Here is a 51733-nt window from a genome sequence, read left to right as displayed (position 1 = left end):
AGCCCTACTCAACTGTGCGGAGGTGGGACGACGAAATCGAATTCTAACGAATTACCGATTTCTGTCCCACTCTCTTTTTTGCTCTCATAAAAGAGTAGTTCTTTTTCTTGAAATTTGATATACTAGTAATAGAACGAGAAAGGGATTGACCATGTTTGAGAAACAAGAAAGAACAGGCTTGATTGTTAAATTGTATTACAATCGAGACGGGAAAAAATTACAATCTGTCGGAGATGTCTTGTACCATTCTAAGAAATGCCGTTATGTCCAATTGTATGTGGACAGTGACAAGGCCGATCAAGTCATGGAAGACTTAAAGAAAGAACGTTATGTCAAAAAGGTCTTGCCTTGCCATCTCAAAGATTTAGATACAGATTTTGTGGGGAGTTTGCAACGATTGGAGACCCCATCTGTGGTCACAGAAGTTTAGAAAACGCAATCATTTGATGGATTGCGCTTTTTTTATTGACAATTGTCAGATAATTCGGTATATTCTTAATGTATTTATTTTAAGATTCATTTAAGGAGATCATTACAAATGAAGAAAAAATTTGCTCTTTCATTTTTAACCATTGCAAGTGTCGCTCTTCTTGCTGCTTGTGGTGAAGTTTCTACTTCAGGTTCAAACACAACTGGTAACGAAATCGGCAAGGAACTAAAAGTCGGTTTTAACTTTGAAAAAACTGGTGAAGTAGCAGCCTACGGTAGCGCTGAACAAAAAGGTGCTCAATTGGCCGTTGATGAAATCAACGCTAAGGGTGGAGCTGACGGTAAGAAGATCGTTGTCACAGATAAAGATAACAAATCTGAAACAGCTGAAGCAGCTACAGTCACTACAAACCTTGTCACTCAATCAAAAGTGAACGCTCTTGTAGGACCTGCAACTTCAGGTGCTACTGCAGCAGCGGTTGCCAACGCTGGTAAAGCAGGTGTTCCATTGGTCACACCATCAGCAACTCAAGATGATTTGACAAAAGGTCAAGATTACCTCTTCCGTGCAACCTTTATCGATAGCTTCCAAGGAAAAATCATCGCTAAATACACAACTGATAACTTGAAAGCGAAGAAAGTCGTTCTCTACTACGATAACTCATCTGACTATGCGAAAGGGATTGCTGAAGCCTTCAAGAAATCTTACAAAGGTGAAATCGTAGCAACAGAAACGTTCCAATCTAAGGATACAGACTTCCAAGCTGCTCTTACAAAAATCAAAGATAAAGACTTCGATGCGATTGTTCTTCCAGGGTACTACACTGAAACTGGTAAGATCGTAAACCAAGCGCGTGGTATGGGAATCAAACAACCAATCATTGGTGGTGATGGATTTAGCGATGAGAAGTTCGTTGAACAAGCAACACCTGCTGCAGCTACTGATATCTACTACGTAGCTGGATTCTCTACTGAAGGTGAAATGACTGATAAAGCCAAGAAATTCGTAGAAGCATACAAAGCGAAATACAATGAAGAACCTTCAATGTTCGCAGCTTTGGCTTATGACTCAGTTTACATGGTTGCAGAAGCATCTAAAGGTGCTAAGAACTCTGTCGAATTGAAAGACAACCTTGCCAAGTTGAAAGACTTGGAAGGTGTGACTGGTACAATGTCAATCGACAAGAACCACAACCCGGTTAAATCAGCTCTTATGATTGGCTTGAAAGATGGTAAAGTCAAATCTGTTGAGTCTGTTAAACCATAATTATCATTTGTTGTTTGTACAAGAGGCTGGGAGAATAAAAATTCCTGGCCTCGCTCTTTATTGTTAGAAAGGATGGTTCAAATGCTCCAGCAATTAGTGAACGGTCTAATCTTGGGAAGTGTCTATGCACTTTTGGCCCTTGGTTATACCATGGTGTATGGAATTATCAAATTGATCAACTTTGCCCATGGGGATATCTACATGGTAGGTGCCTTTATGGGATATTTCTTATTGAACTCATTGAAGGTTAACTTCTTTGTAGCCTTGCTCCTAGCCATGGTTGGGACAGCTATTTTAGGGGTTGTGATTGAATACCTGGCTTATCGTCCGCTTCGTCATTCGACTCGGATTGCTGCCTTGATCACAGCGATCGGTGTCTCCTTCTTGCTTGAATATGGGATGGTCTTCTTTGTAGGAGCCAATACCCGTTCCTTCCCTCAAGTGATTAAAACGGTTCGTTACAACTTCGGTCCTATTTCAATCTCCAATATTCAGTTGATGATCTTGGGAGTGTCTGTTTTCTTGATGGTCGCTCTTCAATTTATTATCCAAAAGACAAAGATGGGGAAAGCCATGCGTGCTGTATCTGTCGATAGTGATGCGGCTCAATTGATGGGGATTAACGTAAACCGTACGATCAGCTTCACCTTTGCTTTGGGTTCAGCCTTGGCAGGTGCTGGTGGGGTCTTGATCGGTTTGTACTACAACTCGATCGAGCCTTTGATGGGGATGACACCAGGGATCAAAGCCTTTGTCGCAGCCGTTCTTGGAGGAATCGGAATCATTCCAGGTGCGGCCCTAGGTGGATTTGTCATCGGTTTGTTGGAAACATTCGCTACAGCGATCGGTCTTTCAGACTTTCGTGATGCCATTGTGTATGCCATCTTGATTGTGATCTTGCTCATCCGTCCAGCAGGAATCCTCGGTAAAAATGTGAAAGAGAAGGTGTAAGCCATGAAACAAAATTTAAAAGTGAATTTAGTCTGGCTTGGTCTTTTGGTCGCAGGTTTTGCCTTGATCCAAGTCTTGGTTGCAGCGGGTGTGCTCAACCTCTTCTATATCCAAATTTTAGAACAAATCGGAATTAATATTATCCTTGCAGTTGGCTTGAACCTCATTGTTGGTTTCTCAGGTCAATTCTCACTCGGACATGCCGGTTTTATGGCGATTGGTGCCTATTCTGCAGCCATTCTCGGTTCTAAATCACCAACCTATGGGGCTTTCTTTGGTGCGATGGTTTTAGGTGCTTTGATTGCTGGTGTCGTTGCCTTGATCGTTGGGGTTCCAACCCTTCGTTTGAAAGGGGACTACCTCGCGATTGCGACACTTGGGGTTTCTGAAATCATTCGGATCTTGATCGTCAATGGTGGTACTCTAACAAATGGTGCTGCTGGGATCCTTGGTTTGCCAGCCTTTACAACTTGGCAATTGGTTTACCTCTTTGTTGTCATTACAACGATCTTTACGATTAACTTCTTACGCAGTCCAATTGGACGCTCTACCCTTTCTGTTCGTGAAGATGAAATCGCAGCAGAATCTGTTGGGATCAATACAACCAAAGTCAAAGTCATCGCCTTTGTATTTGGTGCGATCACAGCGGCGATTGCTGGATCTCTCCAAGCTGGCTTTATCGGCTCTGTTGTTCCTAAAGATTACTCTTTCACCAATACCATTAATGTCTTGATCATTGTCGTGTTTGGTGGTTTGGGATCAATGTCAGGAACAGTTTTGGCAGCCATCGTCTTGGGTATCTTGAACATGGTGCTTCAAGACTTCTCAAGTGTACGTATGATCATTTACTCATTGGCTTTGATTCTCGTGATGATCTTCCGTCCAGGTGGTCTTCTTGGAACATGGGAATTCAGCTTGAAAAAACTACTCTCAAAAAAGGAGGCTAACTAATGGCACTTCTTGAAGTAAAAAATTTAACAAAAAACTTTGGTGGTTTGACAGCCGTTGGGGATGTGACCATGGAACTTAATGAAGGGGAATTGGTTGGTTTGATCGGACCCAACGGTGCCGGTAAAACAACCCTCTTCAACCTCCTAACAGGGGTATATGAACCAAGTGAAGGGACCATTACCTTAGATGGTCAGTTGCTAAATGGTAAAGCACCTTATAAAATCGCTGCAGGTGGTCTGGGACGGACTTTCCAAAATATTCGTCTCTTTAAAGATTTAAGCGTTTTGGACAATGTCTTGATTGCCTTTGCCAATCACCACAAACCACATGTCTTTGCGAGTCTTTTCCGCTTGCCAAGCTATTACAAGAATGAAGAAGCTTTGAAAGCGAAAGCCCTTGAATTGTTAGCGATTTTTGGTTTGGAAAAAGAAGCAGATACCTTGGCCAAAAACTTAGCTTACGGACAACAACGTCACTTGGAGATCGTTCGTGCCCTTGCTACAGAGCCAAAAATCCTCTTCTTGGATGAACCTGCTGCAGGGATGAACCCTCAAGAAACATCAGAATTAACCCAACTGATCCGTCGCATTCAAAAAGAATTTAATATTACGATCATGTTGATCGAGCATGATATGAGTTTGGTTATGGAAGTAACAGAACGGATTTATGTATTGGAATATGGCCGCTTGATTGCCCATGGTACGCCAGATGAAATCAAGAACAACAAACGTGTAATCGAAGCCTATCTAGGAGGTGAAGCCTAATGTCTATGTTAAAAGTTGAAAATCTTTCTGTACACTATGGCATGATCCAGGCTGTCCGTGATGTCAGTTTCGAGGTAAATGAAGGAGAAGTTGTTTCTCTTATCGGTGCTAACGGTGCTGGGAAAACATCTATTCTTCGTACCATTTCAGGTTTGGTGCGTCCAAGTGCTGGGAAAATTGAGTTTTTGGGTCAGGAGATTCAAAAGGTTCCAGCTCAAAAGATTGTAGCAGCAGGACTCTCCCAAGTTCCAGAAGGCCGTCACGTCTTTCCAGGCTTGACCGTTATGGAAAACTTGGAAATGGGAGCTTTCTTGAAGAAAGATCGAGAAGAAAATCAAGCTAACTTGAAGAAAGTCTTCTCCCGTTTCCCACGTTTGGAAGAACGGAAGAACCAAGATGCAGCCACCCTATCTGGTGGGGAGCAACAAATGCTTGCAATGGGTCGTGCCCTCATGTCGACGCCAAAACTTTTGCTCCTGGATGAACCTTCTATGGGATTGGCCCCAATCTTTATCCAAGAAATCTTTGATATCATCCAAGATATCCAAAAACAAGGAACAACTGTTCTCTTGATTGAACAAAATGCCAACAAGGCCCTTGCCATCGCAGACCGCGGTTATGTTTTGGAAACAGGGAAAGTCGTTCTTACCGGAACAGGAAAAGAACTCTTAGCCTCAGAAGAAGTCCGCAAGGCCTACCTTGGTGGATAAGATTTTTAAGTTTGTTTGAAAGGAAAGGTCGAATGGCCTTTCTTTTTTTCACCTCTCTTGTTTGATTTTTCTAAATTTTGAAAACAAGAGAAAACTGCTGAAAGCGTTTGAAATCATTCTTAAAATCAAGTATAATAAAAATAATAAAAGCATAGGAGAACTTGTTATGGCTGTTAAAGATTTTATGACACGTAAAGTGGTTTACATTAGTCCAGATACTACAATTGCCCACGCGGCAGATTTGATGCGCGAACAAGGTTTGCACCGTTTGCCAGTCATTGAAAACGATAAATTGGTTGGTTTGGTGACAGAAGGTACGATTGCAGAAGCAAGTCCATCTAAAGCAACAAGCTTGTCTATTTTCGAGATGAACTATCTGTTGAACAAGACTAAGGTTAAAGATGTCATGCTTCGCGATGTCATTACCGTCTCTAAATTTGCAAGCTTAGAAGATGCTACTTACCTCATGTATAAGAACAAGGTGGGAATTCTTCCAGTCGTGGACAATGACCAAGTATCCGGTGTCATCACAGATCGTGATATTTTCCGTGCCTTCCTTGAAGTATCCGGTTATGGAGAAGAAGGAGTTCGTGTTCGCTTTGTGACAGAAGATAAGGTTGGCGTTCTAGAACAAATCATTCACTTGATTGTAGAAGAAGGGTATAACATCGCAAATACAGTCAATATCCCAACCAAAGACGATCGTGTCGTTATCGAAGTTCAAATTGATGGGGTGACAGATCTAGAAGGAATCCGTAGTAAATTTGAAGCCAACGGTTTGAAAGTCGATGAAATCACTCGAACAACCGCAAAAGCTATTTAATAGAAAAATCAGGCTGGATGACAATCCAGTCTGATTTTTCTATTAACGGTTAATGGGTTGTTTTTCTTTATCTAAAGTGAAGCCTTCGCCCAGAATTTCATGGGCTTCTGAAATGGTGATAAAGGCGAATGGATCGATCTGATTGATGATGTCTTTCATTTGTTTCATCTCATTCCGTGAAACGACACAGTAGACAATATCCAGATCTTTACGGCTGTAATAGCCCATCCCGCGAATAAAGGTAATCCCGCGACCCAGATCGTCAGAAACCTTTTTGGCAATTTCTTCTGGTTTAGAGGTAACGATAAGGAAGCCTTTTCCAGCAAAACCACCTTCCCCAATCAAGTCGATGACAAGGGTGTCAATCAGGATAAAGAAGAGGGTATACATAGCGGTGCGGACATCTTGGAAGACTACGACAACAGTTATCAGAACAATGGCATCGACAATCAACATGAGTTTTCCCATGGTGAGGGAAGTGTATTTGTTAAAGATGCGAGCGAGGATATCTGTTCCTCCAGTGGTTCCTCCAGCATTGAAGATAATCCCTAGCCCCAAACCAAGTACAACCCCTGAGGCGATACAGGCAAGCAGAATATCTCCTTTAAAGGCGTTAAAGATGAAGTGATGGTAGCGGTGGCTGAGGGATATCGCTTCAAAAATCGCCATCCAAGCGGAAACCGAGAAAGTCCCCAGTAAGCTCAGGTAAAGAGATTTCTTGCCCAGCAGTTTCCAAGCCAGAATGAAAAGAGGGATATTGATCAGCAAGTTCATGATGGATACGGGGATTTTGAAGAGGTAATAGGTGATCAAGGTAATCCCTGTTGCTCCTCCTTCATAGAAGTGAAAGGGAATGACCAAAAAATAGATCCCAAACGAAAAAATGCCGGCCCCCAAGATGATAGCCAGAATATCTTTAAATTTAAACATGATAGGTTGTCTCCTAAAACTTTATAAGATCATTGTAACAAAAAAGTAAAAAAATGAAAATGACTTTGAAAAATTTTCTCTCCTAAAATACAAGATTTTTACCCTTATTTTTGGTAAAATAAAAAGAAGAAAAACAGAAAGAGGATACTATGGTAAACGGTACATTAATTTCATTTGAAGGTCCAGAAGGAGCGGGGAAATCATCGGTCCTAGAAGCCGTTTTGCCTCTACTTGAAGAAAAAGGGATTCCTTTTATTACAACCCGTGAACCAGGCGGTGTAGATATTGCCGAAAAGATCCGCCAAGTCATTTTAGATCCAGACCATACTAGTATGGATGCCAAGACCGAGTTGTTGCTCTATATTGCTAGTCGCCGGCAGCATTTGGTGGAACGTGTCTTACCGGCCCTTGCAGCTGGGAAAATCGTCTTGATGGACCGCTTTATTGATAGCTCGGTCGCTTATCAAGGGTATGGTCGCGGTCTGAGTGTGGAAGATATCGAGTGGCTCAATCAATTCGCGACAGATGGTCTTAAACCAGATCTCACCCTTTACTTTGATCTGGATGTCGAAGAAGGGCTCGCTCGAATTGCCAAAAACCAAGAGCGGGAAGTCAATCGTTTGGATTTGGAAGGATTGGAGCTTCACCAAAAAGTCAGACAAGGTTATTTGGCCTTGTATGAAAAGGAACCAGAGCGCATTGTGAAAATCGATGCCAGTCAATCCTTTGAGGCAGTCTTTGCGGATGTTTTGGCTGTTTTAGAAAATCGCTTGGGGATATTGAAATGAAGCTAGAAGAGATCCAACAGCTCCAGCCAGAATTGGTGGAGCGCTTCACCCAGATCTTAGAACACAAACAGCTCAGTCATGCTTATCTCTTTACGGGTTCTTTTGCCAGTTTTGAGATGGCCCTCTTGCTAGCTCAAAGTCAATTTTGCGAAGATTTGCAGGGAGTCTGGCCTTGTGGCAAATGCCGTTCCTGTCGCTTGATTGCTGAAGAAGAATTCTCAGACGTAAAGATCGTGCGTCCAGTCAACCAGATCATTAAGACCGACCGCATTCGCTCGCTCGTTCAAGACTTTTCTCAATCAGGATTTGAAGGAAGCCGGCAGGTCTTTATCGTCCAAGATGCGGATAAGATGCATACCAATGCGGCCAACTCTCTCTTAAAAGTTATGGAAGAACCCCAGAGTGAGATCTATCTCTTCTTGTTGACATCCGATGAAAACTTGATCTTACCGACCATCAAGAGTCGGGCCCAGCAGGTCCATTTTCCTAAAAAGCAAGCCTACCTAACCGAACTGCTAGAAAAAGAAGGCTTGATCAAATCACAGGCAAGTCTAGTAGCTCGTTTTAGTTTTAGTCTCGAAGAAGCAGAGCAGCAAAAAAAGAATGCTACGTTTTTTGAACTGGCAAAAGTTTGTGATCAGTTCATCGAACGTTGTCAATCCAATTTGAATCGTGCTTATTTGGAAGTGACCCGCTTAGTGAGCCTAGCAGATGATAAGGAAAAACAAAGCCAGGCCTTTCGTTTGATGGAGTTGGCTTTAGAAGAGCAGTTGCGCTTGAGTAGATCCCAGCAGTTGCTTGAGAAATTGAGTCTTGCTCGCAGGATGTGGAAGGCCAATGTTTCTTTTCAAAATGCTCTAGAATATATGGTTTTGAGCTTAGAAAGTTAAGGAGTCAGAATGAATAAAAAAGAATTATTTGATGCTTTAGACGGCTTCTCTCAGAATTTGTTGGTCACCTTGGCTGAAGTCGAAGCCATCAAGAAAAATTTGAAACAAGTCATCGAAGAAAATACAGCTCTTCGCTTAGAAAATGATAAATTGAGAGAGCGTTTGGGGGAAGTTGAGAAGACTTCATCCGCAAAGTCACAACACCATGGACGTGAAAATTTGCAACGCATTTACAACGACGGTTTTCATATTTGCACTTATTCTTATGGTCAACGCCGTGAGAACGATGAAGAGTGTATGTTTTGTGACGAGTTGCTATTTAGGGAGTAAGCATGCAGATCCAACGAAGTTTTAAAGGGGAAAAGAAAACAGGGGTGCTTTACCTGGTCCCAACACCGATCGGCAATCGGGAGGATATGAGTTACCGCATGGTCCAGACCTTAAAAGATGTGGACTTGATCGCAGCTGAGGATACTAGAAATACAGGCCTCTTGCTCAAGCATTTTGAGATTGCGACGCCCCAGACTAGCTTTCATGAGCACAATGCCATGGAGAAAATTCCAGATCTGATCGCCCATTTAGAATCCGGAAAGGATGTGGCGCAAGTCTCAGATGCAGGACTTCCTAGTATCTCTGACCCCGGTCATGATTTGGTCAAGGCAGCGATTGAACGAGAGATTCCTGTCGTAGCTGTGCCTGGTCCTAGTGCGGGTATAACGGGTTTGATTGCCAGTGGCCTAGCCCCTCAACCTCATATTTTTTATGGATTTCTGCCTCGCAAAGAGGGGCAACAGAAAGCCTTTTTCCAAGAAAAAGTAGCCTATCCGGAGACTCAGATCTTTTATGAATCGCCCCATCGAGTGAAGGCAACCTTAGAGAATATGTTGGCTGTCTATGGGGATCGTCCTGTCGTCCTGGTTCGTGAATTAACCAAAATCTACGAGGAATATACTCGCGGCAGTATTTCTGAGTTAGTCGCATTTCTTGAAGAAAATCCCCTCAAAGGGGAGTGTCTCTTGATTGTCGAAGGAGCCAAGAAAGAAGAACTAGATCTAGAAGAGGTCGACTTGATCCAAGAGATCGATACCTTGGTCCAAGAGGGCATGAAGAAAAATCAAGCAATTAAACAGGTCGCCAAACAATACGGCCTGCAAAAGAGTGAGCTCTATGCTCGTTACCATCAAGACTAGGAAAGGTTGGAAGCAGGATGGAAATTAGAATGGCTTATCCCAATGAGATTAAGCGAATTATGGAAATCATCCAAGATGCCAAGGAAAGCCTGGCTCAAAGACAGGTCGACCAGTGGCAGGATGGCTATCCAGATGAAGAGATCATTTTTGAGGATATTCTAGAAAGTCGAGGCTATGTGGCGGTTGAAGATCAGGAAGTCGTCGCCTATGCAGCCGTCTACAAGGGCAACGAAGCGGCCTATAATGAGATTTACGATGGCAAGTGGGAGCATGACAACTATATGTATGTCACTTTTCACCGTGTTGCTGTAGCCAAAGAAGCTGCTGGCAAAGGGGTGGCTCAGACCTTCCTTCAAGGTTTAATCGAAGGAGAAAAAGGGCCAGATTTCCGTTGCGATACGCACCCGGATAATCTGGTCATGCAACATTTGCTTGAAAAATTAGGCTACCATTATTGTGGAAAGGTCCCTATTGATGGTGTCCGCCTGGCTTATCAAAAGATCAAGCGAAAAGCAGAAACCAGTTTATTCCAAGTGGTCTCAGAAGAGGACCGCTGGGACCAAAGAGCAGAAGCGGCCTACAATGACTCTCTATCTTAAACAATTCTATAAAAGCCCTATGGGGCTTCTTTCGATCATTGTCAGTGAGGAAGGTCTTGTAGAGCTTGATTTTTATGATCCGAAAGAGGAGGCGCCGGATCCCTATGGGGCGCCGGAGCAGATCCATCCCTACCATGAGAAGGTGAAGGAGTGGTTGGACCACTATTTTGCTGGGGATCCAATCGCTATCAGCTTTCCATTAGCACCGCAAGGGACAGCCTTTCGAGAGCGGGTGTGGCGGTTATTGCGAGAGATCCCATATGGTGAGACCAAGACCTATGGCCAGCTTGCCCAGGATCTTTCTTGTGGTTCAGCCCAAGCCGTAGGACAGGCTGTTGGACGCAATCCCTTGACGATCTTAGTCCCTTGCCACCGTGTGATGGGAAAAGATGGACAACTGACGGGCTATGCGTCTGGACTTGATCGCAAACGCTGGCTTTTAAAACACGAAGGAATTACCTGGAAGGAGAAATAAAATCGATGTATACATTTATTGAATACCCAAAATGTTCGACTTGTCGAAAAGCTAAATCAGAATTGGACGGTCTCCAATGTGAGTTCCAAAGCCAAAACATCGTCACAGAAACACCGACTAGCCAAGAATTGCAAGAATGGATGACAGCTTCTGGGCTACCGATCAAGTCTTTCTTCAATACTAGCGGAATGAAATACCGAGAACTCGGTTTGAAAGATAAGGTGGATCAACTGACAGTGAAAGAAGCGGCGAATCTCCTTGCTTCAGACGGTATGCTGATCAAGCGGCCTCTCCTTGTCAAAGACGGAAAAGTTGTTCAAGTGGGCTACCGAAAACCATACGCAGACTTAGGTTTGTAAAAGAAAAGGGAGTTGGGCTCCCTTTTCATTTTGCAGTGAAGATGATATAATCATACGAGTGAAATCAATGAAAGAGAGTCAAGCATGAGTATTTTAGAAGTGAAAAATTTGAGTCACGGTTTTGGGGACCGGGCGATTTTTGAGGATGTGTCTTTCCGTTTGTTAAAGGGAGAGCACATCGGTCTGGTCGGAGCCAATGGTGAGGGGAAATCGACCTTCATGAGCATCGTGACTGGTAAGATGCAACCTGACGAAGGAAAGGTGGAGTGGTCTAAGTATGTGACGGCAGGTTATCTGGACCAGCATTCGGTCTTAGAAGAAGGACAAACGGTTCGCGATGTTTTACGGACCGCTTTTGATGAGTTGTTCACAGCTGAAGCTCGCATCAATGACCTCTATATGGCCATGGCGGAAGAGGGAGCCGATGTCGATGCTTTGATGGAAGAAGTAGGAGAACTCCAAGAGCGTCTAGAAAGTCGTGATTTTTATACCTTGGATGCCAAGATCGATGAAGTGGCGCGTGCTCTTGGGGTTATGGACTTTGGGATGGATACGGATGTGACCTCCTTGTCAGGTGGGCAGCGGACCAAGGTCCTTTTGGCTAAATTGCTTCTTGAAAAACCAGATATCCTTCTCTTGGATGAGCCAACCAACTACTTGGATGCGGAGCATATCGATTGGCTTAAACGCTACTTGCAGAACTATGAAAATGCCTTTGTCCTCATTTCCCACGATATTCCTTTCTTGAATGATGTGATCAATATCGTCTACCATGTGGAAAATCAGCAGTTAACCCGCTATTCCGGAGACTACTACCAATTCCTTGAAGTCTATGAAATGAAGAAATCGCAATTGGAAGCGGCTTATGAGCGTCAGCAAAAAGAGATTGCTGATTTGAAAGATTTCGTAGCCCGCAATAAGGCGCGTGTGGCTACACGGAATATGGCCATGTCTCGTCAGAAGAAGCTGGACAAGATGGAACTCATTGAGTTGCAAAGTGAGAAACCAAAGCCATCCTTTGAATTTAAAAATGCCCGGACTCCTGGTCGCTTTATCTTCCAGGCCAAGGATCTCCAGATTGGCTATGACCGTCCTTTGACCAAGCCTTTGAACCTAACGTTTGAACGCAATCAAAAGGTAGCCATCATCGGAGCCAACGGGATCGGGAAAACCACTCTCTTGAAGAGCTTGCTTGGAATCATCCCTCCGATCGCTGGAGAAGTCGAGCGTGGAGACTACCTAGAGCTTGGCTATTTTGAGCAAGAGGTCGAAGGTGGCAATCGCCAGACACCGCTTGAAGCAGTTTGGAATGCCTTTCCGGCTCTCAACCAAGCAGAAGTCCGTGCCGCCCTTGCCCGCTGTGGTTTGACCACCAAACATATCGAGAGCCAAATTCAGGTGCTATCCGGTGGGGAGCAAGCCAAGGTACGCTTCTGTCTCTTGATGAACCGTGAAAACAATGTCTTGGTACTGGACGAACCGACCAACCATTTGGATGTGGATGCTAAAGAAGAATTGAAACGGGCTCTGAAAGAGTACAAGGGATCTATCCTCATGGTTTGCCACGAGCCAGACTTCTATGAAGGCTGGATGGACCAAATCTGGGACTTTAATGAATTGACGTAAATACAAAAAGAGAACCGCATGGTTCTCTTTTCAGATTCTTCTTAGAAACTTTCCTTAGGTGAGTACGGAGGTTAGGTGAAATTATCCAGTGGATGATTTCAGCAATCCAGGAAGTTCCATGACTAATTATTGAGCCTAAGGTCTCAATAATTCCGTGTGCCTGAAACAAATCTGTTTCAGGCACTTTTCTCACGGCGGAAAGTTTCAGTAGATGAATGACTTAAATAATTAGAATTCATTTTTTTACCAATGAATCTATTAGCTAATTTTATGTAAAATGTTTATCAATATCTTAAAAAGAGAACCGTTTGGTTCTCTTTTCATTATTTCTTGAAATCATAGTCTTTTAAGATTTCAATTTTTTCAATCTTGATATCTGTTTTTGGTTTGTCCTTATCATCAGTTTCAGCAGAGGCGATTTTATCGACCACATCCATGCCATCGATCACTTGGCCAAAGACAGTGTAGTTACCACCATCGAGGGTTGGATTTCCACCATTTTTATAAGCGTCGATGATTTTAGCTGGGAAGCGGTCAGTTGGGAGCTTGCTAGAAATATCTTCCTTATTTTGGTTAATATAGAATTGACTACCATTGGTATTTGGACCAGAATTGGCCATGGCAAGGGCTCCACGAAGGTTGTAAAGGTATGGAGAATACTCATTCTCAAAACCAGTACCTGAATCTTTGGATTTGTCTTTGCCCTTCCAGATGGATTCGCCACCAGTACCATCTCCCTTAGGATCCCCAGTTTGGATCATAAAGTTGTTAATGACACGGTGGAAAAGTAAGCCATTGTAGTAGCCTTCTTTTGCGTGGGTCAAGAAGTTTTCAACTGCAAGTGGGGCATATTTAGGGAAGAGCTTCACAGTGATGTCGCCTTCAGTTGTCGTGATTTTAACCTCTGCTTCGTCTTCAGCCACTTCATTTGAGAGCTGTGGGAAGACAGCATTTTCATTGGTCATGGCATCGTTAAAATCTTTGCGCAGTTGTTCTAATTTCTTTTGTTCTTCTTCAATTTTCTTTTGATCTTTTTCACTAGAGCTAGAAGTTGCTGTCTGCTCTGTCTTTTCTTTGCTTGAACTTGAAGAGTTAGCGTCAGTCTTATTAGACGAACAAGCTGTCAAAGCCAAGCCGGAAAATAATAGTAGTGCGATTAATTTTTTCATATTCTTCCTTTCCAACATAGTTGTCTTTCTCTATTGTACCTTAATTTTGCGATACTTTCAAATCTGGACGGGATTCTCTATTTTCTGAGGTTGTTTCAAGATTGATAACATTTGATAAATCACTAATTAAGAAGGAAGTTGCATATAGATAGATAATTCGGTATGATGGAAGATAAGTTGATTTGGTGGAAAATGAACGTATTAAAAATTATATGAGTAGCCTCTTTAGAAAAGGCAAAACGTTAGTCATTACTTATCAAAAAGGTGGAGCAAGAAGATGAAAAAATGGATTAAGGGACATAGAAAAATTGTGATGATCAATACACCAATAGTTATTTTATGTTCAGTTTTTATTAATATGGTTATTTCTAAAAATATGAGTAAAATTGAACCGGAAAAGATATCTTTTGCCACCTTATCAAAAATGAAACGTTCTGATATTCAATTATTTGGGGATAAAAATCAATATGTTCTCGCACCTAGTAATGCTTATTTAGCTATTGGGAAAAATATGCGGCTACTAATGAACGAAAGCTTGCAGAAATATCTAACAGAGATAAGATGAAACTTCAAATAAAAGGAGAATATTGGAATTTAATCCTTTATGATTTGGAAAATGATGGTTTGCCAGAGAGGAAACTAGATCTTTTTCAAATTGTTCGTAATTATAACAAAACTAGCATACCAATTAACTTAGTTGGCTTTTATTATTATAATGGCGTTAGTTATTATAGAGTAAGAATCGAAGATTTTTCGGGAGAAGGTCCCACCTTTAAAGATGTTTTTCTTAATATAGAATCGGGAAAAATTGAAGAATTTCCAGAAGGGACCAAATTTTCTCAAGACTCAGATGTGTTTAACGTAACTTATGCTACAAACTTGTCGGAAGTTATTCGTTCAATGGGATACTATCATCCATCAAATGAGATAACACAATCCTCTGCAAGCGATAAAATTCCGGATACAAATATTAACCTTTATACACTTTATCCAGATCTAGAGACGAAAATGGTTAAAGAAGAATGCAAACTTTATATTCGTTCTGATAAGGTAACAGCAGAGGAAGCATTTGAAACTCTTCTTCACTGGTTTGCACCGAAAGGACAAGACATTCTACCAGCTTATGGCTTTAATGATGATTTCTCAGTATCTGATACTCAAATTCATAATAGTCAAGAAGCCAAGGCGTGGTTAGAAGAGCATCCGAAACTTCGTGAGGAGATTATGGGAGAAGGATACACTGATAAAAATGAGGATAAGTAGAGGTTGAAGGAACGGCTATTGAGATTAAATTGTTTGATTTTGGAGAAGCTGATTCCTTAAAAAAATCATGAATAGGAGGCTACAAATTGGATTATAAAACTCTACGAAAAAACTATAGACTCTATATTAGATCTGCTGGCTTGTTGGCAATGCTTCTCATTATTTGTATTGGGTTCGTGGTCAGAGATACTCTTCTTCAGACTGCTGCGCTCTTATTGGTCCTTGCAGGCTTGTTTTTATTCATCCAATTGCTCAAGAAGAGCTATACCAACAAGTGCAACACCTTGCTCCATGTAGACTTAGATTTAGCTTTTTGGCAGCAATACCTTCAGTTGAACAAGAATGTGAAAAATGCCATTTTACAGATAGATATTAAGCTGACATCAGTCGCCTATTCTTTTATGATGGGAGATTTCGATACTGTCATAAAAGAAGCTAGGGAAGCACTCAGTCAGAAGGATTGTCCGCAGAAATATAAGAACTTTTTTGAGAGTTATCTTATTCGTTCGATCGTGCTGACAAATCCTGATTTGACTAGAGAAGAGCTAGAGGCTCAGTTTAATGAATTGACTATCACAGACTCGATACTGGCTGAGAAAACAAGAAAGGTCTGTCTTGCCCTTTATGATTTAACCATTGCGCACCAAAATAATGACTATTTCGAAGATTTAAGCAATGATTTCAAGTACCAGCAGTTAGAAATGATCTACTACCAAGCCTTGAATGCTACTCTTAAAGGTGATCAGCACAGAGCCAATGATCTCTTTCACAAGTTAATCTCAGAAGATGAGTCACTCTATATCGTTCGAAGGGCTAAACAATACTTGAACAAACACAAGGAGTTATTGGAAGGTAAGAATGAAGAAATCGATCTTTAAAGCCAGTTTTGAAGATAGTCTCAATCTCGAAGACGATGGGTTTGTAAAGTTACAGCAAGAGCAACATGATAAGACAGCAAAATTTTTTAAGAATGGGCATGCTTCCCTTTGGTTTCGAATTCGAAGTTTGATTTTATCCCTTATTTTTCCTATCGGTTTTAACTTCTTTGTGCTGATTGTATCAATGGAATTTCATGAAAGTAAGACGTTAACTCTTCCAATAGCCAGGCGTGAGTCCTTAACAGTAAATGTGTTTTTAATCTTACTTTTCATTTGGCTTTCCTTCGTTGTGATTGGAAAGTGGGTGAAACGAGCTTACCTGTTACCATATCGCTATCAGTTTCACGTTTTTACATTTTTGGTTTGGTTCATATTGGAAATAGATCTAGTTGTTTTTGACATTTTATTGGCCAATCTATCCACTGCGGAAATCATTGCCATTTATGGAATCATGATGATAGCGACATACATGCTATTTACAATTGCACTAGCAGGATTAAGAAAACTTATGTATGCTGAGATTTCGGGGGATACTTTACTTAATAAGATCGCCAAAATAATTTCTCTTTATGGGATGGCTATTTTAGGAATAGGGATCATTATCAAGCATATTTTGGGAATCTTTTCATTAGATGTTTCAACTTCCATCAAGGCATTTGGCTTTTTATTGCTGTGGATCTTTTGTAATATAGTAGTGCTTGCTATCAGTGCTTTTATAGGCTTACCATACTTCCTGCAAGCCTACTACAAATGGAAATATCCTGAGGAATACCGAAGCTGGGAAGGTAAGTCAGTAGAAGAATGGTATGGGAAAAAGTACTTGAAAAAACACAAGGAGTTATTGAAAAATGAATAAGAATTTTAACCAGATGTCTTTTGATGAATTGAAATGCTACCGTAGAGAAGGTTTATGGAGATCTTTGGGACTATTGCTGGTCATTTTTTTAGTGATTGTGGGAATGGTCTTGATGGAAGTGAATCATGTTTCTCCGTCCAATCAGAATCGTTTTCGGGTTATTGGGTTGACAACGGTTATTGCGCTCTTTGGCTACCTGATGCCTCTGATGGCAGCTAATCGTGTCATGCGAGACCATCCGGATTGGGTCAAGAAATCAGGGATTCGAGCAAAAATTCCCTTGCCAATGGCCTGGCATGTCAAAAGACTTTGCGTCCTTGGAGCGAGTCTACTGGTGATTGGAGTAGGATTTTCCTCGTCATTCAAACCACAAGTTCCGCAGACAAATCTTAAGGATCAACAAGATAATATCCAAGTCAATAATGTAATCGATGTGCCTGAGATTGAAGTGCCTATGAGTGGTAGTCAGGACTAGTTAGTGAAAGATTGAATCTAAAATGGAGAAATATGAAACTTTTTACTTACTCATTTGAAGAAAGTCAATCCTTCGTAAATGAGACCATTATTAGCCGCTTTAACGATAAGGGAAATTGGAAAAGATTTATTGGTATGCCTTTATTTTCTGCAATAGTCTATCTACTTTATATCCTTCTTCCAGCAGTCTTTAAGGGAATAAGATTAGATGGAGATGGGGATGTTGCCTATCAATGGTTAAATTTACCTCTTTTGTTTGTTCTACTTTTATTTTATTTGGTCTACATTTTCTATTCGTTTAAATATCGAAAGAAAAAAATGATCTTGAAATATCTCACTTATTGTTATATGTACCTTCTATTACTATTTATGGAATTAGGATTTGTATTAATTGGGATTTTTTGCAGAAAACTTCTCGGTTTTTTATCAGCTGGATTAACGATAGTTGTTGTGATATATCTCTTTAGGAAGGTTCCTAAAAAGATAAAGGCTGCGGTTGAAGAAAGAAAACCCTATGCTTCCTTGGCTGCCCTAGCAACAGAAAAAATGACAGATCAATTATTGATCTTGGGAGGAAGTGGAGTTACAGCGGGTTTTGTATTGTTTGATCGTTCAAACAATACAAATGTAAGAGGGAGCATTGATGCTATCTTAACGCCATTCTGCCCCGCTATTATGGCTGTTGCTCTTTATGTCTTCTTTTTAGAAATAGTAGGGGGTTACTACCTATTTTTGTACTACGAACAATACAAAGAAAAATATGATATTTTAACAAAGGTTTAGCTTAAGAAAACTTATAAAAACAGTGCCTACTCGGTGCTGTTTTTTACTTTATACTGCAAAATTGAGGAAATGATTTTACTAGAGAACTGGCTTGGAATTGTGATATAATAAAAGTTATGGCAAACAATAATCAATCAAAAAAAACACGGTCGACGAGACGACTGTCCAAAGCAGAATTAGAAAGAAAAAAAGCAATTCATCGCATGATTGTGACCATTCTGATTAGTCTGGTTTTAGTCTTTGCGGCTTTGAAATTGGGAGCAGTAGGGGTCTTGGCCTACAACTTAATCCGACTCTTTGTTGGGAGTTTGGCTTACTTGGCTATTTTAGCGACCTTTTTCTACCTCTATGCCTTTAAATGGCTGGATAAACACGAAGGGGTGATTTCAGGATTCCTAAGCTTCTTTGCTGGGCTTCTCTTGATGTTTCAGGCCTTCTTTGTATCCTCCCTTCATTTAGACAATAATGGGATCAAGGTCACCTTTTCAAGAATCATGGCAGACTTGATTCATCTGCGAGTGGAGAGCTTTGCCGGTGGTGGTATGATCGGTGCCCTTCTTTATGCTCCGATTTCCTTCCTCTTTTCAAATATTGGCTCTTATTTTATTGGCCTTCTCTTTATTGGATTGGGGATCCTCTTGATGAGTCCTTACTCCATCTATGATTTGTTTGAAAAGGGGTCACAAGCCTTCCACGCTTCTATGGAAAAACGCAAAGAACGTCGCGAGCAGAAATTCCTTGAAAAGGAAGCGAGAGCTGCTGAGGAAGCTGCGGCAGCTGAAAGAGAGCAAGAAGAAGCAAGTGCAGTTCTTCCAACTCCCCTTTCAATGGAAGGGCATCCTGTAGACCCTGAAACGGGAGAGGTGTTAGCGGAGGAGCCGTTCACAGAGTCCTTCCCAGAAGCCGAAATTGTCGCACCAACAACACCAGAGATCTACCTGCCAGATGAAGAATGGCCTGAAGATCCTGAAGCATACGAAGAGTTTCCGGAAGCCGAAGAATTCGAGGACGATGGGGAAGAAGTTCAAGTGGATTTCACACCTAAGGAACTCCTCCAGTACAAGCTTCCAACCATTGATCTCTTCGCACCTGACAAGCCGAAAAATCAATCCAAAGAGAAAAACATCGTTCGCCAGAACATCCGCATTTTGGAAGAGACCTTTGCAAGCTTCAATATCAAGGCGACAGTGGAGCGGGCAGAGATCGGTCCTTCTGTCACCAAGTATGAAGTTAAGCCAGCTGTCGGTGTGCGGGTCAACCGCATCTCCAACCTAGCAGATGATTTGGCCTTGGCTCTAGCAGCCAAGGATGTGCGGATTGAAGCACCGATTCCAGGGAAGTCTCTGGTCGGGATTGAAGTGCCTAACTCAGAGATTGCGACCGTTTCCTTCCGTGAATTGTGGGAGCAGTCCAAAACAGATCCAGCTAAACTCCTTGAGATTCCTCTTGGGAAGGCTGTAGATGGCTCGGCACGAACCTTTGATTTGGCTCGGATGCCCCACCTCTTGGTAGCGGGTTCTACCGGATCTGGTAAGTCGGTAGCGGTCAATGGGATTATTTCGAGTATCTTGATGAAGGCCCGTCCGGACGAAGTCAAGTTTATGATGGTCGATCCAAAGATGGTGGAGCTTTCTGTCTACAATGATATTCCTCACCTCTTGATTCCAGTGGTGACCAACCCACGCAAGGCCAGTCGGGCCCTGCAGAAGGTCGTTGATGAGATGGAAAATCGCTATGAGCTCTTCTCGAAAGTGGGTGCTCGTAATATTGCTGGCTTTAATGCCAAGGTGGTGGAGTACAATGCCCAGTCTGAGATGAAGCAAGTGCCCCTTCCATTGATTGTGGTCATTGTCGATGAGTTGGCAGACTTGATGATGGTCGCAAGTAAAGAAGTGGAAGATGCCATTATCCGCCTTGGACAAAAGGCTCGTGCAGCAGGGATCCACATGATCCTTGCAACCCAACGGCCATCGGTTGACGTTATCTCAGGTTTGATCAAGGCCAATGTGCCTTCCCGTGTTGCTTTTGCGGTATCATCTGGGACCGACTCACGGACCATCTTGGATGAAAATGGAGCTGAGAAACTGCTCGGTCGTGGGGACATGCTCTTTAAACCGATCGATGAAAATCATCCAATCCGTCTACAAGGATCCTTTATCTCAGATGACGATGTCGAGCGGATTGTCAACTTTGTCAAAGAGCAGGCAGAAGCAGATTATGATGATGCCTTTGATCCAGGAGAAGTATCGGAGTCAGACTTTGATGGAGGTATGGGTGGCTCAGACGAGGGTGATCCTCTCTTTGAAGAGGCCAAAGCGCTCGTCATCGAGACCCAAAAAGCCAGTGCTTCGATGATCCAGCGTCGCTTATCGGTTGGTTTTAACCGAGCGACTCGCCTCATGGAAGAGTTGGAAGCAGCGGGTGTGATTGGACCAGCTGAAGGGACCAAGCCTCGAAAAGTATTGCAACAATCATAAGGATAGGGAAAAAGGGCATATGCCCCACTCCCTTTTCTTTTTATAGAAAATAGAAAGTAGGACCAGATGAAGTTAGACACGATTCATCATATTGCCATCATTGGACGGGATCGCGACGCTATGTTGCATTTTTATGTGGACCAGTTGGGCTTTGCGATTGTCAGTGAGTATGACCGTCCCGAACGCGGAGATATCTTGATCAATCTCCGCCAAGGGGAATTGACTTTAGAACTCTTTATCAAACCGACGGCCCCAGAACGTCCAAAGCTCCCCTTGCCCGAGCATGCGGGACTACGTCATCTGGCCTTTAAAGTGGACGATGTCGAGGCGTATCTAGCTAGATTGGATCAGCTAGGTATTGCAAATACAGGCCTTCGCTATGATGACTTTGATGGTAAGAAGATGGCATTTTTCTTCGATCCAGAAGGATTGCCCTTGGAAATACATGAGTGAGGAAAGCAATGGTTAGATTAGAAGGACTCAGTCAGGAAGAAGTAGCGAAAAAGATCCAAGAGGGCAAGCAAAATAAGGTCACGATTAAGACAGAAAAAAGTATTGGGCAGATCATTCGAGACAATGTCTTTACTTACTTTAATCTGATTTTCCTGGTCTTAGCGGTCTTGCTGGTAGCGGTGAAGTCTTGGAACAATCTCTTGTTTGTCCCGGTCGTCGTGGTCAACTCCTTGGTAGGAATTGTGCAGGAAGTCCGCTCTAGACGGATCTTGCGTCAGATGCAATTTCTGCATATGAGTGAGGCGATCGTTCTTCGAGAAGGAAAAGAAGTCGCTCTACCTATCGATCAGCTGGTGGAGGGCGATCTGGTTCGCTTTCAAGCTGGAGATCAGATCTATGCGGATGGGGTCTTGCTGGAGGGCGAGCTAAAAGTCGATGAGTCGCAATTGACAGGTGAAGCCGATGAGGTCAAAAAAGGAGCACAAGACGAACTCATGTCAGGTAGTTTTGTGATCGCTGGTCAAGGGCTGGCACGATTGGAAAAAGTTGGGAATGACTCCTACATCAACCAATTGAGCCTGGAAGCCAAGCAGGTCAAGTCTCATGAGGAGTCTGATATGGTCCATGCGGTCAACCGAATCGTGGGGATCATCGGCCTTCTCATCATTCCGCTAGGTTCGCTCCTTTTTCTTCGCAGCTATATCAGCCTAGGCGATAGTCTCAAGCTCAGTGTGACTTCAACAGTCGGGGCCTTGATCGGGATGATTCCGGAAGGCTTGTATCTCTTGATGACCTTGGCGCTGGCTCTGGGTGCTGTCAGATTAGCCAAGGAAAAGGTCCTGCTCAATAGTATGAAGGGGATTGAGACCTTATCTCGCGTGGATGTTCTTTGTGTCGATAAGACAGGGACCATTACAGAGCCGGGTATGGAAGTGACAGAGATTCGTCCAGTTAAAGACGCTCAAGACTTGGAAGCACTAGCTCAGTATGTCAAGGCTAGTATGGATCAAAACGATACCATGGATGCCATCCGAAAATTTCACAAGACTCCAGTCAGCCAGCCTTGGAAGGCTAAAGACATTCAGCCCTTTACGTCTAAGAAAAAGTATGGGGCGATTATCTTTGAATCTGGGATCTATGTATTAGGGGCACCAGAATTTGTCTTACGAGAGGGCTTCTCTGAGCTTGAACAAGAGATAGCTCCTGCTACTCAGGCAGGCAATCGGGTCTTGGCCTTTGGGAAATATAAGGGAGAACACCTGGGAGAGACTTTAGAGGCTCCTGTAGACTTGGTGGCCTGGATCATTCTCTCCAATCCTTTGAGAAAAAATGCCAAAAAAACCTTCGCCTACTTTAAACAACAAGGAGTGACCATTAAGGTCATTTCAGGGGACAACCCAGCTACGGTTTCAGCTATTGCACAAAAAGCAGGCATTGAAGGAGCAGAGAATCTAATCGATGCCAGAAGCTTACTGACGGAAGAAGACTTGCACCAGGCGGCGAGCCAATATACGGTATTTGGTCGGGTGACACCAGAGCAAAAGAAAAGCCTTGTAGAAGGCTTGCAGGCAAAGGGGCATAAGGTAGCGATGACCGGAGATGGCGTCAACGATATTCTGGCCCTCAAAACAGCGGATTGTAGTATTGCGATGGAATCTGGAAATGATGCGACCAAGAAGATGGCGCAAGTGGTCTTACTGGATTCTGACTTTGGGAAGATGCCGTCCATCGTGGCAGAAGGTCGTCGGGTGGTCAATAATATTCAACGATCAGCCAGTCTCTTTTTGATCAAGAATATCTTTTCTATTTTGTTGGCTATTTCAGTGACGCTCTTAGCCTTTACCTATCCCATCATGCCGTCGCAGATGTCTTTGATCAGTGGTTTTACGATTGGGATTCCAGGTTTCTTTCTAGCGCTTGAGCCCAATAGCGAGCGCATCAAAGGACGCTTTATCGAAACGGTCTTTAAAAATGCGCTACCTGCTGCCTTGACGGATTTTATACTGATCTTTAGTTTGGTATTGCTCTCTTCAACATTTGGCATGAGGTCGGAAGAACTCTCAAGTGCAGCCATCTGCTTGATGGCCTTCGTCGGTTTTACCATCATCTACCAAGAATCCCAGCCTCTCAATCACTACAAGAGACTGGTTCTTCTAGGAAATATCCTAGCTTTTCTGGTTTCAAGCAGTATCCTAGGGAAATTCTTTAACATGAGCCCCTTGAGGCTTCAAACGCTGGTTATCTGCGCTATCATGGCAGTTCTTGCTCTCTTCTTGATTCAAGTATTCAAGAAACTAGTGGGCTGGTTCTTTCATCGAAAGAAATAAAAAAAAGACAACTCTTAAAGATAGAGTTGTCTCAGATTGAAGAAAAAGATAATTTTGAAACTTTCCTTAGGTGAGTACGGACGTCAGCGAACTTCCACGAAGTTCCATGACTTAGTTTTGAACCTAAAGTTTCAAAACTCCCGAGTGCTAGAAACAATCGTGTTTCTAGCACTTTTCTCACGTCGAAAAGTTTCAGTAAATATTTGGAGAATTTAAAATTAAAATGACTTCAGTCTATGCAGTATCATCAGGGTTATTTATAAAAAAACAACTCCAAAGATAGAGTTGTCTTTTGGTATTAGATAAACAAACTAGCGGTTAGGATCAAATAGAGCAAGAAGGTGATCAGAAACCCAGCGCGCCAGAAGTATTTGATAAATTTAGGATAATAAAAACACTTTTTCTTTTTTAAGAAATAAATCGTTAGCCCCAAGGCCAAAAGCGAAAGGCTCAAGGCTAATAGTGGTAAGAGGCTGTGGTAAAAGGCGCTGTCTGAGATCAGGTAGTACTCCAAGGCAAATAAAGGAAAGGCAATATCGGTAGATCGCCATCCTCTTTTTTGGAGTTTAAAGAGGTGAACAATGATGCCGCTCAGAATCAGCGTTAAAAAAATAAATAATACAGAAGCAACTTTGATTAACATAGCTTCATTCTATCATAAAACGAAAAAAAAGTTTACTATATTTTAATTTTTTCTTGCAAAAAAAGAGAAATCGTGTATAATAGAAAGGTATGCACAAAGCATACTTGTGGGAGGTAAAAATCTGTAATTACCGCCAAAACCACAAAGGAGGATTTAAGAAATGGCTAAAAAAGTCGAAAAACTTGTAAAATTGCAAATCCCTGCTGGTAAAGCTACTCCAGCTCCACCGGTTGGTCCAGCGCTTGGTCAAGCAGGTATCAACATCATGGGATTCACTAAAGAGTTTAACGCTCGTACAGCTGATCAAGCTGGTATGATCATCCCAGTTGTTATCACTGTTTATGAAGACAAATCATTCGATTTCGTTACAAAAACACCACCAGCTGCTGTTCTTTTGAAAAAAGCTGCAGGTGTTGAAAAAGGTTCAGGTACACCGAACAAAACGAAAGTTGCAACTGTAACTCGTGCACAAGTACAACAAATCGCTGAAACTAAGATGCCAGATTTGAACGCTGCAAACATTGAGTCTGCAATGCGTATGATCGAAGGTACTGCTCGTTCTATGGGATTCACTGTTACTGACTAATTGTAACAATCCTATTTGCCCGCAATACACTTGATCAAATGACGAGTGACGTGGGAGATGAAAATCGATATGACCACATTACAAGGAGAAAGATAAAATGGCTAAAAAAAGCAAACAACTTCGTGCTGCTCTTGAAAAAATCGACAGCACAAAAGTCTACAGCGTAGAAGAAGCTGTAGCTCTTGCAAAAGAAACTAACTTTGCAAAATTTGACGCAACTGTAGAAGTTGCTTACAACTTGAACATCGACGTGAAAAAAGCTGACCAACAAATCCGTGGTGCAATGGTATTGCCAAACGGAACTGGTAAAACAGCTCGCGTACTTGTATTTGCACGTGGTGCAAAAGCTGAAGAAGCAAAAGCTGCTGGTGCAGACTTCGTAGGTGAAGATGACCTTGTTGCGAAAATCAACGATGGTTGGTTGGACTTCGATGTAGTTATCGCTACACCTGACATGATGGCTCTTGTTGGACGTCTTGGACGTGTCCTTGGGCCACGTAACTTGATGCCAAACCCTAAAACTGGTACAGTAACAATGGATGTTGCGAAAGCAGTTGAAGAGTCTAAAGGTGGTAAAATCACTTACCGTGCTGATAAAGCAGGTATCGTTCAAGCGATCATCGGTAAAGTTTCATTCGATGATACTAAATTGGTTGAAAACTTTAAAGCTTTCAACGACACAATCCAAAAAGCAAAACCAGCTACAGCTAAAGGTACTTACGTAACTAGCTTGACTTTGACTACAACTCAAGGTCCTGGTATCAAAGTGGACGTTAACTCACTTTAATTGAAATGAAAAGCTGCCTTCGGGTAGCTTTTTTTGTACGCCATTTTTATTTGCTACAGTTGGTAAAACTAATCGGATGGAAAAAAGAAAATTTTAATGGATATGACTATATAAAAAACGTAATTTATGGTAAAATAATACAGATCAAAAAAGGAGAGAGAAAATGGTAGAACCTAAGTATAAACGTATCTTAATCAAGCTATCTGGTGAAGCCCTTGCTGGCGAACGTGGTGTCGGAATCGATATCAAAACTGTCCAAAATATGGCTCAAGAAATCAAGGAAGTTCACGAACTTGGAATTGAAATTGCCTTGGTGATTGGAGGGGGAAACCTTTGGCGTGGAGAACCTGCTGCAGAAGCAGGGATGGATCGTGTCCAAGCAGACTACACAGGGATGCTTGGGACTGTCATGAACGCCCTTGTGATGGCTGATTCGCTTCAACAAGTTGGCGTGGATACCCGTGTTCAAACTGCGATTGCTATGCAACAAGTTGCAGAACCATATATCCGTGGTCGTGCCCTTCGTCACCTTGAAAAAGATCGGATCGTGATCTTTGGTGCAGGGATCGGTTCTCCTTACTTCTCAACAGATACGACCGCAGCCCTTCGTGCAGCTGAGATTGAAGCAGATGCCATTCTCATGGCTAAAAATGGGGTCGATGGTGTTTACAATGCCGATCCGAAAAAAGATGCTTCAGCTGTGAAATTTGAGGAATTGACTCACCGCGATGTGATCAATAAAGGTCTTCGCATCATGGACTCAACAGCCTCTACTCTCTCCATGGACAACGACATTGATTTGGTTGTCTTTAATATGAATGAACCAGGCAATATCAAACGCGTTGTCTTTGGTGAAAATATCGGTACAACCGTATCAAATAACGTAGAAAAATAATAGAAAATAGAGGAAGATTATGGCAAACCCAATCGTAGAAAAAGCAAAAGAAAGAATGACTCAGTCTCACCAAAGTTTGGGACGTGAATTTGGTAGCATCCGCGCTGGACGTGCAAATGCAAGTCTTTTGGATCGTATTTTTGTAGAATACTACGGAGTAGAAACACCATTGAACCAATTGGCATCTATCACAATTCCAGAAGCGCGTGTCTTGTTGATCACACCATTTGATAAATCATCTTTGAAAGACATCGAGCACAGCATCAATGCTTCTGACCTTGGAATCACTCCAGCCAACGATGGATCTGTTATCCGCTTGGTCATCCCAGCTTTGACAGAAGAAACTCGTCGTGACTTAGCAAAAGAAGTGAAAAAAGTTGGTGAAAATGCTAAAGTAGCGATCCGTAACATCCGTCGTGATGCTATGGATGAAGCGAAGAAACAAGAAAAAGCAAAAGAAATCACAGAAGATGAATTGAAAGGTCTTGAAAAAGAGATCCAAAAAGTTACGGATGATGCTGTTAAGCATGTAGATGAAATGACAGCTCACAAAGAAAAAGAATTGATGGAAGTTTAATCCATCCCAACCATTACAGGAAAGAAAGACTCAGTTGGCACTGCTGGCTGGGTTTTATTTCCATTATTCTTGTGAAGAGGCAAGAGGAAAGAAGGAAACATGAATACGAATCTAGCAAGTTACATCATGGGAATGGTCATTGATGAAAATGATCACTTCTATTTTGTTCAAAAAGATGGCCAGACCTACGCGCTTGATAAAGCAGAAGGCCCACACCAAGTCGGAGAAAGTGTCAAGGGCTTTGCCTATACAGATATGAAGCAAAAACTACGACTCACGACACTTGAAGTCACTGCAACTCAAGAAAGCTTTGGCTGGGGAACGGTCACGGAAGTGCGCAAGGATTTGGGAGTCTTCGTGGATACAGGGCTTCCAGATAAGCAGATTGTTGTCTCACTAGATATCCTACCGGAGATCAAAGATCTATGGCCTAAAAAGGGCGATCGTCTCTATATTCGTTTAGAAGTCGATAAGAAAGATCGGATTTGGGGGATCTTAGCCTACCAGGAAGATTTCCAGCGTTTGGCTCGTCCTGCTTACAACAATATGCAAAACCAAAACTGGCCAGCCATTGTCTACCGCTTGAAATTGTCTGGAACCTTTGTTTACCTTCCAGAGAACAATATGCTGGGCTTTATCCACCCAAGTGAGCGCTATGCAGAACCTCGTTTGGGAGAGGTCGTAAATGCTCGCGTCATCGGTTTTCGTGAGGTGGACCGGACCTTGAACCTATCTTTGAAGCCACGCTCCTTTGAGATGTTGGAAAACGATGCCCAAATGATTTTGACCTATTTGGAAACCAATGGTGGCTTTATGACCTTGAATGATAAGTCCTCTCCAGAAGAAATCAAAGCAACTTTTGGGATTTCAAAAGGCCAGTTCAAAAAGGCTTTGGGTGGTTTGATGAAGGCCAAAAAAATCAAGCAAGACCAGTTTGGAACAGAGTTGATTTAAGAGGAGGCTTATGCGAAAATCGTTTTATACTTGGCTGATGACGGAGCGCAATCCTAAAAGCAATGCTCCTAAGGCCATTTTGGCGGATCTTGCATTTCATGAGTCCGCTTTTCCCAAGCATACAGATGACTTCGACGAGGTCAGTCGCTATCTAGAAGAGCATGCGAGCTTTTCCTTTAATCTTGGCGATTTTGATGCGATTTGGGAAGAATACCAAGCCCACTAGAAAAGGACAGGTCGAGGATGGTTTTTTCTCGGCCTCTTTGTTATAATAATAGAAAAACACAGGTAGAGAGGTTCTTTATTTGCAAGAACATTCAGTTGAAATTACATTAACGCATCCAGACGATCTCTTTCATTTGTTTGGATCTAACGAACGCCATCTTCGTTTGATGGAGCAAGAATTTGGGGTGACTATTCATGCCCGGACAGAAATAGTCCAAATCATTGGGGAAGAAGAAACCTGCGAGCGAGTTCGTCAAGTCATCCAGGCCCTTTTGGTCCTCGTCAACCGTGGCATGACCATTGGAACGCCGGATGTGGTGACCGCCATTACCATGGTGAGAAATGGGGAATTGGATAAGTTCATCGCTCTCTATGAAGAAGAGATTATCAAGGATAGTTACGGCAAGCCCATTCGGGTTAAAACGCTTGGTCAAAAGATCTATGTCGATAGTGTCAAGAACCATGATGTTACTTTTGGGATTGGACCAGCGGGGACTGGGAAAACCTTCCTAGCAGTGACTTTGGCTGTGACTGCCCTCAAGCGTGGTCAAGTCAAGCGGATCATTTTGACTCGTCCTGCTGTTGAAGCTGGAGAGAGCCTTGGTTTCCTACCAGGGGATCTCAAAGAAAAAGTGGACCCTTATCTACGACCGGTCTATGATGCTCTATACCAGATTTTAGGGAAAGACCAAACAATTCGGATGATGGAGCGGGAGATTATCGAGATTGCGCCTTTGGCTTATATGCGGGGGCGGACCTTGGACGATGCCTTTGTCATCCTCGATGAAGCGCAAAATACCACCATCATGCAGATGAAGATGTTTTTGACCCGTCTTGGTTTTAACTCTAAGATGATTGTCAATGGAGATACTAGCCAGATTGACCTTCCTCGAAATGTCAAATCCGGCTTGATTGATGCCCAGGAGAAATTGAAAAATATTTCTCAGATCGACTTTGTGCATTTCTCTGCCAAGGATGTTGTTCGCCATCCTGTAGTAGCAGAAATTATCCGGGCCTACGAGCCCATCCCAAATTCAGTGCTCAAAGAAGAATCGGATGTGGAAGAAGAAGAATAAAAGAAAAGGCAAAGATCATCAGATCTTTGCCTTTTTTATGTTAGAAATTAAACCAATTCATCGATTGGTGTGAAGTCGCGCTCTAAACCAGTAGCAACAGGTTGGCTTGTGATATGGCCTTGGTAAGTAGTGACACCTTGGCGCAAGCCTTCATCGAGGGCAATTGCCTTGTGGAAGCCATTGTCAGCCAGGGATTCAACATAAGGAAGGGTCACATTGGTAAGGGCGATAGTAGAGGTACGTGCGACAGCCCCTGGGATATTGGCAACGGCATAGTGGAGCACGCCATGTTTTTCGTAAACTGGTTCCGTATGCGTTGTGACACGGTCTGCTGTTTCGATAACACCACCTTGGTCAACGGCCACATCGACGATGACTGAACCGGGACGCATTTGTTTGACCATATCGTCTGTCACTAATTTAGGAGCTTTAGCCCCAGGAATCAAGACAGCTCCGATGACAACATCGGCATCACGGACGCTGGCTTCAATGTTAAATGGATTGGACATAAGGGTTTGGATTTGGTGACCAAAGACATCTTCCAGAACAGCCAAACGTTTAGCACTGATATCTAAGATGGTCACTTGGGCACCGAGTCCAAGGGCGATACGAGCTGCGTGGGTTCCAACGACCCCGCCTCCGATGATGGTAACTTTTCCTTTGGGAACACCTGGCACCCCACCTAGGAGGACTCCTGATCCACCTTCTTGTTTGGTCAGGAAGTGAGCACCGATTTGCACGGCCATCCGTCCAGCCACCTCACTCATTGGCACCAAGAGTGGCAATTGTCCATCTAAGTCTCGAACGGTTTCGTAGGCTACACCAGTTGTCTTGGCTGCAACCATGGCATCTGCTAATTCAGGAGCAGCAGCCATGTGCAAGTATGTGAAGAGCAAGAGGTCTTCGCGAAGGAAGCCATATTCTTCAGCGAGGGGTTCTTTGACTTTGACCACCATCTCAGCGGCCCAAGCTTCTGCAGCAGTCGCAACGATGGTTGCCCCTTGCTTCGTGTAATCTTCATCCGCAAAGCCAGAACCAAGTCCGGCATTTGTTTCCACCAAAACGTGATGACCTTTCTTCACCAAGCTTTGTACGCCTGCAGGTGTCAAACCGACCCGATTTTCGTTGTTTTTAATTTCTTTAGGAATTCCAATGAGCATTCTTGCCTCCTTGCTCAGATTTAGGTGTAAAAAGGCCATTGGTGTGAGATGGCTCTCTTGACTCAATGACCTTTTCACTCCTTATCTGATTGTTTTGATTGATTTAATTGTATAGAAAAGTGGGTTAAAAAGCAAGAAAAATTTGAGCTTGCCTTCCTTTATGTTATTTGCTAAACTAATCCCTAAAGAAGGAGAGTCAAATGGAAAATTTATATGTGAAGTTAGCGGCTTATCGAGAAATAGAGACTGAGCGCTTGCACTTGCGTCCGGTCACTCTTGAAGACGCACCGGCTATGTTTGAGTATGCTTCTGATGAGACAGTTACGCGCTATACCTTTGCAACCAATCAAAGTCTAGAAGAGACGCGTAATAATATTGCCCTCTTATACCTAGCGAGCCCACTTGGAAGATGGGGGATCGAGCTCAAAGAGAATGGAAAATTTATCGGGACGATTGATTTACTGGATTTGGATCTTTGTCTGAAGAAGGGGAGTATCGGCTATGTTCTGAATAAAGACTATTGGAACCAAGGTCTTGCGACAGAGGCTACCAAGGCAGTCATTGCCTTGGCTTTTGAACAGTTAGGGATGAACAAGCTCATTGCCGTTCATGATAAGGACAACCCAGCTTCTGGACGGGTGATGGCAAAATCAGGAATGAAATATTCTCACGAGGAGCCCTACGCGATGCTAGACTTGCATGAAAAAGGGAGAATGGTGACGAGAGTTCATTATATCCTCACTAAGGAAGAATATTTGGCAGAAAAATGAGTCAGGATATTGACAAAAGACCTATCTCCATGATATAGTAGATAGGTACTGCTGGTTTAGCTCAGTCGGTAGAGCGCATCCATGGTAAGGATGAGGTCGCCGGTTCAATCCCGGCAACTAGCATAGCAGAAGAGAGAAGCTTAGAGAAGATCTAGGCTTCTTTTTTTGCGACTCCATCTTAAAAATTTTGCTTTTTTCAACAATTTTCAAAAAAACGTTGACAAGCAAGGAAATACGTGGTAAAGTTAGAACAACAAAGAGAAAGGAGAAAACCATCATGAACAAAGTAGATGTTTTGATGACACAATTGAATACACAGCTTCTCCAATCTCAGTTGAGTTCGATGTAAACTATAAATGGAACCCAAGATGGAGGAGTCTGTCTTGGGTTTTTTGTATGCATTTTTACCTGCCTTAACTGAATTGGTGATAGGTATCAGAAGGCCCAAGTGTGGACTGAGACTGCTCTCAGCTCCTTGCTTGGGTTTTTCTGTGCCATTTTGAAAAGGAGAATATATGATCAGAGCTATTTGGGAGTATATCAGGGAGCGCAAGTGGCGATATGTGAAGATCGCTATGGTCCTGATTCTTTATGATTACACCTTATTGATCCCGACGCAAGTCATCCAGCGCTTAGTGGATCATTTGAGTCAGCGGACGCTGACGCAATCGAACTTTGTATGGGATATGGTCCTCTTGGTAGGATCAGCCATCCTCAATTATCTAACGGCTTTTTATTGGCAGTTGCGACTCTTTCAGTCGTCAGTCCATTTCAAGGCAACCCTTCAGGGACAAGCGTTTCGTAAGCTAGTAGCCATGCGGCGTCCCTTTTTTGAGAAATTCCGTTCAGGGGACCTCTTGACGCGCTTCACGACAGATGTGGATGGGATGGCCGATATGGCTGGTTACGGGATGATGGTGCTCCTGTTTGGCGGTGGCTTGTTTGCCTTTATTATTCCGACCATGTTTTTCATTTCTTGGCAATTAACCTTGATTTCCTTTATTCCTATGATCTTCCTCGTCGTCTCTACCTATTTTTTAAGTAAAAAGCAGGAGGAGTATGTTGAGCAAAACCGGGAAGCAGTCGCTCAGTTGAATGATGAAGTCTTGGAGTCCATCGAAGGAATCCGGGTCATGCGGGCCTATAGTAGACGGGACCAGCAAGTCAAACAGTTTCAGAAGAAAACAGCCAGTCTATCCAAAACAGGGGACAAAATTGCCTCTATCCAGTATTCTTTTGGACCTTTAGCCCTGTTGTTTATTGGATTCTCGACAGTCTTGCTCCTGCTATTTGGAGGCCAGTCCCTGGCAAGCGGGCAGTTGAGCCTTGGTAAGTTATTGGCTTTACAGCTGTATTTGGTCTTTTTAATTGAGCCTATGTGGATGATGGCGGACCTGATCTTGGTCTACCAGACAGGGCAAATGTCCTATAAAAAATTAAAAGAAGTGATTGATGAAACGGATGATCTGGAGCCAGATGGTTCTCACTACTTAGAGCAGATTGATTTGGTGCAGTTTAAGGACTATTCTTTCAGCTATCCTGGTGCTGAGCGAAAGAGCCTATCAGGCATTGATTGGACTATCCAGCGAGGACAGACGGTTGGAATTGTTGGTCGTACCGGAGCAGGAAAGACAAGCTTGGTTCGACAATTCTTGCGGCAGTACCCAGTTGGTGAGGGAGAGTTTTTGATCAACCAGCAACCGATCGTGGACTATCAGCGACACTCCATCGAAGAAAAAATTGGCTATGTTTCCCAAGAACATATTTTATTTTCCAAGTCTATCCGTGAGAATATAGCGCTTGGTAAAAAAGGAGCCAGCCAAGAAGACTTGGTGGAAGCAGTAGCCCAAGCTGCATTTGCGGATGATCTCGAGCGGATGTCTCATGGAATGGATACCCTGATCGGTGAGAAAGGGGTCTCTGTATCAGGAGGTCAAAAACAACGGATCTCCCTGGCGCGTGCCTTCTTAAGAGATGCTGAGCTCTTGCTGTTAGATGATTCCCTTTCGGCAGTAGATGCGAAGACCGAACAGGCCATTATTGACACCATTCAAACAGAGCGAAAAGGCAAGACGACCCTCATTGTTTCCCATCGCTTGTCTGCTGTCCATCAGGCGGATTGGATCATCGTCTTGGATCAAGGACAGATTGTAGAAGAAGGTAGAGCTAGTGATTTACTGGCTCAAGAGGGTTGGTACTACGAACAATATCAACGGCAACAAAAACAGGAAGGAGAATAAGATGAAAGTATTGAAACGATTATTATCTCGGATCACACTTTATCCGACGGTTTTTCTTTCCGGCTTTATTTGCCTCTTACTAGCCACCATTTTTTCTGAATTGTCTCCTTTTCTTCTCCAAAAGATGATCGATGGGCCTTTGACTGCACTGACCCACGGTGGAGGACAAGGGGACTTGCTTCAGATGGGAGGATTCTATCTCTTAGTCTTAAGCCTAGGACAGCTGATTAGCTACCTAGGAAATCGGATCTTATTGCATGGAAGTAATCAAGTAACCGCTAGTCTGAGAGACCAAGCCTTTCAAGTCATGCAAGGTCTGCCTATTTCTTATTTTGATGACAAGCCGGCTGGAAAGATCGCAACAAGAATTGTCAATGATACGGAGACCTTGCGGACCCAGTTTTATAACTCTTGTATGATACTAGTCATCTATTTGGTGCGATTTCTCTTTATCCTAGGGATTCTCTTTTACCTGAGTCCTATGATGGGGCTACTCTTGTGTCTGGTTTTTCCAATTTTCTATGGAATCCAGTATCTCTACAAGGTCATGACGGACCAGCCTATGAAGGATTTCTTTGATGCGAGAAGCGAGGTCAATACCCAAGTCAATGAACTCTTGCATGGTGCCAGTATGATTCAGCTCTATCATCAAGAGCCTGGTGTGGTAGAGGAGTTTGAAGCCACTACCCAGAAGATGCTAGGAGCCAATGATCGGATCCTCTTAGCTGATTCCATCGCTTCTTGGACCTTGACAGAATTGCTCAAGTTTTTAGTGATTGCAGGTATATTGACCATCGCTGGAATTTCTTTCCTACAGGGCAATATCGGTGTGACAGCTGGTTTCTTATTTATCAATATCAACTATGTCATCAATCTGTTTGATCTCATGGCCAATCTCAGTCGTCAATTTCCGAATATTCGGCGATCACTAGAGACGGGGAGTCGCGTCCTTGCCTTCTTGGATCAACCCTTAGAGGCCGATGGTGTATCGGAACTGAAGATAGAAAAGGCTCAAGTCGTGTTTGATGATGTTCAATTTGCTTATGAAGAAGGCAAGCCAGTTTTACAGGATATTGCCTTTCAGGCGAGTCCCGGGGAAACCATCGCTCTTGTGGGCCACACTGGATCGGGTAAGTCTTCTATTATGAATCTGCTCTATCGTTTCTATGATCCTCAAGAAGGAGCGATTTTGATCGATGGTCAAGATATTCGCCAAGTCTCTCGTGAGAGCCTGCGAAGCCACATGGGCATTGTTCTGCAAGATCCTTATCTATTTACAGGAACCATTGCCAGTAATGTGGCCATGAGTCAGGATCATATTGACCGGGATGCGGTCAAAGATGCGCTGAAAAAAGTCGGGGCTTGGCCCTTTGTAGAGCGCCTTGAAAAGGGAATCGACCATCCAGTCGTAGAAAAAGGATCTGCCTTTTCAAGTGGCGAGCGCCAGTTGATTTCCTTTGCGCGGACGCTCTATATGAATCCGAAAATTCTGATTTTGGATGAGGCAACCTCTCACATCGATACGGAAACAGAAGAAATCATCCAACAAGCTATGGCGGTCCTGCAAAAGGGCCGGACCACCTTTATCATTGCCCATCGCTTGTCCACTATCCAAGATGCGGATCAGATCTTAGTCTTATCTGAAGGACGTATTGTAGAGCGTGGTAGACACGAGGAACTGGTTGCACAAGGCGGGATCTATGCCCAGATGAATGCCATCCAGCAAACAGTAGTGTAAGATGATCATGCAAAGAAAAAGTTTGAAAACCAGCCTGTATCTAGTATATAGGCTGGTTTTTGTGATATAATAAAGTGATAATAGTGAGGTGATCCAGATGTATATTGAAATGGTAGATGAGACGGGCCAAGTCTCTGACGAAATCTTAAAACAAACGCAAGAAATTTTAGAATTTGCTGCTCAAAAAATTGGGAAAGAAGACAAGGAAATGGCTGTGACTTTTGTGACCAATGAACGCAGTCATGAACTAAATCTTGAATACCGTGATACGGATCGTCCGACAGATGTCATCAGTTTAGAATACAAGCCAGAGATGGAGATTTCTTTTGACGAGGAAGACCTTGAAGAAAATCCAGAATTGGCAGAGATGATGGCGGAATTCGATACCTATATTGGTGAGCTCTTTATTTCAATTGACAAGGCGCGGGAGCAAGCGGAAGAATATGGCCATAGCTTTGAGCGCGAAATGGGATTTTTGGCAGTACATGGTTTTCTTCACATCAATGGCTATGATCACTATACGCCAGAAGAAGAAAAGGAAATGTTTGGCTTACAGGAAGAGATTTTGACAGCCTATGGACTCACAAGACAATAAGCGAAAATGGAAAAATCGAGACTTCACTTCAAGCCTGGAGTTTGCGATAACAGGAATTTTCACATCGATCAAAGAAGAGCGCAATATGCGCAAGCACGCCTTATCAGCCCTTGTAGCAATGCTTGCTGGTTTGGTGTTTAGGATTTCTGCGACGGAATGGCTCTTTTTATTGCTCAGCATCACTTTGGTGATTGCTTTTGAAATTATGAATTCAGCCATTGAAAATGTGGTGGATCTAGCTAGTAACTACCATTTCTCTATGTTGGCAAAGAATGCCAAAGACATGGCGGCTGGAGCGGTCCTCGTTGTATCGGGTTTTGCCTTAGTGACAGGATTGATTATTTTTGTGCCCAAATTCTGGGCCTTGGTATTTGGATAAGAGGGAGCATGCCCTCGTGAAAGGATAATATGACATTTAAATCAGGCTTTGTAGCCATTTTAGGACGTCCCAATGTCGGGAAGTCAACATTTTTGAACCACGTCATGGGGCAAAAGATTGCTATCATGAGTGACAAGGCGCAGACAACGCGCAATAAGATTATGGGGATTTATACGACCGATAAGGAACAGATCGTCTTTATCGATACCCCAGGGATTCACAAACCCAAGACAGCGCTTGGAGACTTCATGGTGGAGTCGGCCTATAGCACCCTTCGAGAAGTGGATACCGTTCTCTTTATGGTGCCAGCAGATGAGCCACGTGGGAAGGGCGATGACATGATCATCGAGCGCCTCAAGGCTGCTAAGGTGCCGGTTATTCTGGTGGTCAACAAGATCGACAAGGTGCACCCTGACCAACTCTTGGCGCAAATCGATGACTTCCGTAGTCAGATGGATTTCAAGGAAATCGTGCCGATTTCAGCCCTTCAAGGAAACAATGTTTCGCGTTTGATTGATATTTTAAGTGAAAACTTAGAAGAAGGTTTCCAATATTTCCCTGCCGATCAAATCACTGACCACCCAGAGCGTTTCTTGGTCTCTGAAATGATCCGTGAAAAGGTCTTGCATTTGACGCGGGAAGAAATTCCCCATTCTGTTGCCGTAGTGGTGGATTCTATGAAGCGGGATGAAGAAACCGATAAGGTTCATATCCGTGCAACCATCATGGTCGAGCGTGATAGCCAAAAAGGCATTGTCATCGGAAAAGGCGGGGCCATGCTTAAGAAGATTGGAACCCTTGCGCGTAAGGATATCGAGCTCATGCTAGGGGACAAGGTCTTCTTAGAAACATGGGTTAAGGTCAAGAAAAATTGGCGGGATAAGAAATTGGATCTTGCCGATTTCGGATACAACGAAAAAGAATATTAAGAAGAGGTGGGCAGAAGGCCTGCTTCTTGTTTTTGAAAGGAGTTCTATGCCTGAATTACCAGAAGTAGAGACGGTTCGACGCGGTCTTGAGAAATTAATTCTTGGAAAAACCATTCAGTCAGTGGAAGTAAAGTATCCTAAGATGATTCAGACGGATCTAGATGCTTTTTGTCAAGATCTTCCAGGTCAAGAAATTCGGGCCATGGGGCGCCGTGGGAAATACCTTTTATTTTATCTGACGGATCTGGTCCTCATCTCGCATTTGCGGATGGAAGGCAAGTATTTCTTTTATCCAGACGAGGTTCCTCTTCGCAAGCACGCCCATGTCTTCTTTCATTTTACAGATGGCAGCACCCTGGTTTATGAAGATGTCCGTAAGTTTGGGACCATGGAAGTCCTCATACCTGAGCTTGTCGACAGCTATTTTTTGGCGAAAAAAATTGGTCCAGAGCCGACAGAAGCGGATTTTAAAGCACCAGCCTTCCAAGCAGCTCTTAAAAAATCAAAGAAACCCATTAAATCAGCTCTTTTAGACCAAAAATTAGTGGCTGGTCTGGGCAATATCTATGTGGATGAGGTTCTTTATCGAGCCAAGGTTCATCCAGCCCGTTTGGGTCAAAACTTGACTGCTAGAGAAGCCAAAGCAATCCGCAAAGAAACGATTGCCGTGCTTGCTCAGGCTGTTGAAAAGGGTGGTTCCACCATTCGCTCCTACAGCAATGCTTTTGGGGAAGATGGCACCATGCAGGAAGAACACCAGGTCTATGGGAAAACAGGCCAGCCGTGTTTGCGTTGCGGGACACCGATTGAGAAAATCCAGCTGGGGGGACGCGGAACCCATTTTTGCCCCCACTGTCAAAAGGAGAACTAGATGGCAAGAATCATCGGATTAACAGGAGGGATTGCTTCAGGAAAGTCCACTGTCACCTCCTATTTGAAAGAAAAAGGGTATTCTGTCATTGATGCTGATCAAGTGGTTCATGGTTTGCAGGCACCAGGAGGAGCCCTCTACCGTGTCTTAGTGGATCATTTTGGGAGAGAGATCCTTACCAAAGAAGGAGAGCTGGATCGCGTCGCTTTGGGTCAGCGGATCTTTTCAGACCCTAGTGAAAGAGACTGGTCCAATCGCGTCCAAGGCAGGCTTATTCGTGAGGCTCTAGCAGAGGTAAGAGATAGACAAGCTGCACAATCCGATCTCTTTTTTATGGATATTCCACTCTTAATTGAACAAGGCTATGAAGGGTGGTTTGAATCTGTCTGGTTGGTAGCTGTATCAAAAGAAACCCAGCTCAAACGCCTGATGGAACGCAACCACTTATCAGAACTGCAGGCCCAAGAACGCATCGCGTCTCAAATGCCGCTAGATGAAAAAAGAGCCCATGCAGATCTGGTCTTAGACAATAATGGCGATCTAACGGCCCTCTATGCCCAATTAGATGCAGCCCTACAACAATTAGAAAGAAGATGATTTTATCACAAGAGAAATCAATTGGCGTAAAAATCTATATATTGCCTGGATCGGGTGCTTTTTCATCGGAGCCAGCCTTTCTTTAGTCGTTCCTTTTATGGCCCTCTTTGTGGAAGAGTTGGGTGTCACGGGCAAGGCTGTTCCCTTTTATGCTGGGATAGCCGTCGCAAGTTCTTCTGTAACCTCTGCGATCATGTCTCCCATCTGGGGGAGCCTAGCCGACCGCTATGGTCGAAAACCCATGATGCTTAGAGCTTCCATTGCCATGACGCTGACCATGGGAGGCATTGCCTTTGTCCCATCCGTCTTTTGGCTTTTGGTCCTGCGCTTGCTCAATGGGGTCTTTTCAGGCTTTGTCCCTAATAGTACAGCCCTGATTGCCAGTCAAGTTCCCAAGGACCAATCCGGCTATGCTCTAGGGACTTTGTCGACTGGTGTCGTAGCTGGAACCTTGATGGGCCCTTTGATTGGGGGACTCATTGCTGAAAATCTAGGCATGCGCAATGTCTTTCTCTTGGTCGGCTTCTTCTTATTTTTAGTTTCCCTCTTAACCTTCTGGGGCATTGAGGAAGACTATGAGTCCCTTCCAAAAGAAGAACAAAAATCTAGCTGGGAGTTGCTCATGTCCATTCAGCAAAAAGATATCCTCTTGGGCCTCTTTTTGACCAGCATGACCATTCAAATGATCGCTCAATCTATTTCTCCGATCCTGCCTCTTTATGTGCGAGCTTTGGGACAAAGAGATAATCTGATCTTTGTATCGGGGATGATTGTTTCGGCTATGGGAGTCTCCAGTATGCTCTTTTCAGGTTGGATGGGAAAACTCGGAGACCGAATCGGGAATCACCGGCTCTTATTAATTGCCCTTCTTTATAGTGGCTGTCTCTATATCCTTTGTGCCCAAGCGCAATCACCCCTGCAATTAGGGATTTTACGCTTCCTCTTTGGAATCGGGACAGGAGCCCTACTACCTGGAGTTTCTGCATTATTGAATCGTTTAACCCCTCCTGAAGGGATTTCTCGGATCTTTAGCTACAACCAGCTCTTTTATTACTTAGGTGGTGTATTAGGGCCAATGATGGGATCGAGTATTTTCATGCATTTTGGCTATCATTGGGTATTTTACGGTACAGCCCTTTTGGCCTTTACCGATTTGATGTTCCTCTTGTTCTTATTTAGAAAGTATTTGAAAGTGAGAGACGTACGTGCGAATTAAAGTTCAATTGACCTGCACCAGCTGTGGGAGTCAGAATTATTTGACCAGTAAAAATACCAAAACCCATCCTGAAAAGATCGAGGTCTTGAAGTATTGTCCCAAGGAAAGAAAAGTAACCTTACATATTGAATCAAAATGATTTTCATGGTATAATAGTGAAGATTTTAAGGAGTTTTGAATATGAGCGGAGCATTAACAACTATTTTACTAGTATTATCAGTATTGATTATTATCGCAATTTTTATGCAACCAACAAAAAACCAATCGAGCAACGTCTTTGACGCAAGCTCAAATGACTTGTTTGAACGTTCAAAAGCGCGCGGGTTTGAAGCCGTGATGCAGCGTTTAACAGCTATTATGATCTTCTTTTGGTTATTGATCGCGATGATCTTAATGGTACTTTCTAGTAGATAAGATAGGCTCAGACAATGTCTTTGCCTATTTTTATTTTGTAAAACAAAGACACAAGTAGATAGAAAAAAGGAGGCTGGATAACCAGCAAATAAATCAATGAAAACAAGTATTAAAGAATATTTACAGGAGCATGACAAAGCCCAGATCAATGATCTGGCAGCAGCTCTAGGAAAGGAAGGGTCTAAGGATTTCCGTGACTTGGTCAAAACCATCTCGCTGATGGAACGCCGTCATGAGTTGAAATTCGAAGATGATGGCTCTCTTCGTTTGGCTCAAAAGAAGGCCCCAGCTATTACCCTCAAGGGGATCTTTCATGCGCATAAGAATGGATTTGGCTTTGTCAGTTTAGAAGGCGAAGAAGAGGATCTCTTTGTTGGCCGAAATGATGTCAACCACGCTATCGATGGGGACACCGTTGAGATCGTCATTACTAAGGTGGCAGACCGAAACAAGGGAACGGCAGCAGAAGCTAAGATTATTGATGTCTTGGAGCATAGCATCAAAACGGTAGTTGGACAAATCGTTCTGGATGAGGAAAAACCTAAATATGCCGGCTACATTCGTTCGAAAAATCAAAAGATCAGCCAGCTGATCTATGTGAAGAAGCCAGCCATCCAATTGGAAGGGACCGAAATCCTCAAGGTCGAAATTGATCAATACCCGAGCCGCAAGCACAATTATTTTGTGGCGACGGTGCGGGATGTGGTCGGTCATGTAACAGATCCAGGAATCGATGTCTTGGAAGTGCTAGAATCCATGGACATTGTCTCAGAATTTCCAGAAGAAGTGCTGAAAGAGGCTGAGCAGGTTCCAGATGCACCGTCTGCAAAGGATTTAGAGGGACGGTTAGATCTGCGAGATGAGATCACCTTTACCATTGATGGGGCAGATGCCAAAGACTTGGACGATGCTGTCCATATCAAGCTACTCAAGAACGGCAACTTTGAGCTGGGTGTTCACATCGCAGATGTTTCTTATTACGTTCAGGAAGGTTCAGCACTCGACAAGGAAGCTCTAAATCGGGCGACTTCTGTCTATGTGACCGACCGAGTAGTGCCCATGTTGCCAGAGCGTCTCTCCAATGGGATCTGTTCTTTAAATCCAAATGTGGATCGCCTGACCCAGTCTGCCATCATGGAGATTGATCCTCATGGCAAGGTCGTCAAGCATACCATTACCCAAACAGTGATCAATACAACCTTCCGAATGACTTATAGCGACGTCAATGATATCTTAGCGGGCGACGAAGAAAAGGCTCAAACCTTTAAGAAAATTGTCCCAAGTATTCATCAAATGGCCACCTTGCATGGTATTTTAGAGAGCATGCGGATTCGTCGCGGAGCTCTCAATTTTGATACCAATGAGGCTAAAATCCTGGTCAATAAAGAAGGAAAACCAGTTGATATCGTTTTGCGTCAAAGAGGAATTGCCGAGCGGATGATCGAGTCCTTTATGCTGATTGCTAATGAAACAGTGGCGGAACACTTTACGCGACTAAAACTGCCGTTTATCTACCGGATCCATGAAGATCCAAAAGCAGAAAAAGTACAGAAGTTTATCGATTATGCTTCTAGCTTCGGGATCCAGATCTATGGAACGGCTAGTGAGATGAGCCAAGAAGCCCTGCAAGAAATTATGCGCAAGGTCGAAGGGGAACCCTATGCAGACGTTCTCTCAATGATGTTGTTGCGCTCGATGCAACAGGCCCGCTACTCAGAGCACAACCATGGCCACTATGGGCTTGCTGCTGAGTATTATACTCACTTTACCAGTCCCATCCGTCGTTATCCGGACTTGATGGTTCATCGAATGGTGCGCGAATATGGAAAATCCCAAGAAGTGGCAGAGCATTTCGAACAAGTTCTTCCAGACATTGCCAGCCAATCCTCTAGTCGGGAACGCCGGGCTATTGATGCGGAGCGCGAAGTAGAAGCCATGAAGAAGGCAGAATACATGGAAGACTATGTTGGGGAAGAGTACGATGCCGTGGTTTCCAGTGTGGTAAAATTTGGCCTCTTTGTGGAGTTGCCAAATACGGTTGAAGGCTTGATCCATATTACCAATCTTCCTGAATTCTACCATTTTAACGAACGGGATCTAACCCTTCGCGGAGAAAAATCGGGAGTGACCTTCCGTGTCGGTCAGCAAATCCGGATCAAGGTAGAAAGAGCCGACAAGATGACAGGAGAGATTGATTTCTCTTATATTCCAAGTGAATGGGATGTCGTTGAAAAAGGCCTCAAGTCTAAAGGACGTGACCGAGATGGCAACCGCCGGGATCGCAGACGCAAGGACAAAAAAGTTTCTAAGGGATCAACCACTAGAAAAGATGACAAGCGGAAAGATTCTTCCTCTAAAACCAAAAAGAAAAAAGGGAAGAAACCATTTTACAAGGAAGTAGCAAAGAAAGGAGTCAAACATGGCAAAGGGCGAAGGAAAGGTAGTCGCACAAAATAAAAAGGCGAGACATGACTACACCATCGTGGATACAATAGAAGCAGGGATGGTGCTGACGGGTACAGAGATCAAAAGTGTCCGTGCAGCACGCATTAACTTGAAAGATGGTTTTGCACAGGTTAAAAATGGAGAAGTTTGGCTCAGCAACGTCCATATTGCCCCTTACGAGGAAGGCAATATCTGGAACCAAGATCCAGATCGTCGCCGCAAGCTCCTGCTTCACAAAAAGCAAATCCAAAAGCTGGACCAAGAAACAAAAGGGACAGGAATGACCCTGGTGCCTTTAAAGGTCTATCTCAAGGATGGCTATGCCAAATTGCTTTTGGGACTCGCTAAAGGGAAACATGATTATGACAAGCGTGAATCCATCAAACGTCGGGAACAAAACCGAGACATTGCACGGGTCATGAAACAATACAATACACGTTAAAGAAAAAGGCAGTTTTGAAACTTGTTTCAGATCTGTCTTTTTTCTTAGAGATGGGCTCTCCTTTTTCCAACTTGTAAAAAGGGTCTTTTTTCTGTATGATAAGGGTACTGAAAGAAAAAGGAGAAGCAGCATGACACAAAAATTGATCGCTTACAAACGCATGCCTATCTGGACCAAGGATACCATGCCAGAAGCTCTTCAAAGAAAGCACAATACCAAGGTGGGAACCTGGGGGAAGATTACAGTTTTAAAAGGTCAGTTACGATTTATTGAATTGACCGAAGAGGGGGAAGAAATCGCGAGCCACCTCTTTGAAGCCGGAGCAGAGAACCCCATGGCCGAGCCCCAGGCCTGGCATCGTGTCGAAGCGGCGACTGACGATGTGGAGTGGTACCTAGAATTTTACTGTGAGCCAAAAGACTATTTCCCCAAAAAATACAACACCAATCCTGTCCATTCAGAAGTGCTAGAAGCAGTGGGAATTGTCCCCGCTGGAAAGGCACTGGATCTAGGATGCGGGCAAGGACGCAACGCCCTCTTTTTGGCCCAACATGGCTTTGACGTGACAGCTGTAGATCAAAATGAACTGGCTCTTGAGATCTTACAAAGTATTGTCGCTGAGGAAGATTTAGATATGCCAGTGGGACTCTATGATATCAATGCTGCAGCTCTTACTCAAAACTATGATTTCATCGTATCGACTGTGGTCCTCATGTTTTTAGACGCTGATCGGATTCCAGCGATTATCCGCAATATGCAAGAGCATACCAATCCAGGTGGCTACAATCTCATTGTCTGTGCCATGGATACGGAAGATTATCCTTGCCATATGCCCTTCTCGTTCACCTTTAAAGAAGGAGAATTGGCGGAGTATTACAAGGATTGGGAGTTGGTCAAGTACAATGAAAATCCAGGCCATCTCCATCGTCGAGATGAAAATGGCCATCGGATTCAACTTCGATTTGCAACCATGTTGGCAAAGAAAAAATAAAGAAAAAGCAGGATCCTAGCATCCTGCTTTTTGCTTGTCTACAAACAAGTTGAACAAGGTGATCTATATGTTGTTCATTTGCCAAAAAGAAAAACCTTCTCCATAAAGGTAGGAAAAGGTTGGGGAATTTAGTTCCAGTTAGCAAAGTCGCAGACGCTGAGAATGATCGTCCCGATTTCGATTGGCTCTTCCTTGGCACCGGATTCTAACCAGGTCACAATCACAGATTCAATCGTAGCGATGAAAATTTCTAGCCCATACTTGTATGGAACTTGAAAGTCTGAAATGATGTGTTCTTTCGCATGGGGAGTATCGTCTAGTGCATGAAGGGTAAAACTTCTTACCAATTTACGGAAGTCCGAGCAACAGGATTGTGACAATGCGTAAATAAAATCATAATTCTCTTTAATAGCGGTTAACACATTGAGAAAGTTTACCTTGACAGGGCTTCCTTCAACGAAGAGGCTATCCAATTCTTGCATCATGTCCATTTTCATTTGCTCAAACATGTCGTATTTATCGACATAGTGCAAGTAGAAGGTCCCGCGGTTAATCCCAGCGGTTTCAGTTAATTGTCGAATAGTGATGCTTTCAAAAGGTTGTTGCAAGAGGAGTTTTGAGAGCGCATTTCGTAAGTCTGACTTGGTTGTTGTTTGTCTTTGGCGTACCATATGTTCCTTTCTGTAGTTGTATAAATTTATTCTTATTTATTTGACGTTAAAATAATTTATATGTTAAATAATTTCACGACACTAACAAAGAGCATTATACTCCAAAAGAATAAATTAGACAACAATTCTCATTTTTGTACAGATAACGAAAAGTGTACAAAAATTTTATAAGTTTATGAATGACGGGCACTGGCAAGATTTTGTGAAAACCTCACAACAATTAGTGATTTAAAATAATTCCCTCCTAAAAAAATGGTCAGGAAATTTTTAGGAAATGGAGGAACAAGATGGAAAAGAGAGTGTAATAAATAAAAAGAGGCTGGGACAAAAGTCCTAGTCTCTCAATTATTTTTGGATTGTCGAGCAAGACGCAGTGGTTGAGTGGGCTCTACTACGCTGATTTCATCAGCTTTTACAGCCCTACTCAACTGTGCGGAGGTGGGACGACGAAATCGAATTCTAACGAATTACCGATTTCTGTCCCACTCTCTCTTTATTTGATAAAAGTTGTCACGATCAAATTGAAATTTAAGATAGTTAAGACAATCGCAACGAGATAGCCTAAGAAAGTATTCCATTTCGCATTGACATGCTCTCCCATGATTTCCTTGTTGGAGGTGAAATAAACCAGAGGGAAGATGGAGAATGGAAGAGCCGCTGATAGGAAGACTTGAGAATAAACCAGAAGGTCATCAAGGACATGTTCCTGATCTCCAAATAAGATCGCAACGATGATGACAGGAAGAAGGGCAATGATCCGAGTCATGAGACGAACGACCCATTGTGGCAGGCGGAATCTCAAGAAACCTTCCATAACGATTTGACCAGTTAGGGTCCCAGTAATGGTTGAATTTTGACCACTGGCTAACAAAGCGATGGCAAAGAGGGTGGACAAGAAGGGACTAGCGATAGCACCGGCAATGTGGTTATCCTTGAGGGCATTGTACATGCTAGAAAAAGCACCGATCTTATCCCCGTGACCGAAGAAGAGGGCCGCTCCAAGAATCAAGAGGAGGGAGTTGACGACGAAGGCCAAACTCAATTCAATATTTGAATCCCAGGTCATAAAGCGCACTGCCCGTTTGATATCTGCTGGATCTTTGTAATCGACCTTACGCGTTTGCGAAATGGAAGAGTGGAGATAGAGGTTGTGGGGCATCACCGTTGCTCCGATGATTCCAAGCGCCAGGGTTAAGGCTTCATTTCCTTTTGGTAGCCCAATTCCTAGCACCTCTTTTTGAGGGAGGAAGCCAGCGAAGATTCCCCCGATATCTGGCTTCGAAAGAAAGACGAGATAACCAAAAATCGCAAGGATCGTGAGGATCAAGGTTGATACGATGGCCTCGATCTTTCGAAATCCTAGATGCATGAGCCCCAATAAGAGGAAGACATCAAAGATGGTGATCAGAATGGAAAAAAGCAAGGGCCAGCCAAAAAGAAGGTGGAGGGCAATCCCTGATCCGATGACTTCTGCTAAATCTGTCGCCATCAGGGCAAGCTCGATCACAATCCAAAGGGTATAGCGAAGCCATTTTGGCAAGTGATGGGCGGTTGTTTGGGCCAGGTCCTTACGATGGACAATTCCTAGTTTACCAGCCATTTGTTGCAACTGCATGGCGATTAAAGAGGAGAGAAGAACCACTGATAAGAGGAGGTAGCGGTATTGTGCCCCTCCGACCACACTAGTAATCCAGTTTCCCGGGTCCATATAGCCGACAGCTACCAGACTTCCTGGTCCTGAAAAGAGCAGGAGGGTCTTCCAAAAAGGGATGCCTTTTGGCACGTCAATAGACTGGTTGATTTCTTGAAGAGATTTCCTTTCAAACTGTTGTAAACTCATGATGAGCCTTCTTTCTAAGAATAAATCAAATTTCTCTCTAATTATAGCATAAAATTTATAATAGTTCATGATAATGAGGAAGAATCACTATTGGTGATGCCTCGATTTCTTTGTAATCTATACGAAAAGGACTATAATATAGATAGGAAATAGGAGGGAGGAGAGAAAAAATGGCCTACATCGAAATGCAGCACTGTTACAAGCGATACACTAGTGGAGAAACGGAGATTCTCGCTAATCAGGATGTTTCTTTTGAGATTGAAAAAGGCGAATTGGTCATTATTTTAGGGGCGTCAGGAGCTGGAAAATCAACAGTTCTCAATATCTTAGGAGGGATGGACACGAATGACGAAGGACAGGTCCTGATTGATGGGGTGGATATTTCTAAGCTCAATTCCCATCAACGAACGGATTATCGACGAGATGACGTTGGCTTTGTCTTTCAATTTTATAATTTAGTAGCCAATCTGACAGCCAAGGAAAATGTCGAATTGGCTTCAGAAATCGTCTCTGATGCCTTGGATCCGGAAGCCGTTTTAAGAGAAGTAGGACTTGGCAATCGTCTTGATAATTTTCCTGCACAATTGTCAGGTGGAGAGCAACAACGGGTGGCGATTGCTCGGGCAGTGGCGAAAAACCCTAAAATTCTCCTTTGCGATGAGCCTACAGGAGCCTTAGACTACCAGACAGGTAAGCAAGTATTGGGGATTTTACAGGATATGTCTCGAAAAAAGGGAGCGACGGTCATCATCGTAACCCATAATGGGGCTCTAGCTCCGATTGCAGACCGTGTGATTCGCATGCATGATGCCAAGGTCAAGTCAGTAGAAATCAATGAGCTTCCTCAAGATATTGCTACACTAGAGTATTAGAAGAGGTGGTAGCATGAAACGAAAAGTCTATTGGAAGGATTTGTTTGCTTCCTTTACACATTCAAAAGGACGTTTTCTCTCCATCTTAACCTTGATGTTATTGGGAAGCTTGGCCTTGGTTGGCTTAAAGGTGACCACTCCAAATATGCATCGAACGGCTAACCAGTTTATTCAGCAACAAAAGATGCTAGATCTTGCTGTCATGGGGGACTTGGGATTAGACCAGGCAGACCAAGAGGAGCTTTTAGGAGTCAAAGGGGCGCGTGTCGAATTTGGTTCACTGCTGGATTTGACAGTGAAAGGAACAGGAAAGGCAATTCGACTTTTTTCTGCTCCAAAAAGTCTTTCTTCTTTTCGTGTGACCAAGGGGCGCCTGCCCAAAAAAGAAGGGGAACTGGCCCTAGCAAGTTTTTGGGAGGATCGCTATCAGATAGGGGATACCCTCACACTTGAAGAAAAGGCTGGAACTCGCTCTAGTTTAAAGCGAAAGCAATTCACCATTGTTGGCTTTGTTCAATCCTCTGAGATGTGGTCTCAAAAGAATTTAGGCACTGCCATGAGTGGCAGTGGAAATCTAGATGCCTATGCACTAGTTTCAAAAGAGGTCTTTACGACTAAACTTCCCGCGATGGCTCGGATCCAGTTTGATGATCTGAAGTCTTTAGATTCTTTTTCGCAAGTCTACCAAAAAGGGCTCAAAGCTCATCAAGAAGAGTTAGAAAAACTTCTGAAAGACAATGGAAAGGCCCGCTATCAAAGACTCAAGCAGGAGGCGGATGGGCAGATTCAAAAAGGCCAGAAAGAACTCAGTCGTGCCGAGGAAACACTCCAGTCAGCTAAAAATCAGATCGATCAGGCTCAAAAACAATTAGACTTGCAGGAGGCCCAGTTCAAGAAATTAGCTCCATTTCTGCCAGCTAAAGAGCACCTAGCCAGTCAAGAAAAGCTCCATCAAGCCCAAGAACAAATTGATCAGAAAAAGAAGGACTGGACTGCAGGTGAAACGGAGCTCGCAAAAAAAGAGGAGGAGCTGAAAAAAGCGCAAAGGGAGCGAGATCAGCTGGAAATTCCAACTTATCATGTCTATGACCGCAAGACCATGCCAGGTGGACAAGGTTACTTGATGTATAGCAATGCCAGTAGTAGTATCTCTGCTGTCGGAAATATTTTTCCAGTCGTTCTTTATCTGGTAGCTGCCATGGTGACCTTCACCACGATGACCCGCTTTGTCGATGAAGAGCGAACCAATGCAGGTATTTTTAAGGCGCTGGGCTATCGTACCAGGGACATCATTCTCAAATTTGTTCTCTATGGATTCTTTGCAGGGACGATCGGTACCCTTCTAGGAACCTTGCTGGGCCATTATTTCCTATCGGGGATCATTTCCAACATTATCACGCAAGGGATGGTGATTGGAGAGAGCAGAGAGTATTTTTATGGAGATATGACTCTGATTGCGCTCGGACTGTCTTTCGTTGCGAGTGTGCTTCCGGCTTACTGGGTTTCTCGCAAGGAATTAAAAGAAGAAGCCAATCTTTTATTACTGCCCAAACCACCGGTATCTGGTTCGAAGATTTTCCTGGAGCGTCTCCATTTTATTTGGAAGCGTCTGAGTTTCACACACAAGGTCACTGCTCGTAATCTCTTTCGTTACAAACAACGGATGCTGATGACCATATTTGGAGTGGCAGGTTCTGTTGCTCTTCTCTTTGCAGGGCTAGGGATTCAATCTTCTGTAGGAGGGGTTCCCAAACGCCAATTTCAAGAGATCCTATCTTATGAGTTGATTGTAGTCAAAAAAACCAATGCATCAAGCCAAGAAAGCAAGGAACTAACCAATCGTCTGGAAAAATCAGATATCAAGGATTATCGATTGATTTATAGTAAGGTCATCGAAGCTTCTTTAAAGGGGGGACGCGACAAGCAGACCATTACGATGATGGTTACAAATCGTGCAGATTTTTCTCCCTTTGTCAGCCTGCGTTCTCTTAAGCAAGGAGAGCCCTTGTCTCTCAAGAAAGGGGTTATCATCAGTAGTAAGCTAGCACAACTTGCCAGGGTTACAGTTGGCGATCGACTAATCTTAGATGGTCACACTTTTAAGGTGGGGGGAATCACTGAAAATTATGTCGGCCATTTTATCTATATGGATCAGGCAAGTTACCAAAAAATCTACGGAGAGCGGACTTCAGCAAATAGCTATTTGGTGCAGTTGAAAAATCCTTCTACACGACAAGTGCAGGCTGTCAGTCGGGATATGATGGCACTTGTAGCTGTGAAGGCGGTTAGTCAGAATGCTTCGATGATTTCCCTCTTTAACTCAGTTGCCAAATCTTTGGACACCACTATGATGATTCTAGTAGTCGTATCGATCTTGCTAGCCATCGTGATCTTGTATAATTTAACCAATATCAATGTGGCAGAACGGATACGTGAATTATCGACCATCAAGGTCTTGGGATTCCATAATAAGGAAGTGACACTCTATATTTACCGCGAAACCATCTTATTGTCTATCATAGGGATCCTCATGGGGTTAGTGGGTGGCTATTATCTTCATCAATTTCTTATTGCCATGATTGCACCAGATGCCATTCTCTTTTACCCCAAAGTAGGACTTGGTGTTTTCCTCTTCCCTGTTGGAGGACTGATCCTTCTCTTGGTCCTGTTAGGAATTTATGTTGACCATTATCTCCGAAAAGTAGATATGCTCGAAGCCCTCAAATCAGTAGACTAAGATACAAAGCCGTTAAGCAACTCTTTGGAAAAAGATAAATCCAACGACGAAGCGTCCGCTTCTAGCCTGAGTTTTCATTTCTGGTAGCATGGAATGTTCATAAAACTTTCACCTTTGGGTGGAAGTTTTTCTTCTCTTTGTTATAATGGAGAGAAGGAGAAGATCATGACTAAAATTGCTTTACTTTCAGATATTCATGGAAATACGACAGCATTGGAAGCTGTCCTAGAGGATAGTCGAAAAGCCAAGGTGGATGAATATTGGCTCTTAGGAGATAGTTTGATGCCTGGAACAGGGAGACGGGCCCTCTTGGAGCTGTTAGAGGAGTTACCGATTACGGTAAAAGTCCTTGGAAACTGGGAAGATAGCCTTTGGCGGGCCATGAGGGGAATGTTGGATGAGACCAGACCCAGTCATCGCTACCTCATGCGCCAGTGTCAATATATTCTTGAAGAAATCACGCCCCAGGAAATTGAAGACATGCAGAAAATGCCCATGCAGGTCCATAGAGAAATCGCAGGTTTAAAGATCGGCATTACCCACCACTTACCTGATAAGAATTGGGGTCGCGAATTGATCCACATTGGTGAGCAGAAGGATTTTGATCGCTTGGTGACAAATCCGTCTTGTGATATTGCAGTCTACGGACACATTCACCAGCAGTTTTTCCGCTACGGGACAGGAGGAGAACTGATTATCAATCCTGGATCGATCGGTCAACCTTTCTTTTTGGAAAAGAATCTTCGCAAGGACCTTCGGGCCATGTATGCCATTCTCGAATTTGATCAAATGGGGCTAAAAGATGTCGATTTTAGACGGGTGGACTATGATGTCCAAAAAGAACTGCAACTGGCAAAAGACCTCCATCTTCCTTATTACCAAGTGTATTATGAAAGTTTGGTCAATGGCATTCATCATACCCACAATCATGAGCTCCTTCATGAAATTGAGCAGAGAGAAGGTCATGATCTAGAAATCGATGCTTGGCTAGCGGATTTCTTCCAATAGTGTAACTATTGACATTACAACTAAAAAGAGTATAATAGGAATAACGAAAGTCGTCCCTTGACGGTTGTTCAATAGACTCTACCTTCAAAAACGGGTAGAAAGGAGTGAAGTTATGCAAATTTCGAGTCGCTTTACCATTGGGACTCATGTCTTGATCATGATTGCTCTACAAGGAGAGAAAACAAAAGTAACCAGTGATTTTTTGGCAGGAAGTGTCGGCGTGAACCCTGTTATTATTCGAAAGACCTTGTCTCAGTTGAAGAAAGCTGGATTGATTCATGTAGCGCGTGGGACAGGCGGAGCTGAGCTCGCAAAAGCAGCCGATGAGATCAGCCTGCTGGATATCTATCAAGCAGTAGAATGCTTAGGTTCGACAGGTCAATTATTTGGTTTTCATGACAATCCGAATCCAGCCTGCCCAATTGGCCACAATATCCATAATGTTTTAGATGGAAAGCTTGAGGACATTCAGACTGCTATGGAAAAAGAAATGTCCCAAACCACTTTAAAAGACGTCGTAGAAGATACGCAGAAAAGAATGAAACTCGAATCGGTTTCATAAGAAAAAAGAGAGTGGGACAGAAATCGGTAATTCGTTAGAATTCGATTTCGTCGTCCCACCTCCGCACAGTTGAGTAGGGCT

The 51733-nt window shown here is 43.3% G+C and carries 55 protein-coding genes and 1 tRNA gene; 50 read left to right on the top strand and 6 right to left on the bottom strand.

What is annotated here, in order from left to right; genetic code table 11:
- Positions 1–151 precede the first annotated feature (151 nt).
- The 7 genes from I2F76_RS10165 (at position 152) to I2F76_RS10135 (ending at position 5895) form a co-directional block, all read left to right on the top strand.
- Positions 152–430, top strand: coding sequence for a DUF2129 domain-containing protein (locus I2F76_RS10165; protein ID WP_023918810.1), 279 nt, complete (start codon positions 152–154; stop codon positions 428–430).
- Between the two features lie 108 nt (positions 431–538).
- Positions 539–1696, top strand: a complete 1158-nt coding sequence (locus I2F76_RS10160; RefSeq protein ID WP_195487791.1) for an ABC transporter substrate-binding protein — start codon at positions 539–541, stop codon at positions 1694–1696.
- Between the two features lie 81 nt (positions 1697–1777).
- The gene (locus I2F76_RS10155) at positions 1778–2647 is read left to right on the top strand and encodes a branched-chain amino acid ABC transporter permease (protein ID WP_045759743.1); all 870 of its coding nucleotides are present in this window, start codon (positions 1778–1780) and stop codon (positions 2645–2647) included.
- A 3-nt stretch (positions 2648–2650) separates the two neighbouring features.
- The gene (locus tag I2F76_RS10150) at positions 2651–3598 is read left to right on the top strand and encodes a branched-chain amino acid ABC transporter permease (RefSeq protein WP_070466373.1); all 948 of its coding nucleotides are present in this window, start codon (positions 2651–2653) and stop codon (positions 3596–3598) included.
- Positions 3598–4362, top strand: a complete 765-nt coding sequence (locus I2F76_RS10145; protein ID WP_195487790.1) for an ABC transporter ATP-binding protein — start codon at positions 3598–3600, stop codon at positions 4360–4362. Before I2F76_RS10150 ends, I2F76_RS10145 begins: the two co-directional genes overlap by 1 nt.
- Complete coding sequence (locus I2F76_RS10140; RefSeq protein ID WP_003005434.1) at positions 4362–5072, top strand: ABC transporter ATP-binding protein; 711 nt, start codon at positions 4362–4364, stop codon at positions 5070–5072. Before I2F76_RS10145 ends, I2F76_RS10140 begins: the two co-directional genes overlap by 1 nt.
- A gap of 166 nt (positions 5073–5238) precedes the next feature.
- Positions 5239–5895 (top strand): CBS domain-containing protein, encoded by a 657-nt coding sequence (locus tag I2F76_RS10135; protein ID WP_003005183.1) that lies wholly within the window; start codon positions 5239–5241, stop codon positions 5893–5895.
- 42 nt (positions 5896–5937) lie between these two features.
- On the opposite strand, the gene I2F76_RS10130 is transcribed toward I2F76_RS10135, so the two are convergent.
- Positions 5938–6825 (bottom strand): YitT family protein, encoded by an 888-nt coding sequence (locus I2F76_RS10130; protein WP_195487789.1) that lies wholly within the window; start codon positions 6823–6825, stop codon positions 5938–5940.
- Positions 6826–6974: 149 nt separating this feature from the next.
- On the opposite strand from I2F76_RS10130, the gene tmk reads away from it, so the two are divergent.
- The 8 genes from tmk to I2F76_RS10090 all read left to right on the top strand — a co-directional run bounded on the left by tmk (position 6975) and on the right by I2F76_RS10090 (position 12752).
- On the top strand, positions 6975–7613 hold the full coding sequence (gene tmk / locus I2F76_RS10125) for a dTMP kinase (protein WP_049472085.1): 639 nt from the start codon (positions 6975–6977) through the stop codon (positions 7611–7613).
- A complete protein-coding gene (locus I2F76_RS10120) occupies positions 7610–8503 on the top strand; it encodes a DNA polymerase III subunit delta' (protein ID WP_049472084.1) in 894 nt (297 codons plus the stop codon). Before tmk ends, I2F76_RS10120 begins: the two co-directional genes overlap by 4 nt.
- Before the next feature lie 9 nt (positions 8504–8512).
- Positions 8513–8833 carry a DNA replication initiation control protein YabA gene (gene yabA, locus I2F76_RS10115; protein ID WP_003005416.1) on the top strand — a complete coding sequence of 107 codons (321 nt, stop codon included), beginning with the start codon at positions 8513–8515 and terminating at the stop codon, positions 8831–8833.
- Positions 8834–8835: 2 nt separating this feature from the next.
- Complete coding sequence (gene rsmI / locus I2F76_RS10110; RefSeq protein WP_195487788.1) at positions 8836–9693, top strand: 16S rRNA (cytidine(1402)-2'-O)-methyltransferase; 858 nt, start codon at positions 8836–8838, stop codon at positions 9691–9693.
- A gap of 17 nt (positions 9694–9710) precedes the next feature.
- Positions 9711–10292, top strand: a complete 582-nt coding sequence (locus I2F76_RS10105; RefSeq protein WP_003008260.1) for a GNAT family N-acetyltransferase — start codon at positions 9711–9713, stop codon at positions 10290–10292.
- The gene (locus I2F76_RS10100) at positions 10276–10767 is read left to right on the top strand and encodes a methylated-DNA--[protein]-cysteine S-methyltransferase (RefSeq protein WP_195487787.1); all 492 of its coding nucleotides are present in this window, start codon (positions 10276–10278) and stop codon (positions 10765–10767) included. Before I2F76_RS10105 ends, I2F76_RS10100 begins: the two co-directional genes overlap by 17 nt.
- 5 nt (positions 10768–10772) lie before the next feature.
- Positions 10773–11126, top strand: a complete 354-nt coding sequence (locus I2F76_RS10095; RefSeq protein ID WP_195487786.1) for an arsenate reductase family protein — start codon at positions 10773–10775, stop codon at positions 11124–11126.
- Positions 11127–11210: 84 nt separating this feature from the next.
- Entirely contained in the window at positions 11211–12752 is a 1542-nt protein-coding gene (locus tag I2F76_RS10090; protein WP_003005197.1) for an ABC-F family ATP-binding cassette domain-containing protein, read from the top strand.
- A gap of 323 nt (positions 12753–13075) precedes the next feature.
- Here the strand turns inward: I2F76_RS10090 and I2F76_RS10085 are convergent, their stop codons facing one another.
- Positions 13076–13921 carry a peptidylprolyl isomerase gene (locus tag I2F76_RS10085; protein ID WP_195487785.1) on the bottom strand — a complete coding sequence of 282 codons (846 nt, stop codon included), beginning with the start codon at positions 13919–13921 and terminating at the stop codon, positions 13076–13078.
- A 277-nt stretch (positions 13922–14198) separates the two neighbouring features.
- On the opposite strand from I2F76_RS10085, the gene I2F76_RS10630 reads away from it, so the two are divergent.
- The 9 genes from I2F76_RS10630 to I2F76_RS10045 all read left to right on the top strand — a co-directional run bounded on the left by I2F76_RS10630 (position 14199) and on the right by I2F76_RS10045 (position 23432).
- Positions 14199–14486 (top strand): hypothetical protein, encoded by a 288-nt coding sequence (locus I2F76_RS10630; RefSeq protein ID WP_229289746.1) that lies wholly within the window; start codon positions 14199–14201, stop codon positions 14484–14486.
- Positions 14483–15184: a hypothetical protein gene (locus I2F76_RS10080; protein WP_229289745.1), complete on the top strand. Its 702-nt coding sequence runs from the start codon at positions 14483–14485 to the stop codon at positions 15182–15184. Before I2F76_RS10630 ends, I2F76_RS10080 begins: the two co-directional genes overlap by 4 nt.
- A gap of 86 nt (positions 15185–15270) precedes the next feature.
- Entirely contained in the window at positions 15271–16062 is a 792-nt protein-coding gene (locus I2F76_RS10075) for a hypothetical protein (protein ID WP_049482862.1), read from the top strand.
- The gene (locus I2F76_RS10070) at positions 16043–16918 is read left to right on the top strand and encodes a hypothetical protein (RefSeq protein ID WP_195487784.1); all 876 of its coding nucleotides are present in this window, start codon (positions 16043–16045) and stop codon (positions 16916–16918) included. Before I2F76_RS10075 ends, I2F76_RS10070 begins: the two co-directional genes overlap by 20 nt.
- Positions 16911–17393, top strand: a complete 483-nt coding sequence (locus tag I2F76_RS10065; RefSeq protein ID WP_195487783.1) for a hypothetical protein — start codon at positions 16911–16913, stop codon at positions 17391–17393. Before I2F76_RS10070 ends, I2F76_RS10065 begins: the two co-directional genes overlap by 8 nt.
- 32 nt (positions 17394–17425) lie before the next feature.
- Entirely contained in the window at positions 17426–18175 is a 750-nt protein-coding gene (locus I2F76_RS10060) for a hypothetical protein (RefSeq protein ID WP_195487782.1), read from the top strand.
- A gap of 116 nt (positions 18176–18291) precedes the next feature.
- A complete protein-coding gene (locus tag I2F76_RS10055) occupies positions 18292–20652 on the top strand; it encodes a DNA translocase FtsK (protein WP_195487781.1) in 2361 nt (786 codons plus the stop codon).
- A 66-nt stretch (positions 20653–20718) separates the two neighbouring features.
- Positions 20719–21105 (top strand): VOC family protein, encoded by a 387-nt coding sequence (locus I2F76_RS10050; protein WP_195487780.1) that lies wholly within the window; start codon positions 20719–20721, stop codon positions 21103–21105.
- An 8-nt stretch (positions 21106–21113) separates the two neighbouring features.
- On the top strand, positions 21114–23432 hold the full coding sequence (locus tag I2F76_RS10045; protein WP_195487779.1) for an HAD-IC family P-type ATPase: 2319 nt from the start codon (positions 21114–21116) through the stop codon (positions 23430–23432).
- 298 nt (positions 23433–23730) lie between these two features.
- Here I2F76_RS10045 and I2F76_RS10040 read toward each other — a convergent pair whose 3' ends face one another.
- Entirely contained in the window at positions 23731–24075 is a 345-nt protein-coding gene (locus tag I2F76_RS10040; protein ID WP_195487778.1) for a DUF3397 family protein, read from the bottom strand.
- Positions 24076–24235: 160 nt separating this feature from the next.
- On the opposite strand from I2F76_RS10040, the gene rplK reads away from it, so the two are divergent.
- The 7 genes from rplK (at position 24236) to I2F76_RS10005 (ending at position 29175) form a co-directional block, all read left to right on the top strand.
- Complete coding sequence (rplK, locus tag I2F76_RS10035; RefSeq protein ID WP_003005369.1) at positions 24236–24661, top strand: 50S ribosomal protein L11; 426 nt, start codon at positions 24236–24238, stop codon at positions 24659–24661.
- Between the two features lie 97 nt (positions 24662–24758).
- Positions 24759–25448 (top strand): 50S ribosomal protein L1, encoded by a 690-nt coding sequence (gene rplA / locus I2F76_RS10030; RefSeq protein WP_003005355.1) that lies wholly within the window; start codon positions 24759–24761, stop codon positions 25446–25448.
- Positions 25449–25611: 163 nt separating this feature from the next.
- On the top strand, positions 25612–26343 hold the full coding sequence (gene pyrH / locus I2F76_RS10025) for a UMP kinase (protein ID WP_003005706.1): 732 nt from the start codon (positions 25612–25614) through the stop codon (positions 26341–26343).
- A gap of 19 nt (positions 26344–26362) precedes the next feature.
- Positions 26363–26920: a ribosome recycling factor gene (frr, locus tag I2F76_RS10020; RefSeq protein WP_003005165.1), complete on the top strand. Its 558-nt coding sequence runs from the start codon at positions 26363–26365 to the stop codon at positions 26918–26920.
- Between the two features lie 99 nt (positions 26921–27019).
- Complete coding sequence (cvfB, locus tag I2F76_RS10015; RefSeq protein WP_014713682.1) at positions 27020–27874, top strand: RNA-binding virulence regulatory protein CvfB; 855 nt, start codon at positions 27020–27022, stop codon at positions 27872–27874.
- 10 nt (positions 27875–27884) lie between these two features.
- Positions 27885–28100, top strand: coding sequence for a YozE family protein (locus tag I2F76_RS10010; protein WP_003005127.1), 216 nt, complete (start codon positions 27885–27887; stop codon positions 28098–28100).
- A gap of 79 nt (positions 28101–28179) precedes the next feature.
- A complete protein-coding gene (locus tag I2F76_RS10005) occupies positions 28180–29175 on the top strand; it encodes a PhoH family protein (RefSeq protein WP_070588779.1) in 996 nt (331 codons plus the stop codon).
- A gap of 47 nt (positions 29176–29222) precedes the next feature.
- Here I2F76_RS10005 and ald read toward each other — a convergent pair whose 3' ends face one another.
- Positions 29223–30335 carry an alanine dehydrogenase gene (ald, locus tag I2F76_RS10000; RefSeq protein ID WP_037608011.1) on the bottom strand — a complete coding sequence of 371 codons (1113 nt, stop codon included), beginning with the start codon at positions 30333–30335 and terminating at the stop codon, positions 29223–29225.
- Positions 30336–30535: 200 nt separating this feature from the next.
- Here ald and I2F76_RS09995 point away from each other — a divergent pair, with 200 nt between their 5' ends.
- The 15 genes from I2F76_RS09995 (at position 30536) to tehB (ending at position 43962) form a co-directional block, all read left to right on the top strand.
- Entirely contained in the window at positions 30536–31105 is a 570-nt protein-coding gene (locus I2F76_RS09995; RefSeq protein ID WP_195487777.1) for a GNAT family N-acetyltransferase, read from the top strand.
- A gap of 50 nt (positions 31106–31155) precedes the next feature.
- Positions 31156–31228: transfer RNA gene (locus I2F76_RS09990), tRNA-Thr, on the top strand.
- 392 nt (positions 31229–31620) lie between these two features.
- Positions 31621–33345 (top strand): tetracycline efflux ABC transporter Tet(46) subunit A, encoded by a 1725-nt coding sequence (tetA(46), locus tag I2F76_RS09985; protein ID WP_195487776.1) that lies wholly within the window; start codon positions 31621–31623, stop codon positions 33343–33345.
- Position 33346: 1 nt separating this feature from the next.
- The gene (tetB(46), locus tag I2F76_RS09980; protein ID WP_195487775.1) at positions 33347–35083 is read left to right on the top strand and encodes a tetracycline efflux ABC transporter Tet(46) subunit B; all 1737 of its coding nucleotides are present in this window, start codon (positions 33347–33349) and stop codon (positions 35081–35083) included.
- 97 nt (positions 35084–35180) lie between these two features.
- Positions 35181–35678, top strand: coding sequence for an rRNA maturation RNase YbeY (gene ybeY / locus I2F76_RS09975; RefSeq protein ID WP_006595862.1), 498 nt, complete (start codon positions 35181–35183; stop codon positions 35676–35678).
- Positions 35659–36057, top strand: coding sequence for a diacylglycerol kinase family protein (locus tag I2F76_RS09970; RefSeq protein WP_049514264.1), 399 nt, complete (start codon positions 35659–35661; stop codon positions 36055–36057). Before ybeY ends, I2F76_RS09970 begins: the two co-directional genes overlap by 20 nt.
- Positions 36058–36086: 29 nt before the next feature.
- Positions 36087–36986, top strand: a complete 900-nt coding sequence (gene era / locus I2F76_RS09965; protein WP_003004993.1) for a GTPase Era — start codon at positions 36087–36089, stop codon at positions 36984–36986.
- Between the two features lie 46 nt (positions 36987–37032).
- Positions 37033–37857 (top strand): DNA-formamidopyrimidine glycosylase, encoded by an 825-nt coding sequence (gene mutM / locus I2F76_RS09960; RefSeq protein ID WP_195487774.1) that lies wholly within the window; start codon positions 37033–37035, stop codon positions 37855–37857.
- On the top strand, positions 37858–38454 hold the full coding sequence (coaE, locus tag I2F76_RS09955; RefSeq protein WP_195487773.1) for a dephospho-CoA kinase: 597 nt from the start codon (positions 37858–37860) through the stop codon (positions 38452–38454). It begins immediately after the preceding gene.
- A gap of 16 nt (positions 38455–38470) precedes the next feature.
- Complete coding sequence (locus I2F76_RS09950) at positions 38471–39670, top strand: multidrug efflux MFS transporter (protein WP_324250403.1); 1200 nt, start codon at positions 38471–38473, stop codon at positions 39668–39670.
- The gene (gene rpmG, locus I2F76_RS09945; protein WP_003005699.1) at positions 39660–39809 is read left to right on the top strand and encodes a 50S ribosomal protein L33; all 150 of its coding nucleotides are present in this window, start codon (positions 39660–39662) and stop codon (positions 39807–39809) included. Before I2F76_RS09950 ends, rpmG begins: the two co-directional genes overlap by 11 nt.
- Before the next feature lie 41 nt (positions 39810–39850).
- The gene (secG, locus tag I2F76_RS09940; protein WP_003008189.1) at positions 39851–40084 is read left to right on the top strand and encodes a preprotein translocase subunit SecG; all 234 of its coding nucleotides are present in this window, start codon (positions 39851–39853) and stop codon (positions 40082–40084) included.
- Between the two features lie 96 nt (positions 40085–40180).
- Positions 40181–42541, top strand: a complete 2361-nt coding sequence (rnr, locus tag I2F76_RS09935; RefSeq protein ID WP_195487772.1) for a ribonuclease R — start codon at positions 40181–40183, stop codon at positions 42539–42541.
- Positions 42504–42971 (top strand): SsrA-binding protein SmpB, encoded by a 468-nt coding sequence (gene smpB, locus I2F76_RS09930; protein WP_009731435.1) that lies wholly within the window; start codon positions 42504–42506, stop codon positions 42969–42971. The genes rnr and smpB overlap by 38 nt, the downstream gene beginning before the upstream one ends.
- A 130-nt stretch (positions 42972–43101) precedes the next feature.
- On the top strand, positions 43102–43962 hold the full coding sequence (gene tehB, locus I2F76_RS09925; protein WP_195487771.1) for an SAM-dependent methyltransferase TehB: 861 nt from the start codon (positions 43102–43104) through the stop codon (positions 43960–43962).
- A gap of 128 nt (positions 43963–44090) precedes the next feature.
- Here the strand turns inward: tehB and I2F76_RS09920 are convergent, their stop codons facing one another.
- Both I2F76_RS09920 and I2F76_RS09915 read right to left on the bottom strand, forming a co-directional pair.
- The gene (locus tag I2F76_RS09920; RefSeq protein ID WP_070845988.1) at positions 44091–44633 is read right to left on the bottom strand and encodes a TetR/AcrR family transcriptional regulator; all 543 of its coding nucleotides are present in this window, start codon (positions 44631–44633) and stop codon (positions 44091–44093) included.
- A 493-nt stretch (positions 44634–45126) separates the two neighbouring features.
- Entirely contained in the window at positions 45127–46473 is a 1347-nt protein-coding gene (locus I2F76_RS09915; protein ID WP_003013089.1) for an Nramp family divalent metal transporter, read from the bottom strand.
- A 170-nt stretch (positions 46474–46643) separates the two neighbouring features.
- Between I2F76_RS09915 and I2F76_RS09910 the strand changes: the two genes are divergently transcribed.
- The 4 genes from I2F76_RS09910 (at position 46644) to I2F76_RS09895 (ending at position 51652) form a co-directional block, all read left to right on the top strand.
- Positions 46644–47345, top strand: a complete 702-nt coding sequence (locus tag I2F76_RS09910; protein ID WP_049490853.1) for an ABC transporter ATP-binding protein — start codon at positions 46644–46646, stop codon at positions 47343–47345.
- A gap of 13 nt (positions 47346–47358) precedes the next feature.
- A complete protein-coding gene (locus tag I2F76_RS09905) occupies positions 47359–50082 on the top strand; it encodes an ABC transporter permease (protein ID WP_195487770.1) in 2724 nt (907 codons plus the stop codon).
- 165 nt (positions 50083–50247) lie between these two features.
- The gene (locus I2F76_RS09900; RefSeq protein ID WP_155170006.1) at positions 50248–51090 is read left to right on the top strand and encodes a metallophosphoesterase family protein; all 843 of its coding nucleotides are present in this window, start codon (positions 50248–50250) and stop codon (positions 51088–51090) included.
- A gap of 112 nt (positions 51091–51202) precedes the next feature.
- Positions 51203–51652: an Rrf2 family transcriptional regulator gene (locus I2F76_RS09895; protein WP_031576605.1), complete on the top strand. Its 450-nt coding sequence runs from the start codon at positions 51203–51205 to the stop codon at positions 51650–51652.
- Positions 51653–51733 lie beyond the last annotated feature (81 nt).

It is taken from the genome of Streptococcus parasanguinis (assembly GCF_015557775.1).
Taxonomy (GTDB): Bacteria; Bacillota; Bacilli; order Lactobacillales; family Streptococcaceae; genus Streptococcus; species Streptococcus parasanguinis_AA.
Note: the sequence above shows the minus strand (reverse complement) of the source record. Positions and strands in the feature narration are given on the sequence as shown.

Bases quoted from the DNA above. Each gene is read 5' to 3' on its own strand.
- smpB (WP_009731435.1), top strand. From the start codon at position 42,504: ATGGCAAAGGGCGAAGGAAAGGTAGTCGCACAAAATAAAAAGGCGAGA.
- I2F76_RS10145 (WP_195487790.1), top strand. From the start codon at position 3,598: ATGGCACTTCTTGAAGTAAAAAATTTAACAAAAAACTTTGGTGGTTTG.
- I2F76_RS10100 (WP_195487787.1), top strand. From the start codon at position 10,276: ATGACTCTCTATCTTAAACAATTCTATAAAAGCCCTATGGGGCTTCTT.
- yabA (WP_003005416.1), top strand. From the start codon at position 8,513: ATGAATAAAAAAGAATTATTTGATGCTTTAGACGGCTTCTCTCAGAAT.
- pyrH (WP_003005706.1), top strand. From the start codon at position 25,612: ATGGTAGAACCTAAGTATAAACGTATCTTAATCAAGCTATCTGGTGAA.
- I2F76_RS09915 (WP_003013089.1), bottom strand. From the start codon at position 46,473: ATGAGTTTACAACAGTTTGAAAGGAAATCTCTTCAAGAAATCAACCAG.
- I2F76_RS10060 (WP_195487782.1), top strand. From the start codon at position 17,426: ATGAAACTTTTTACTTACTCATTTGAAGAAAGTCAATCCTTCGTAAAT.
- I2F76_RS10165 (WP_023918810.1), top strand. From the start codon at position 152: ATGTTTGAGAAACAAGAAAGAACAGGCTTGATTGTTAAATTGTATTAC.
- rplA (WP_003005355.1), top strand. From the start codon at position 24,759: ATGGCTAAAAAAAGCAAACAACTTCGTGCTGCTCTTGAAAAAATCGAC.
- cvfB (WP_014713682.1), top strand. From the start codon at position 27,020: ATGAATACGAATCTAGCAAGTTACATCATGGGAATGGTCATTGATGAA.
- I2F76_RS10010 (WP_003005127.1), top strand. From the start codon at position 27,885: ATGCGAAAATCGTTTTATACTTGGCTGATGACGGAGCGCAATCCTAAA.
- I2F76_RS09905 (WP_195487770.1), top strand. From the start codon at position 47,359: ATGAAACGAAAAGTCTATTGGAAGGATTTGTTTGCTTCCTTTACACAT.
- I2F76_RS10630 (WP_229289746.1), top strand. From the start codon at position 14,199: ATGAAAAAATGGATTAAGGGACATAGAAAAATTGTGATGATCAATACA.
- rnr (WP_195487772.1), top strand. From the start codon at position 40,181: ATGAAAACAAGTATTAAAGAATATTTACAGGAGCATGACAAAGCCCAG.
- I2F76_RS10140 (WP_003005434.1), top strand. From the start codon at position 4,362: ATGTCTATGTTAAAAGTTGAAAATCTTTCTGTACACTATGGCATGATC.
- I2F76_RS09970 (WP_049514264.1), top strand. From the start codon at position 35,659: ATGGACTCACAAGACAATAAGCGAAAATGGAAAAATCGAGACTTCACT.
- coaE (WP_195487773.1), top strand. From the start codon at position 37,858: ATGGCAAGAATCATCGGATTAACAGGAGGGATTGCTTCAGGAAAGTCC.
- I2F76_RS10155 (WP_045759743.1), top strand. From the start codon at position 1,778: ATGCTCCAGCAATTAGTGAACGGTCTAATCTTGGGAAGTGTCTATGCA.
- I2F76_RS10040 (WP_195487778.1), bottom strand. From the start codon at position 24,075: ATGTTAATCAAAGTTGCTTCTGTATTATTTATTTTTTTAACGCTGATT.
- era (WP_003004993.1), top strand. From the start codon at position 36,087: ATGACATTTAAATCAGGCTTTGTAGCCATTTTAGGACGTCCCAATGTC.
- I2F76_RS09900 (WP_155170006.1), top strand. From the start codon at position 50,248: ATGACTAAAATTGCTTTACTTTCAGATATTCATGGAAATACGACAGCA.
- I2F76_RS10105 (WP_003008260.1), top strand. From the start codon at position 9,711: ATGGAAATTAGAATGGCTTATCCCAATGAGATTAAGCGAATTATGGAA.
- tehB (WP_195487771.1), top strand. From the start codon at position 43,102: ATGACACAAAAATTGATCGCTTACAAACGCATGCCTATCTGGACCAAG.
- I2F76_RS09920 (WP_070845988.1), bottom strand. From the start codon at position 44,633: ATGGTACGCCAAAGACAAACAACAACCAAGTCAGACTTACGAAATGCG.
- I2F76_RS10085 (WP_195487785.1), bottom strand. From the start codon at position 13,921: ATGAAAAAATTAATCGCACTACTATTATTTTCCGGCTTGGCTTTGACA.
- secG (WP_003008189.1), top strand. From the start codon at position 39,851: ATGAGCGGAGCATTAACAACTATTTTACTAGTATTATCAGTATTGATT.
- I2F76_RS09910 (WP_049490853.1), top strand. From the start codon at position 46,644: ATGGCCTACATCGAAATGCAGCACTGTTACAAGCGATACACTAGTGGA.
- ald (WP_037608011.1), bottom strand. From the start codon at position 30,335: ATGCTCATTGGAATTCCTAAAGAAATTAAAAACAACGAAAATCGGGTC.
- I2F76_RS09895 (WP_031576605.1), top strand. From the start codon at position 51,203: ATGCAAATTTCGAGTCGCTTTACCATTGGGACTCATGTCTTGATCATG.
- I2F76_RS10130 (WP_195487789.1), bottom strand. From the start codon at position 6,825: ATGTTTAAATTTAAAGATATTCTGGCTATCATCTTGGGGGCCGGCATT.
- ybeY (WP_006595862.1), top strand. From the start codon at position 35,181: ATGTATATTGAAATGGTAGATGAGACGGGCCAAGTCTCTGACGAAATC.
- I2F76_RS10135 (WP_003005183.1), top strand. From the start codon at position 5,239: ATGGCTGTTAAAGATTTTATGACACGTAAAGTGGTTTACATTAGTCCA.
- rsmI (WP_195487788.1), top strand. From the start codon at position 8,836: ATGCAGATCCAACGAAGTTTTAAAGGGGAAAAGAAAACAGGGGTGCTT.
- rplK (WP_003005369.1), top strand. From the start codon at position 24,236: ATGGCTAAAAAAGTCGAAAAACTTGTAAAATTGCAAATCCCTGCTGGT.
- I2F76_RS10045 (WP_195487779.1), top strand. From the start codon at position 21,114: ATGGTTAGATTAGAAGGACTCAGTCAGGAAGAAGTAGCGAAAAAGATC.
- I2F76_RS10095 (WP_195487786.1), top strand. From the start codon at position 10,773: ATGTATACATTTATTGAATACCCAAAATGTTCGACTTGTCGAAAAGCT.
- frr (WP_003005165.1), top strand. From the start codon at position 26,363: ATGGCAAACCCAATCGTAGAAAAAGCAAAAGAAAGAATGACTCAGTCT.
- I2F76_RS09995 (WP_195487777.1), top strand. From the start codon at position 30,536: ATGGAAAATTTATATGTGAAGTTAGCGGCTTATCGAGAAATAGAGACT.
- mutM (WP_195487774.1), top strand. From the start codon at position 37,033: ATGCCTGAATTACCAGAAGTAGAGACGGTTCGACGCGGTCTTGAGAAA.
- I2F76_RS10080 (WP_229289745.1), top strand. From the start codon at position 14,483: ATGAAACTTCAAATAAAAGGAGAATATTGGAATTTAATCCTTTATGAT.
- I2F76_RS10070 (WP_195487784.1), top strand. From the start codon at position 16,043: ATGAAGAAATCGATCTTTAAAGCCAGTTTTGAAGATAGTCTCAATCTC.
- I2F76_RS10090 (WP_003005197.1), top strand. From the start codon at position 11,211: ATGAGTATTTTAGAAGTGAAAAATTTGAGTCACGGTTTTGGGGACCGG.
- I2F76_RS10150 (WP_070466373.1), top strand. From the start codon at position 2,651: ATGAAACAAAATTTAAAAGTGAATTTAGTCTGGCTTGGTCTTTTGGTC.
- I2F76_RS10120 (WP_049472084.1), top strand. From the start codon at position 7,610: ATGAAGCTAGAAGAGATCCAACAGCTCCAGCCAGAATTGGTGGAGCGC.
- I2F76_RS10065 (WP_195487783.1), top strand. From the start codon at position 16,911: ATGAATAAGAATTTTAACCAGATGTCTTTTGATGAATTGAAATGCTAC.
- I2F76_RS10055 (WP_195487781.1), top strand. From the start codon at position 18,292: ATGGCAAACAATAATCAATCAAAAAAAACACGGTCGACGAGACGACTG.
- I2F76_RS10160 (WP_195487791.1), top strand. From the start codon at position 539: ATGAAGAAAAAATTTGCTCTTTCATTTTTAACCATTGCAAGTGTCGCT.
- tmk (WP_049472085.1), top strand. From the start codon at position 6,975: ATGGTAAACGGTACATTAATTTCATTTGAAGGTCCAGAAGGAGCGGGG.
- I2F76_RS10050 (WP_195487780.1), top strand. From the start codon at position 20,719: ATGAAGTTAGACACGATTCATCATATTGCCATCATTGGACGGGATCGC.